This window comes from Bradyrhizobium sp. Kon69 (assembly GCF_055807515.1).
Genome location: NZ_JBVVOS010000011.1, coordinates 164,772 through 219,450, shown reverse-complemented (window position 1 = coordinate 219,450; position 54,679 = coordinate 164,772). Strand labels below are relative to the sequence as shown.

The following is a 54,679-nucleotide window of genomic DNA, read 5'->3' as shown; positions in this document are numbered from 1 at the left end:
ACGATGTTCATGACGCTGGCGCCGGCCGACAATTCCTGCTCGAAGGCCGGCACCTTCGGATGCGGCTTGGTGAAGCTGACGATGCCGATCACCAGCGGCGCATCCGTGAGGCGTTTGCGCTCGGTCTCGACATCGGCCGCCGCCGCGCCGGGATTCTTCCGGGCAAACACCTTCGCGATCACCTCGCCGGCGCGCTGACGCGCATCGCCCTCGAAGATGATGAAGCGCCAGGGCGCGAGCTTGCCATGATCGGGCACCCGCGCGCCGATGGTGAGGATAGTCTCGAGCTCGGCGGGGGAGGGGCCGGGTCCGGACATCTCGCGCGGCTTGACCGAGCGGCGGGTCTTCAGGAGTTCGATGGCGTCTGGCACTGCGGTTTCCTCTTCGGCTGGTCGTCGGGCGTGCAATCCCCACATAGGAATGCACGCCCGCAACCGAAAGCGAGTTTAGACCGATTTCAGATGTCAGACGGCGCCGCGCGCCCGCTTCACATCCGGCGGGGTCGCTTCGTCGACGAGGGCCGCGATCGCCTCCGCCGTCGTCGTCACTTGCTGACCGTCGCTGCCGAGCCGGCGGATCGAGACCGACTGCGTCTCGGCCTCTTTCTTGCCGACCACGAGCAGTGCCGGAATCTTGGCCAGCGAATGCTCGCGGACCTTGTAGTTGATTTTTTCGTTGCGCAGGTCGATCTCGGCCCGAAGTCCCGCACGCCGGACCTGCTCCAGCACCTGCTTGGCATACTCGTCGGCTTCCGACGTGATGGTGGTGACCACCACCTGCACCGGCGACAGCCAGAGCGGGAAGTTGCCGGCATAGTGCTCGATCAGGATGCCGATGAAGCGTTCCATCGAACCGCAGATCGCGCGGTGCACCATGACCGGCGGCTTCTTGCCGCTGTCGTGGTCGATGTAGAACGCACCGAACCGTTCCGGCAGGTTGAAGTCGACCTGCGTGGTGCCGCACTGCCAGTCGCGGCCGATGGCGTCGCGCAGCACATATTCGAACTTCGGCCCGTAGAAGGCGCCTTCGCCCGGATTGATCTCGGTCTTGATGTGATTGTTCTGCGACTGGATCTCGCGCAGTACCGTCGCCATCACGCGCTCGGCGTGATCCCACATCGCGTCGGTGCCGACGCGTTTTTCCGGCCGGGTCGACAGCTTCACGGTGAGATCGCCGGTGAAGCCGAAATCGGCGTAGGTCGACAGGATCAGCTCGTTGATCTTCAGGCACTCGTCGGCGAGCTGATCCTCCATGCAGAAGATGTGCGCGTCATCCTGGGTGAAACCGCGCACGCGCATCAATCCATGCATCGCGCCTGATGGTTCGTAGCGGTGCACCACGCCGAACTCGGCGAGGCGCAGCGGCAGGTCGCGGTAGCTCTTCAGGCCATGCTTGAAGATCTGCACGTGGCCCGGGCAGTTCATCGGCTTGAGCGCGAACCAGCGCTTGTCCTCGGCCTCCTCGCCGGCCGACTGCGCCGCGAACATGTTCTCGCGGTACCAGCCCCAATGGCCGGAGGTTTCCCACAGCGACTTGTCGAGGATCTGCGGGGCGTTGACCTCGCTATAGTCGCCGGCCAGGCGCCGCCGCATATAGGCGATCAGCTGCTGGAAGATGGTCCAGCCCTTGGCGTGCCAGAACACGACGCCCGGGCCTTCCTCCTGGAAATGGAAGAGGTCGAGCTCGCGCCCGAGCTTGCGATGGTCGCGCTTTTCCGCTTCCTCGATCTGCTTCAGATAAGCGTCGAGGTCCTCCTGCTTGGCGAACGCCGTGCCGTAGATGCGGGTCAGCATCGGGTTGTTGCTGTCGCCGCGCCAATAGGCGCCGGCCACCTTCATCAGCTTGAAGGCGTTGCCGACCTTGCCGGTCGAAGTCATGTGCGGGCCACGGCAGAGATCGAACCAGTCGCCCTGGTAGTAGATCTTGATCGGCTCGTTGCCGGGAATGGCGTCGACCAGCTCGACCTTGAACGCTTCGCCCTTGTCGCGGAACACCTGTTTGGTCTTTTCGCGATCCCAAACCTCTTTCGTGAAAGGTTTGTCGCGCGCGATGAGCTCGCGCATCTTTTTCTCGATCGCGGCAAAGTCTTCCGGCGTGAATGGCTCGTTGCGGAAGAAATCGTAATAGAAGCCGTTCTCGATCACGGGGCCGATGGTGACCTGGGTGCCCGGCCACAGCGTCTGCACGGCTTCGGCAAGCACGTGGGCGCAGTCATGGCGGATCAGCTCGAGCGCGCGCGGATCGTCGCGGTTGATCAGCTCGATCCTGGCATCGGCTTCGATGGGATCGTCGAGGTCGGAGACCACGCCGTCGAGCGCCATCGCGACCGTGCGCTTGGCCAGCGACGGCGAAATGCCCTTGGCAAGTTCGAGGCCGGTGATGCTCTTGGCGTATTCGCGCCGGGCGCCGTCGGGGAAAGTGAGGGTGATTTTTTCCGGTGGGGTCACGGGTCTCAAATTGCTGAGGCTGTACTGGAAGCCGGATTCGGATTTGGGCTGTTCGGACTTGGATTGGTCCTTGGACTGGTCCTTGGACGGGTCCTTGGGCTGGTCGGTCATGGCGTGTCTCCTGGGGCTCACTCCTGCGAACGAGCGCAGGTAAGCGGGAACGAGCGATATATCAGGCGATTCGGCCTGCGCAATCCGGCATTTCCAAGAAACCGGCGCGCAAAAGCGGGGGCGCTGCACGAACTATTCCGGGCAATGCCCTTTAACTGGTCGCAAGGCGGATCTACATGCGTTTGCATGGAAAACGCACGCGCCGGCCGTTTCGCGCCCACCGCCCTGATGCTCGGCAATCTTCTCACCGGCTGCTCGGTCTTGGCGCCGGCCGGCATGCTGCCGGAATTGGCGACGGGGCTCGACGTCAGCATCCATGCGGCCGCGCTCCTGATCACCTTCGGCGCCATCATCCTGTGCATCGGCTCGCCGCCGACGGCCTGGCTCACCAGCCGGATCGAGCGCCGGACGCTGCTCACCACGACGCTCGCGGTGCTCGCTTTTGGCAATCTCGCCTCTGCCGTTGCGCCCGATTATGCAAGCCTCCTCGTCATCCGCCTGGTGATGCTCGCGGTCGGCGCGCTCTACACGCCGCAGGCCGCCGGTACGGCGGCGTTGATCGTATCGGAGGAGCGTCGCGGCAGCACGATTGCCTACATCTTTCTCGGCTGGTCGCTCGCTGCCGCCGTCGGCCTGCCGCTGATCACCTTCATCGCCAGCCGCTATGGCTGGCGCGCGGCCTATGGCGGGATCGGCGCGCTCGGCTGCGTAAGCTTGCTGCTGTTGCTGATGCGGCTGCCCGCGGGTTTGAAGGGGTCGCCGGTGGATTTGAAGACCTGGAGCGCGGTCGGTCGCAACAGAACGATCCTGCTACTGCTTGCGATCACGATGTTGCAGATGTCCGGGCAGTTCGTGGTGTTCACCTTCATGGGGCCGCTGCTCAACAAGCTGACCGGCGCAGCGCCCGATGCGATCGGCATGGTGTTCGCTCTCTATGGCGTTTGCGGCTTCCTCGGCGTTGTCATCGCGACCCGCATCGTCGACACATCAGGGCCTTATCGCACCTCGCTGCTGTTCACCTGCCTGCTGCTTGCGGGGATCACCGGCTGGGCGCTCGGCGCCGGCACGCTCGCGTTGATGGCGGGTGCGGTCGCGATCTGGGGCCTCGGCTTTGCCTCGACCAATTCGATGCAGCAGGTGCGGCTGGTCTCGGCGGCACCGTCGTTGGCATCGGCGACCGTCGCACTCAACACCTCCGTCCTCTATATCGGCCAGGCGGTCGGCTCGGCCGTCGGCGGACTGCTGTTCGCCCGCGAACTCCTGCATACGCTCGGCTTCGTCGCGGTCGGTTTCGTCGTGCTGGCGCTGATCCTGGTGGTCCTGACCCGGCCCCGGCCGTCAACTGCCGCCCCGGCGTGAGCGGAAGCGTGTCCGTGTGCGCAAGGTGCTTGGCAAACCGCGCGCCGGGAGGCTAGAAGGCCGGTCATGGGGACCAAAGAGGGTTGACTGAAATGAGGATGATTCTGGCGGTTGCCGCGGTGCTCTATTCAGCTTCCGCTTTCGCGCAAGCCGACAAGCCACCAATGATCGGGGACAAGCCGTTGGTGCAGGTCAAGCCCAAGGGCACCAAGGCAGGGACCAAGGAGGCTGCGGCCAAGCCGGCTGCGGCGCCGAAGGGCAAGCCGCAATCCATCGCAGCGCGGCTCCAGGCCTGCCTCGATCTCGACGACGGCACCAAGGACCGGCTCAATTGCTACGACGCCGTGATCGCGCCGACGCCGAAGCCGAAGCCGGCGAAGGCCAAGGGCTACGCCGATTGCCGTTTCTTCAAGGAGGAGGACGAACGGCTGGCCTGCTTCAACGGCTTTGCCGAGAGCATTCCGAAGCTGCCAAAAACCTGAGGGCAAGACCTGAGGCCGATGGCCAAGGTCCAGCAGCCGGGCGGTTAGTCGCTGATCCGGCTCAGCACGGCCCTGAAGGCAACGCCCGGCAGTTGCAGTGCGGTGCCTTCGAATTCCGCACTGTCGCCATCCTCCCGGCCAGCGAGCGTCAGCGTGATCCGGTCAAGACCGAACAACGCCTTGAAGCAAGGGTCGTCATTGTGGCGCTCGGTCGAGATCTTGACTCTGATGCTGTCGCCTTCGCCCGTGCAGGTGCCGATGAACGCGAAAGCGGAGTTGCCGCCGCGCATCTTGCCCTCGGTCACATAGACGACGCCGCAACCGGTGCCGTGAACCGTGTGGAAGTCGACCTTGTAGAGTCCCTGACGCACTGCATGTCCCCGCAGAATCCCAAATACAACTTGGTCGGCAAAGTATGATTGTTGCCAGTGGAAGCAATCCGGTCGGCACCGGGACCGTCGGCCATCAACATCACATTTTGATCAAGGCTCGAGAGAATTGCGGGCCGTGCAGCTAAATGCCGACAGGCGCAATATCGGAAGCTTACCGGCTCGATGCGGATGGATTGGTGGAGGCCACGCGCGTGAGCGCGAGTGATGGCGTCGCCGACATCTTCACCAGGACGTCCTTGAGCGGGTGCCGCGTCCAGGCGCGGGTCACATAGTCACGATGGGTGATGCCGTCCCCGGTTTCGACGAACACCACGCTGCCCGGACGTAAGGGGCCGTCCATGTCTTCGGAGACGGTGATACCTTTCTGCCGCAGCGTGCTCATCAGCTCGCGGTCGCGCCGCGCGGTGTAGTGGGTATAGGAGCTGACGAAGAAGCCGGAGCGGTGGCTCTCGATCCATGAGGCGAACTTGTCCATCTCGCCATAGACGGCGTCGAGCAGCACGACGCCGCGGACGCGGTCGCTGATCCCGCCGACCTCGAGGCTCCAGGCCGTCGGCAGGAAGCCGCCGCTGTAGCCGACGATCACGATCGGCATATTGGCGAAGGCGCGGGCGCTGTTGGGATCGCCGGTGAGGCGAGCGAGATGGTTCGCCGACTCGTCGATGAAGCGCTTGAGGCCGCCGGCCTGCCAGAATTTTCCTGCGCTGGAATCGGCGGCATCGACCGCCATCTGCGGTGCGAGCAGGATGGCATTGGCGCCGGAATCGGTGATCTGTTGCGGCACCAGCTGGCGGTCGCGCACATCGCGCTCGAGTGTCGCGCCATTGCCGTGGAAGAACACCACGATCACGCCCGGCTTCCGCACGTCGAAATGCTCGGGCACGTGCATCAAGACGCGGTTATCGCTGTAGGTCTCGTCCTGCCAGAAGACGCGCCCGGAATAGCTGCGGTGGCCGCGGCGGTCGCCCTTGGAGATGTTGAGGAACGGCGCGTCGGAGGCGGGGTTGTTGCCGAAATAAGGGAAAGCTGACGACTTCATGCTGACGAGCGTCGTCAGGTCCTCGCGCGGCGGACGCTGGTAGGGGGCCTGCGGTGCGAGCGAAGCGACCTTGTAGGGCGCCTGCTCCGGCTGCTGCGGCACGGCGCGCTTCGGTGAGAAGTCCGACATCTGCCGTTGCAGAAAACCCTCGCTCGCGGATGGGAAGCGCTCCCTGAACTGGGGGGCCGGGAAGCGATCCTCGAACGAGTCGCTGCTTGCGACTTGCTGGTTTGTCTTCGCAACGACCTGCACGTTGGCTGGGACGTTGCCTTGGACGTTGGCTTGCGAGTTCGCCGCGAGCGCTGCCGGATTGGGTGCCTTGCCGCATTGAACCAGGGTCAGCGACAACGGCACCAAGACTGAGATCAGAGCGATCCGAAGCGCACGACCGCGCGCGCCGGACGTGGTCCGGTCGGCGCGGATGTCAGCTCTCGGTTTCGGAACGGCCCCGACCATTCACCCATGACCCCAAGTCATGACCACAAGTCCATCGGCAATCATTAAGGCAATTGAGCCGATGGGCGTTTAGGCGACGTTAAGTGTCCGGAGAAACTTCCCCACATCCGGAACGCTCAAAAGGACCACGCAATCGTGTCGTGATTGTGGGGGAGGGAGGCGGGATGTCCCGGTGTTTACGAAGCTTTATTGCCCGGATCGTGGATTAATGGTGCTAGAGTACCGAAGCGGCCCCGCCTCATTTAACCCTTGTTAACCCTGCTTGAATTGACTGGACCGAGCTGCACGATGCTTCCCACGAGGCGTGACGCCTGAGGTTGAGGACGGCGATGACGGCATCAGACGCGGGTACTGCACCCTGGACCGGCCGGCTGACCGGAAGCGGGTCGGGGGTCTCCGTTCTGGTCGCAACCGCCATCGTCGTGGCCGACATGATCGGGGTCGGCGTCTTCACCAGCCTCGGCTTCCAGGTCAAGGACATTCCCTCGGGCTTCTCGATCCTCTTGCTTTGGACGGTCGGCGGGATCGTCGCGCTGTGCGGGGTGTTCTCCTATAGCGAACTCGGCGCGATGTTTCCGCGCTCGAGCGGCGAATACAATTTTCTCGGCCGTGCCTATCATCCCGCCTTCGGCTTTCTCGCCGGCTGGGTGTCGGCGACGGTTGGCTTTGCAGCACCCGTCGCGCTCGCCGCGATGGCGTTCGGCGAATACGCCAAATCGGTCGTCCCCGGTGTGCCGCCGATCCCGCTTGCCATCGCTGTGGTGTGGCTGGTCTCGCTCGTGCAATTGACCGGCGTCAGGCACTCCTCGACCTTCCAGTTGATCTCGACCATCCTGAAGGTCGTGCTGATCGTTGCCTTCCTGGTTGCCGGCTTCATCGTCGGCGTGCCGCAGCCGATTGCCTTCACGCCGCAGGCGGGCGATCTCGCGCACATCGTCAGCGCGCCTTTCGCGATCGGGCTCGTGTTCGTGATGTATTCGTTCTCGGGCTGGAATGCAGCAACCTACATCATCGGCGAGATGAACATGCCGCAGCGGGACCTGCCGCGCGCGCTGCTCGCGGGCACGCTGATCGTGCTCGTGCTGTACGTCGCGCTGAATGCGGTGTTTCTCCATTCGACCCCGGTCGGCGCGCTCGCGGGTCAGCTCGACGTCGCCAGCGTCGCCGGCAGCGCGATCTTCGGCAAGCTCGGGGGCCGGATCGTCGGCGCGATGATCTGCTTCGGCCTGATCTCCTCGATCAGCGCGATGATGTGGATCGGCCCGCGCGTGATGATGACGATGGGGGAGGATATTCCGGCGCTGCGCGTGTTCTCGCGGAGATCGGTGCGCGGCGCGCCGGCCTATGCCATCCTGTTTCAGCTCGCCGTCGCCAATCTGCTGCTCTTCACGCGCAGCTTCGAGGCCGTGCTGGACTTCATCCAGTTCGCGCTCTTGTTCTGCTCGTTCTTCACGGTCGCCGGCGTCATCAAGCTGCGCATCACCGATCCCGATTTGCCGCGGCCCTATCGTGCCTGGGGATACCCGTTCACGCCGCTCGTTTTCCTGCTCGTGACCGCGTTCATGATGTACTATTTGTTGACCGAGCGGCCCGTGCAATCGCTGTCGGGGATGCTCGTCATGCTCTCGGGCCTGTTGATTTATGCTGTTTTCCGCAGGCGGCCGGTCGCCGCTGGCACTACATCACATCGCGAATAGACATGTTTCGACCCATGAGAATTGCGGCCGTCGCTCTCGCCTTGCTGGCTGCGGCCGTCTCGTCCGCACGTGCTGCCGAGGCAACTTTCGACGACACCGCGCGCTTCCTCGCGGGCATGCAGCCTTCGGCGGATTCGCCGCTGGTGCCGCTTACAAAGGACCCGGCTTGGCAGCGGCACGCGAAATTCTTCGACGGCGCCTTCGCCCAGCTCGAGCAGCGCCAGCTCTCGAAGATCCGCAACTGGGCCGACCTCAATCTGGCGGCGCCCAGGCCGACCATGTTTTATTTGTTCAGCGGTCCCGACTTCCTCTATGCCAACGCCTTCTATCCCAAGGCCAGCACTTACGTGCTCGGCGCGCTGGAGCCGGTCGGTGCGGTGGCTGACCTGACGCGATTGCCGCGCGGCTCGGTCGGCGCCGCGCTCTACAATGTCGAGCGCTCGCTCGGCTCGATCCTGAGCTTTTCCTTCTTCATCACCAAGCAAATGAAGGTCGACCTGCACACCAACCAGGTCAACGGCACCTTGCCGATCCTCTACGTCTTCCTCGTCCGCTCCGGCAAGACCATCCGCAATGTCGAGATGGTCGCACTCGACGACAAGGGCGGCGTGCATGTCGGCAACGACAATCCCGGACCGAACGCGACGCGGGGCGCCCGCATCACCTTTGCAGGCCCTGACGGCGAGGCGCGCACGCTGTATTATTTCTCGACCGATCTCTCCAATTCAGGTGCACGCGCAGCCGGCTTCCTGAAGTTCTGCGAGACGCTCGGCCCCGGCAACAGCCTGATCAAGAGTGCGTCCTATCTGCTGCACTCCGGCAACTTCACCGTCGCGCGCGATTGGTTGCTCGCCAACAGCGCGACCATCGTCCAGGACGATTCCGGCATTCCGCTTTCGAGCTACAATTCGCGGCAATGGCGGTTCTTCCCGTTCGGCCGCTATCTCGGACCGATCGGCGAATTCCCCGGCCGCTACCAGGAACGCTACGCCGCATTATTCACGCGCGCCCAGCCGATCGACTTCGGCGTCGGTTACCGCTGGCGGATGCACGAGTCGAACTTGCTGCTGTCGGTGAAGGTACCGGGAAGCGAGACGGCGCCGGGCGCGGAGACCACCTCGTCCGCCGAGCCGCCGCCGAAACCGCCGCGTCCGAAACGGCCACGTCCGCCCGAGCCAGTCCCGCCGCCACCCGGACGCTTTTTCTGGTCCCGTTAAGCCTGGTGCTCGGCCCGGGTTACGCCGCCGGGCTCTGGGCGACGACGACCAGGACCTCCGCCTTCTGCCGGCCGAGGCTCCTGACCTCGTGCGGTGTCTCGCCTGAAAAATACAGGCAATCGCCCTTGCCGAGGATGAGTTCTTCGCCGTCGAGCTTGATCGCGATCTTGCCGTTGATAACGAACAGCAACTCCTCGCCCGCATGCGAGGCGCGCGTCGCCGATTTGTGCGGCGGGCTGAGGAGGAAAGGCTCCATCATCTTGCGGGTGCGGCCGGTGGCCAATGGCACCACGCCAAAGGTGTCCTGAAACAGCGGCACGTTGCCGCCTTCACGGCGGAACAGCGTGTAGCGCGGCGCGGGCTCGGCGTTAGGGTCGAAGAAAGTCGCGACATTGACCTCGAGCGCGGCTGCCATCCGTAGCAGGGCGGCGAGCGAAGGGATCTTCAGGTCGCGTTCGACCAGCGAGATATAGCCGCGCGTGAGATCACTCTGCCTGGCAAGCTGGTCCAGTGTCAGGCCCTTGGCGATCCGCGCCTGGCGAATATTGGCCCCGACGGCTGCCGCTTTGCTGACATCAAGCACGCATGAGTCTCCCGAACTGCTGATGTCTCTTTTGCAACAGATGCCGCTCGACTGCCAGTCCGGCGGGGCGCGCGATGTCCCTTCCGTGTACGCGCCGGGTGTATTCCAAAGGAAAACATATGCGCAGAAATTTAGAGCAAGGGCGCAGATATTGTAAGCAGAGACTCTGGTATATCGCCTAAATCCGCTCATTTTCAGTGCATTTAGCGTGTTTTGCCGCTCCGGACGGCATTTGCCGCGTTCCGCGCCGTTGATTTCCAACAGTAAACATAATCGATTTTTACCGTCCGGGCTGCCGATGGGCTCCTCGGACAGAACCAACTGCTTTCCCTGGCGCCGGTACTTTTTGGAGACATCGATGACCGTAGCAGACGACGTAACCCTGAACGTAGCGCCGGACGAGGCGGCGAGCTTGCGGCGGATCGTGTGGTCGAGCGTGATCGGCACCGCGGTCGAATGGTACGACTTCCTCATCTACGGCACGGCGACAGCGCTGGTCTTCAACAAGGTCTTCTTCGCTGCCGGCAACCCCGCGCTCGCCACCATCGCGGCCTTCGGCACTTATGCGGTCGGCTTTCTGGCGCGACCGCTTGGCGCCGCGATCTTCGGTCACTATGGCGACCGGGTGGGCCGCAAGGCGATGCTCGCGATCACGATCATGGTGATGGGCATCGGCACCTTCCTGATCGGCCTGCTTCCGACCTATCAGCAGATCGGGATCGCCGCGCCGCTGCTTTTGATTGGCCTGCGATTCCTCCAGGGCATTGGCCTCGGCGGCGAATGGGGTGGTGCGGTGCTGATGGTGGTGGAGAATTGCCCGACGCACCGCCGCGGCCTGCTCGGCAGCATGGTGCAGGTCGGCAATCCCATCGGCAATCTCGCCGCGATCGGCATGTTTGCGCTAGTGGCGAGCCTGCCGGAAAGTGAGTTCATGTCCTATGGCTGGCGCATTCCGTTCCTGATCTCGATCTTGCTGGTCGGCGTCGGTCTCTACATCCGCCTCAACATGGAAGAGACCGTGGCCTTCCGTCAGGTCCAGGCCAAAAAAGAGGTCGCTAGTCTGCCGCTGGTCGAGATCTTCAGGCATCACCGCCGGCCTTTCTTTACCGCGGTCGGGCTGAAGATCTCGGAGATCGCCTATGCCAGCATCGGCGGCGTGTTCGTGATGTCCTACGCCACGGCAAACCTTGGCTTGTCTCGTACGGTGGTGTTGAACGGCGCCTTCGCGGCATCGCTGGTCGCGCTGCTCGCGATTCCGCTGTTCGGCTGGCTGTCCGATATCGTCGGCCGCAAAAAGATGTTCTATGCAAGCTGTCTGTTTTCGGCGCTGTTTGCCTTTCCGCTGTTCTGGCTGCTCAACACCCGCGATCCCGCCATCGTCATCTGCACCATCGTGGTCGCGATTACTTTCGGGCAGATGGTGATGTTCGGCATCGGCGCGCCCTGGTACTCCGAGCTGTTTTCCGCGCGGCTGCGCTATAGCGGCGCCTCGCTCGGGTTTCAGGTCGGGGCTGCCATCAGTGGCGGATTGACGCCGCTGATTGCGGCGGCTCTGATGGCCTGGAGCGGCGGCGCCACCTGGCCGGTGTCGCTGCTGCTGATTGGCTGCGCCGCCATCACGGCGACCGCGACCACGTTCGCGCCGGAAACGGCGAACAAGGAACTGACCTGATCCCGCGGCGCGCCGCTGCTGGCGGCGCGCCATCGGTTCTCACAAGGATTTTGTCATGCTCGATGAAACAGACGCCGGCTCGGCCGATAGTACAGCACGCCTCGGCTGGACTGGCTTGGTCCGCTTCCTCCATCTTGCCCCGCGCGCGTTCCTGCCAATGCGGGCGATGGCGCAACTCGTTCTCGTCGCCGGCAAAGGGATAGAAGGCGACCGCTACATGATCGGACGCGAGGAAGGATTTTATTCGCACAAGCCCGAAGAGGGCCGGCAGGTCACCCTGTTCGAGCTCGAAACCTTGATCGCGCTCAAGCGCGACGCGGGAATCGAACTCGGTCCCGAGGAGCATCGCCGCAACGTGACGGTCGAGGGCGTGCCGTTGAACCACCTGGTCGGCCGCCGCTTCTGGTTAGGTGAGACCTTGCTGGAAGCAACCCGATTATCGATTCCATGCCGGCATATCGAGGAGATCACCGGCAAGGCGATCTTCGATCCGCTCATCAACCGCTCAGGCCTCAACTGCAGGATATTGCAAGGCGGCATCGTCAGGGTTGGCGACACCGTGCGGAACGCGCCATGAGTGCGCGGCCCATAACGACGATCAAGACAGTTGTCGTCGGCATCGAAGGGGCTGGTACGGGGATCAAAGTGTTCACGCTGGCCGATCCCGACCGTTGGGACCTGCCGCCGTTCAAGCCTGGCGCCCACATCGACCTGCATCTGCCGAACGGTCTCGCGCGAACCTATTCGCTGTGCAATGAGCCCGCCGACAACACGCGTTACGTCATCGCGGTCAAATGCGAGGCCGATGGGCGCGGCGGTTCGCGCGCGCTTCACGACCAGGTTGGCATAGGGGACATCATCGGCGTGTCACTGCCGCGCGGCGGGCTGGAGCCGGGCGTGGACATTGCGCATCATGTGTTCGTCGCCGGTGGCATCGGCGTGACGCCGTTCCTGTCGATGGCCCGTCACCTCCTGCAGATTGGCAATGCAGACTTTGTGCTGCACCTCATCGTGCGCGAGGAGGTGCCGCTTGCCGCACACCTCGCGCCGCTGATCGATGCGGGGCGTGTCGTCGTGCACCGCACCTCCTCGGCCGGGCGTCCGGATCTGGCGTCGCTGGTCGGAGAGGTCGGGGTGCAGACGATGGTCGCCTGTTGCGGGCCGGAAGGCATGACCGACGAGTTCGAGCGCCTGACCGCACCCTGGCCCGCAGCCAACGTTCACATCGAGCGTTTCGTCGCGCCGCCAGTGATTGACCCCGACGCAAAGCCTTTTGTGCTGTCGCTGGCACGTACGGGGACGGAAATCCAGGTTCGCGCCGGCCAGACCATGCTGGCGGCCTTGCAGGAAGGAGGCATCGATATATCGACGTCCTGCTGCGGCGGCATCTGCGGCGCCTGCAAGGTCGGCTGGATCGAGGGCAAGCCCGTGCACCGCGATCGCGTCCTGTCGCCGTATGAGCGAGAACGCTTTCTCATGGTCTGCGTCGCCGGATCGGACGCCGACCGGCTGGTGCTGGACCTCTAAGTCCAGCCTACCAGTGCACGCTCTGGCTCGGCACGATGAACGCCGTCGTACTGGGCGGCGTGGCAGTGCTCGTTGCCAGATACCAGCCGGAGCCGACCGCGAGCGTCAGGAGGACGATGATGGCGAGCATGTCGAGGGTTCTGGGATCGTGGCCTCGCGAACCACCCCGCGAATCCGGTCCAGACCTGAAGTGAAAATGAGGGCTGATTTTCCAGCGCATTGTTGTTTCCTCCCGCGGGAGCATCACATCAACGCGAGGGGAGAATTTCGGTTCCACTCAAGGTAGCGACGCGTCGTGCTCAGGATGCGTTGACACCGCGCCAGCGGGCGTATCGCCAGGGCAGATACCAGCGCGAAGCTTGCGGCGCGGTGAGGGGCACGTTGTCAATGCCCGAGGTGCCGAAAGGGTTGCAACGGAGCAGGCGCGCCAGCGTCATCCAGCCGCCGGCCCACAGCCCGAATCTTTCAATCGCCTCGTCGCCATAGGCGGAGCAGGTCGGCAGGTGCCGGCAATTGTAGCCAACCAGCGGCGAGAGCGTGTGGCGATAGATCCAGATCAGCGCGCGGCCGAATCTGCGCGGAAGCCGGCGCGCGCCCGCGACGGGATTGGAACAGTGCTCGCAAGTTGATTGCTTCATGGGCGCTTTGCTGAGATCGTGGGCGAGGTTCTGCGCGGTTCCGGCGCAGGGAACTCTAAGCTGTTGTTTGTACGTCATATTTTGCGTGCTTTTTGGGAGCAGTGCAGCAAGTGCCTATGGACGAGCTGTATTCCCCCGGATACCATTTTTGTGACGTTCATGTGAGACTCATTGGAACGTCAGAACGGGGCTTGGCTGAGTCGGCTCGCCGTAAGGCTTGGGCTAAAGCTTGGGACTTGGGGAAGGGACCAGTTTGAAACTTCTGAAGGCGCTCAAACTTCGCGGCTGGTTGCTGGTGGGAACCGCTGCTTGTGGAGTCGTGCTGGCTGGCGCCGTCGCGACGCTCGGGTCGTCGGCTCGGGCCGGTGTTGCCCTCGAAGAGCGCAAGCTGCCGATGAAGTTCGGCTGGGTCGCCTGCGAACCGAATTGCCGCGGTTGGGTCAGCGCGGTCGGCATCATCACCGCCGATACGCCCAAAGACTTCGAAGAGTTTTCCCGCGGGCGCCAGCTCGGCGGCGCCACCGTAGTGCTGGATTCCAGCGGTGGTTCCGTCAACGACGCGATCACGCTCGGCCGGCGCTTCCGCAATCTCGGACTTTTGACCACGGTCGGCATCAGCCTTCAGAACCGCGGCGGACAGTCGGTCCGTCCGGCGGTCGCTCCTGAGGCCTATTGCGAATCCATGTGCGTGTTCCTGTTGCTGGCCGGCAAGAAGCGCTACGTGCCGGAAGCGGCCCATGTGCGGGTCCACCAGATCTGGATGGGCGATCGCGCCGACGATGCCAAGGCGGCGAGCTACAGCGCGCAGGATTTGATGATCGTGGAGCGCGACATTGGCCGGCTCGCCAAATACACGTTCGACATGGGCGGTGCCGGCGACCTGCTATCGCTCGCGCTCAGCGTTCCGCCCTGGGAAGATCTGCATGAGCTCGATGCAGGCGAGCTCAAGCTCACCAATCTCGTGACGACGGATCTCGTGGCCGACGTGCTGCCGCATGTCGACATCTCCGCGCCGGCAATGGCGGAGCTTGCACCGAAGACCCAGGCGAGATTCGGTGCGGAGCCGGAGCAGCCCGCCAAGTCGACCAAGACGGCGGAAGCTCTGGTGCCGACGGGCGGCGTCGCCACGCCGGTTGCGGCGGCGCAGAAGTAGCCTCGAATTTCTGATCTCGTTCCGGGCCTAGCGACGCGCCCGGAATCAGCCTCCGGACTCAGCCTTGCGCCGCAGCCGGCTGCTTCGCCTTCGCCTCGATCTGGCCAATGGCATCGACCACGGCATCGAAGGTCAGGAGCGTCGAGGCGTGGCGCGCCTTGTAGTCGCGGACCGGCTCAAGGAACTTGATCTCTGCCCATTTGCCTTCAGGAGGCGCGCCGTTCTCCTTCAGCATCTTGCGAACAGTTTCGCGTAACTCACGGAGTTCGCTCGCAGTCGATCCGACGATCTGACTTGCCATGATGGATGAAGAAGCCTGTCCCAGCGCGCAAGCCTTCACGTCGTGCGCGAAGTCGGTGACCTTGTCGCCCTCCATCTTGAGGTCGATCTTGACGGTCGAGCCGCACAGCTTGGAGTGGGCGGTGGCGGTGGCATCGGGATCCGACAACCGCCCGAGCCGCGGAATATTCCCGGCCAGTTCGATGATCCGCTTGTTATAAATGTCGTTCAGCATGTGATGGAGTCCAGCAGGATCGGCCTTGGCGTGCGCCGTCCACGGCCCTATATAGGGTTGGAACTGGCGGAAAAACAGTCCAGCGCTGCAGCGATGGTGTGATCCAGAACCGTGCTGCCGGCGTTAATTTGAAGACCTTTTCGCCGAAACTGTTCTCTCAGGCGTCCGGCGGCTCGCCGCCCCGTCTGCCGGTGACACTCCGGCCGCAAGGCCGTCGAACGGAGTAGACATGGACGCTACCATCAAATCCATCCGCCCCAACAAGCCCTCCGACCGGCAGCCCGATGGCCGTCCGGCGGAGCTTGATCCTTCCGAATTCCTCGCCGCTGCCGTACGCGCCGACCAGCCGCGCCCGGCGCGCGCCGAGGCCGAGCAGGCGGTGAAGACACTGCTTGCCTATATCGGCGAGAACACCAACCGCGAGGGCTTGCTCGACACGCCGCGCCGCGTGGTCGAGGCTTTCGACGAACTCTATCAGGGCTACCACCAGTGCCCGGCCGAGGTGCTTGATCGCACCTTCGGCGAGACCGCCGGCTATGATGATTTCGTCCTTGTGCGCGACATCGAGTTCACCTCGCAATGCGAGCATCACATGATGCCGTTCTACGGCAAGGCGCACATCGCCTACACGCCGGTGGAACGCGTGGTCGGCCTCTCGAAGCTTGCGCGCCTCACCGACATCTTCGCCCGCCGGCTCCAGACCCAGGAGCACATGACCGCGCAGATCGCGGCGGCGATCGACGAGATCCTCAAGCCGCGCGGCGTTGCCGTGCTGATCGAGGCCGAGCATACCTGCATGTCGGTGCGCGGCGTCGCCAAACATGGCGCCTCCACCTTCACCAGCCGCTTCACCGGCATGTTCCGCGACAATCCGGCGGAACAGGCTCGTTTTCTGTCCCTGGTGCGAGGCCTGCAGCGCTGACCTCGCGAATAGACCGGCGAGGGCACTGTGTCCGCTCACTCCCATGAAACCGAGGAAGGTCTCGCCTTCCTTCCCAGGTTCGACGCGGCCGGTCTCGTGACGGTCGTCGCGACCGACGTCGCCACCGGCGACGTGCTGATGGTCGCGCACATGAACGACGAGGCGCTGCGCAAGACCATTGCGACCGGCGAGGCCTGGTACTTCAGCCGCTCGCGCAATGCCTTGTGGCGAAAAGGTGAGACCTCAGGTCAGACCCAGCGCGTGGTCGAGATCCGCACCGATTGCGATCAGGATGCAATCTGGCTCCGCGTCGAGCAGATCGGCGCGGCGTGTCACACCGGCCGTCGGTCCTGCTTCTACCGCAAGGTCGAAGCCGAAGACCGCGGCGCCACGCTCGTCTTCGTCGATGCGGACAGACTGTTCGATCCGGACGCGGTGTACAAGAAGTAGTCCTGCCGTCACGCGCAGGGCGGAGCTGGCGATCCGAATTAACCCCGCATTAACCATACCTGTCCCACGGTGAGGCGACAGGGCGCTGAATTGCCGGCGCCACTCAACGCCGTGCGGTGCGGGCACTTCATCATGTCGGTCGACAATTCCAGTGCCTCTCAGACGGCGGTTCTCGATCCGTCGCGGGCACGCGTCGCCGGTGCGATCAAGCAGGCCTCGAACGTCACTGGCGTCAGCTTCCAGTACATGCTGACCACCGCCAAGATGGAATCGGATTTTGATCCCACGGCGGGGGCGACTACGTCATCCGCGCACGGGCTCTACCAGTTCATCGACCAGACCTGGCTCGGCACGGTGAAGGAAGCGGGCACCCAGCTCGGCTATGGCAATTATTCCGACGCCATCACCAGGACGTCGTCAGGCACCTACACCGTCGATGATCCCGCGATGAAGCGGTCGATCATGAAGCTGCGCGACGATCCGGAAGCCGCCTCCAGCATGGCGGCCGCGCTGACGCAGTCGAACAGCTTCAAGCTCACCGGCCTGCTCGGCCGCAGGCCGTCCGACAGCGAACTCTACATGGCGCATTTCATGGGCGTCGGCGGCGCCGCGAAGCTGATCGCCAATGCCGAGGACAATCCGCAAGCGGTCGGCGCGCGGTTGTTTCCCAACGCGGCGTCGGCCAATCGCTCGATCTTCTACGCCAAGGACGGCCGCGCGCGCAGCGTCTCGGAGGTCTATTCCGTGCTGGATGCACGTTACGCCGGCGCGGCGAATGCGAAAACCACTCGCAGCGCGATGGCGATGTATGGCGGCACGCCCTCGACCACGCAGGTAGCGAGCGCCAATGGCGTACAACCTGCCGCGCCGCTGATCGACAATGCCGCGTATCTCCAGTCCTTTCCGAATACACGCGCGGTGACGCCGGTCAGCGCGACAGCGCCAATGACGGTGGCGGACAATGCACCGAGCACGCCGGTGTTTCGCTCGATCTATCAGCCCGGCGACACCACCCAGCCGGTCTCGACGACCGTGCAGAAATTGTGGGGCAACAATGCCTCGCTCACCTCGGTCGCACCCGCGACCACGATCGCACCCGCGACTTCGGCCGCATCGGCGACGCCCGACGTCCGGCCGCCCCAGCCTCTTGATCTCTTCAGCGATCGCAGCGGCACGTTCTCGAGCTAATTCGCGCGCCGGTGTCTCGGACACGTCGCAGCGTGAACGCTGCGCGCAGGGCCCAGTGCGTGAACGGGTCGCCTTTGTTCCCTTAACAAAACGTCAATAAAACCAGCCAGTTATGGTGAACGCTTTGTTAAGCGTCGTGGTTTATTTTGTGTTGCAGGTGACAAGCCGTCACCGCTTCGTCTTCGTTGCGTAAGCCGGAAGCACCATGATTGTTCGGCAGTTCATCAATTGGATCAGGACGGCGCCCGCTGGCGAGCGGGCCGAGGCGACGCGGGCGCTGGCCCGGGCCTGGCTGATCTCAGACCTTTCCCATGACGACCGTATTGCCGCTGAAGGCGCGCTTCTGATGCTGCTCGACGATCCCTCGCCGCTGGTGCGGCAGGCGATGGCCGAGGCGTTTGCGCGCAGCACCGAGGCGCCGGCGTCGATCGTGCGGGCGCTGTCGGCGGACCAGCCCACCGTCGCGTTGCCCGTGCTCGAACATTCTCCGCTGCTGATCGACGCCGATCTCGTCGACATCGTCGCGACCGGCAACGACGAGGTCCAGTGCGCGGTCGCGCGCCGCATTGCGCTGCCGGTATCGGTCTGCGCCGCCATTGCCGAAGTCGGCTGCGCGGCGGCAGCGCTCGAGCTGATCGAAAATTCTCATGCCGAGCTTGCGCCGTTCTCCTGGGATCGCATCGTCGAGCGTCACGGCCATCTCGCCGCGATCCGCGAGGCGATGCTGGTGCTCGAGGATCTGCCGTCCGCCACGCGCGCCGCGCTGGTGGCAAAACTCTCGGAGACGCTGGCCCAATTCGTCGTGGCCCGGAACTGGCTGAGTGCCGACCGCGCCGAGCGGATCGCGACCGAGGCGCGCGACCGCTCCACCATGAACATTGCGGCGCGCTCGCGTGGCGAAGACATGGAAGGTCTTGTTCGGCACCTGCGCATCACCGGCCAGCTCACCGCGGGTCTCATTCTGCGCGCGCTGCTGTCGAGCAATCTCGATCTGTTCGATGCGGCGCTGGCTGAGCTCGCCGAGCTGCCGCTGGCGCGCGTGTCCGCGCTGCTGCACGATCGCGGCGGCAACAGCCTGCACGCGCTGCTCCGCCGCGCCGGACTTCCCGAGGCGACGTTTGCGGCCTTCCAGGTCGCGCTCGATGCCTGCCACGAGCAAGGCTTCGTCGACAGCGACGACAATGCGGTGCGGCTGCGCCGCCGCATGGTCGAGCGTGTGCTCACCCATTGCGAGACCGACCGCGGCGCGACCGAGCCGCTGATGGTCCTGCTGCGCCGCTTCGCCACCGAGTCCGCGCGCGAAGAGGCAAGGCTGTTCTGCGACGAGCTGGTCGCGGAGGAGACAGTTGATCGGGTCTATGACGATCTGATCGCGGCCTGATTCGATATCCGAGACAGGGCAGGTCGAAACCGCAAACTTCGTCATTGCGAGCGCAGCGAAGCAATCCAGAATCCCACCGCGGGGACAGTCTGGATTGCTTCGCTGCGCTCGCAATGATGAGGGAAGAGCTACCCCGCCGGCGCGATGCTTGGCGCCAGGATCACCTCGAGATGCTCGGGGCGATCGCGGTTGGCGTCGGCGAGATAGTCGTCGGCGACCTTGCGCAGGCGCCGGCTGAGCTCGGCGGAGACGCTGATGCTGTCGAGCTTGGTGTTCTCGTGCACGATGGCGAGGATGGCGTTGATGTGGTGCGTGAACAGCTCGGCCGGCACCTTTTCCAGATCGGGCGCGTGCTCGATGACACGGCACAGGCTCTCGGCTACACCCGCCGCCGCCGGATAGCCGAAGGTCGCGGCATCGCCCTTGATGTCGTGCGCGGCGCGAAACAACTCGTCGCGCCTGTCCTTGGTGAAGCCGTCGTGACGGATGGCGACGTAGGCGGCCGACAGCCGGTTGATCTCGGTCGCCATCCAGTCCTTGAACTCGCCGGCGAGGCCCGCGAGCGCCTGTTCAGCGCGGCCGACCGGATCGTCCATGTCCTTGTCTTCGACGCGGCGCAGGACCGACCGCAGCGGGTTGGGCTGCGTGATGATTTGATGCGTGGCGAAGGCCGTGATCTCGATGTCTCTTGCGCTGTTCTTCGCCATGATATCGGCCTCGATCGTGAGAGACGTTGCGCTAGATGGAGGAGCGGGCCTTGTCGAGCAGCGAGGGCTGCTGCAGCACCTCGTGCTTTTCGCCGACGCGGCGCTCGGGACCCATATAGGCGGAGTTGATGTTGCGGCGGCGATCCGGGCCGAAATAGGTCTTGGTCTTGATGAAGGGGCGGGGACTGGCGACCACGTTGAGGATGCGCTGGTAGAGCCCCTTGGCCGAGATCGGCTTGGCCAGGAATTCGGTGACGCCGGCGTCGCGCGCCACCGTGACGCGGCGCTTCTCGGAATGGCCGGTCAGCATGATGATCGGTGCGTAGGGATTGCCCTTGGATTCCGGCTGCCGGATCATCTGCGCCAGTTCGAGCCCGTCGAAGATCGGCATCGCCCAGTCGGTGATGACGATATCGGGTACGTAATGGCTGTACATTTCCAGCGCGGTGGCGCCGTCCTCGGCCTCGTAGACTTCACGCGCGCCAAAGGAATGCAGCAGCGTCCGCAGGATGCGACGCATGTGCGGATTGTCGTCGCAGACGAGGAAACGCAGCTTGTTGAAATCGATGCGGAACATGGAGCCCGGGCCGGAGCGGTCAACTTTCGTTAACCATATCTCGCCGGGGGTTAATGAAGGGTTGCGATCGGCAGTCCGGCGAGGCGGCTCAGGAGCCGAACTGCTCGCGCAGAATACGCTCTTCCAGGCTGTGACCGGGATCGAACAGCATGCGCATCGAGATGGTCCTGTCGGACAACACCTCGACGCGGCGGACGTCGCGCACCTCGTCATGGTCGGCGACCGCCGCCACGGGGCGCTTGTCGCCCTCGAGCACCTCGATCACGACATAAGCCGTGTTCGGCAGCAGCGCGCCGCGCCAGCGTCGCGGGCGGAAGGCGCTGATCGGCGTCAGCGCCAGCAGAGCGGCGTTGATCGGCAGGATCGGTCCCTGGGCGGACAGATTGTAGGCGGTCGAGCCGGCCGGCGTTGCCACCATGATGCCGTCGGCGATCAGCTCGGACATGCGCTCGCGCTCATCGATCAGGATCCGCAGGCGCGCGGCCTGGTAGGTCTGCCGGAACAGGGCGACCTCGTTGATGGCGTGATGCAGGTGGACGCGGTCGTTGGCGTCGGTCGCGCGCATCAGGAGCGGGTGGATCTCGGATTCCTGCGCGGCCTCGAGACGGGCCCGAAGATCGACCGTCGAGTACTCGTTCATCAGGAAGCCGACGGTGCCGCGGTGCATGCCGTAGATCGGCTTGCCCGTATGCATGTGCTGATGCAGCGTCTGGAGCATGAGCCCGTCGCCGCCGAGCGCGACCACGATGTCGGCGTCCTTCGGATCGCAATTGCCGAAGTCTCTGGTGAGCTGGCCAAAGGCGGCTTGCGCCTCGCTGCTCGGGCTGGCGACGAAGGCGATCCGGTCGTATCGCGCTGGCTTGGTCATGGCTTCCGGGCAGGGCCGCTGGCTGGAGAAAGTTCCGCCGGGCTCGTCTAACGATCTCGACCCCGATTGTCGAGGATGACCGCCCTTCACACCAGACCGGCAACTGCCCATTCCGATTTGAGGACGAAACCGGCTTGATTTGTGCCCAACCGGGCTCTTCAGGCTCCGCTGGAGCCATGATCCCCCAAACCGTCGCAATTCCGCGCTAGCCTTACGGTCCGCACCGCAGCGTCGCCGGGCAGGGAGAACGATCATGGCTACGAACATGCCGGCGCTCCGCCGCGCGACCCTGGTGCTGATGGTGTCGGCATTCGCGCTCGCAGGATTTGCGCGCGCCGACGATCCGCCGCAGCCGCGCGCCGAAGCGGCGGCAGCAGCCGGACCGAAGGGCGGTCGCGGCGGCGCACAAAGTACTTCGCAGAATGCATCGTCATCCGCCGAGCCGCACCGTCTTCCGCCGGATTCCACCACGAAGCAGACGCTCGATCTTCCCGGCCGCACCCTCAATTTCGCAGCGACCGCCGGATCGATCCGCGTGTTCGACGGCAAGGGCGAGCCGGTGGCCGACATCGCCTATACATCCTATGAGCTCGACGGCGCCGACCGAGCGACGCGTCCGGTGACCTTCCTGTTCAACGGGGGGCCCGGTGCGTCCTCGGCATGGCTCCAGTTCGGCGCGGCGGGGCCGTGGCGGCTGCCGCTCGATGGCGAAGCGCTGTCGCCCTCCGCCTCGCCCGAGGTGAAGCCGAACGCGGAGACCTGGCTCGATTTCACCGATCTCGTCTTTATCGATCCCGTCAGCACTGGCTACAGCCGCTTTGTCGCGACCGGCGATGACGCGCGCAAATCGTTCTACTCTGTTGACGGTGACGTCAATTCGATCGCGTTGGTGATCCGCCGCTGGCTCGAGAAGCACGACCGGCTGACCTCGCCGAAATACGTCGCCGGCGAAAGCTATGGCGGCATTCGCGGGCCGAAGGTGGTGCGACAGCTGCAGCTCCAGCACGGCGTCGGCGTCAGGGGATTGATCCTGGTGTCGCCGCTGCTGGACTTCCGCGAGTTCACCGGCACCAGCCTCCTGCAATATGTCGCGACGCTGCCGAGCTATGTCGCGGTGACGCGGGAGGCGAAAGGCTCGGTCAAGCGCGCCGATCTCGCCGACGTCGAGGCTTACGCGCGCGGCGAATTTCTAGCCGACCTCGTCAAGGGCGAGGCGGACAAGGAGGCGACCAATCGTCTTGCCGACAAGGTCGCCGAGCTCACCGGCATCGACCAGGCGGTCAGCCGCCGGCTCGCCGGCCGCTTTGACGTCGGCGAATTCCGCCGCGAATTCGACCGCAAGAACGGTAAGGTGACGGGGCGCTACGATGCCTCGGTGCGCGGCTTCGATCCCTATCCGGATTCGAGCAGCTCGCGGTTCGGTGATCCCTCCGGCGATGCGCTGCAGGCGCCGCTGACGAGTGCCGCAGTTGACCTGCTGACACACAAGCTCAATTGGCGGCCCGATGGCTCCTACGAGGTGTTGAACGGCGCCGTCGAGGGTCACTGGGATTTCGGCCGCGGCATCAACCCGCCGCAGTCGGTCTCCGAGCTGCGCCAGATCCTCGCCACGGATGCGAAGCTGAACGTGCTGGTCGCGCACGGCCTGTTCGATCTCGCCACGCCGTATTTCGGATCGAAGCGGGTGCTCGACCAGTTGCCGGCCTTCGCAACACAGCGTGTCAAGTTCGTGGTCTATCCCGGCGGCCACATGTTCTATTCGCGCGACGGCTCGCGGCAGGCCCTTCGGAGCGAGGTCGAGGCGCTCATTCGGGAGTAGGCAATCGCTTGCGCGGCTTGTATCTCCGCGCGATCTCGCGGGCTACGACGGCCGCAGGCTTGATGTTGGCGCCCGCGATCCAGACGTCGCTGATCCTCCCGCGCTTGTCGCGGACGCGGCGGACCGGCTCGCCGTGGCTTGAGTAGCCGGCGGCCCAGGCGACCTTGCCGGTGTCGCGACCGGTCACCTCGATCTCGGCGGCATCCATGAACGGGTTGTTGAACTGGGGATTGGCGACCAGCACGCGGTTGCCGACCGGCACGAGGTCGTTCGCGCCCCAGATCGTCCACCAGCGCCCGGTCCAGTCGCGCACGCGCCGGTCGGGTGCGCCACGGGACTGGAAGACGCGCAGGATCTGCATCGCGCCGTCCATCCAGAACGGCGCCGCGCCGTCGATGGAGTTGCTGAGGATGCTGATCGCGAGCTCGCAAGAGGGGATGGAGCAGGTCCGCGAGATGTAACCTTGAAAGCCGCCGCCATGGCCGAACCAATCCCAGCCGTCGGTTTTGCCGGCGTTGACGCCGAGGCCGTAATAGGCCTCGAAGCTTTGCGGCACGCGCCAATGGTTTCGCGTCATCTCGCGCCGGCTCGCGGCCGATAGCACGCTCTTTTTCGCATTGGGCGCGAGCTGCGCGAAGAAGCGCGCCGTGTCGGCGGCGGTGGCGGCGAAGCCCGTGGCGGAGGCCATCGCGTGGGTGGGATTGTCGCCGGGGATCACGCATCGCTCGCCGTACGGCACCCTTCGTGTGTGGCCGCGCGCGAACGGCGCACCTTTGGGAAGCGGCGCGTCCGGCTCGGTCTCGCGCAGGCCCGCGGGTTCGATGATCTCGCGCTTCATCCAGGCGCGGTAAGGCTCCTTCGTCACCGCCTCGATGACGAGACCGAGCAAGCCAAAACCGTGATTGGAATATTTGAAGCGTGTGCCCGGCTCGATGACGGTCGGCAGCTTCAATTCCGCGAGCAGCTCCTTGGCGCTCAGATACGGACGGCTGTCGATGAACTGGCCGGAATCGGCGCCGTCGCGCGTCAGTCCCGCGCTGTGCGAAAGCACTTGCGCAATCGTCGTTTCCGCGACGCGCGGATGCAGGCCGGCGACATATTGGCCGATGGGATCGTCGAGCCGGAGCTTGCGCTGCTCGCGCAGCTTCATGATGCCGGCCGAGGTAAAGCTCTTCGAGTGCGAGGCGATGCGGAAGCGGTGGCGCGGGGTGAGCTTCTCGCCGGTGTCGAGATTGGCGAGGCCGAACGCGTGCTCGGCGACGATTTCGCCGCGATGGGCGAATGCGACCATGACGCCCGGCTGCTGGATTGTGGTGTGCTGGAATTCGATCCAGGAGCCGATGTAGTCGATCGCGGATCGCAGCCAATTGTCCATTGTGCACCGATTTGCGAGGGGAAGATGGGTGGGCAAGCTAGCCGAGAACGCAGAACGGGCACAACCCTGAGGTTGTGCCCGTTCGCTTCGTTCAAAGATGCGATGTTCTTAATAGACGAGAGTCGCTCCGGTCGGCTTGTCGAGCGCGGTGGCGAGCGAACGATATTCGGAGCTGTCGGTGCCGGCGAGCGAGGCGAGCTTGTTCAGGTGATACTGCGCCTGCTCGCGGTTGCCCTGCTCGAGCTGCCAGAGGCCGTAATACTGCCAGGTGCGGACGTGGTTCGGATCGTCCTTCAGCGCCAGCTCGTAATAGACCTTCGACGACTGGTAGTCGCCGAGTTTGCGATAGGAGTAGCCGATCAGATTGGCGACGTCGGCGACGTCCTCGCGCTTGAGCGACTTCAGCTGGCCGATCGCGCCGGTGTAGTCGTGATTGTCGTAGATCGTGGTGTAGGCGGTGCGATAGGCGGCGAGGAATTTGGGATCGTTGACGGAGGAGCTCTTCTTCTTGCCCTTCTTGGTCGAGGTGTCCGACGATGGCGGCGACGAGGGGGTGTCGCCACCTGCGGCATAGGCGCTGGTCAGAGCCGGCCCGGCCGCCAATGTCATGGCGACAAGTCCTGGCACAAGAAGCGTTGAGAGTTTTCGCATCTAAGTTCTCCCGTATGGAACGTGGCGATCCTACACGATTGCCCAAAGACCGGAACACCCATCAGGCGAAAACATTCCCGGCACCCCGGCCTATTCACCCTGCGGGCAGATGACAAACTTGTCATCCAGATGAACGGGAGCCTGCTGCGGGCTTCAGATTGGGTTCAGTGCGTGCCCCCTAGGCTCCAACCTACGATCAAAGGGTTGGCGAGAGGGCGCCCGCCTCAAGATCCTTCCAAGAGGAGACCAACCATGCTGAAGACCATTTCCGCAGCCTTGCTTGCAGCTTCCGTGATCGCAGCCCCGGCCTTCGCAGCCGAGGCCGGCAAGACCACCACGACCACGCCGGTGATCAAGGCGGACCAGGCCCAGACCAAGGTGTCCACCACCGCCGCGAAACCCGACGCCGGCCTCAAGGCCGATGCCAAGACGTCGGACGTCAAGGCTTCCGGTGTCAAGGCTTCGGACGTCAAGGCCGACGCCAAGGTGGATACCAAGTCGAAGGCGATGAACGCCAACGCCGCGGTCACACCGGACGCGCACAAGACCGTGCGCACGCATCGCCACCACCACAAGCATCTGTCCGCGAAGAAGTCGCTGACGACGCAGCCGGACGTGACCAAGCCGGCGACGATGGAGAAGCGCAGCTAACGACTGATCCTGCGCGGCGGCGTTCTAGCATTGCCCAGCCGCCGCGTGAGGAATTCAGGCCGGCCCGTTCGTCACGCCTTGCGCGAAAGCTCGAGGTGCTGGCGACGGGCCGGTACGACCATGCTGAAGCCCGCGAGCAACGTCCCAGGTTTGGCGGCCGCCAAGAAAACCTCGAAAACAACCCCATGCACAGTAGCCGGTGGTAGATAAATCAATGGTTTGAGCGGTGGCTCATCTGCGGATTTTACGAATCCGTTTGACTCGTCGGGCAAAACACCTGTAGACATGCATCATTGCAACCTTGGGGCTGAACGTCTCCGAGACTGATCGAGCGGAGAGCGTAAGCGGTGCGGCGACGAGCGAAACGCGCAGTGAGCTTGGCGTTGATGCTGGCACTGCCGCTGGCGCTCACGGGATGTTTCGGCAGCGACGGTGACCGTCCAACCCTGATGGACGGGACTCAGGCCGGAGGTCCACAACCGTTCCCGGATAATTTCCGCGGCGACACGCTGGCCTTGATGCGCAGCTATCTGAACAACCCCGTCGGCGTGCGTGACGCCAGCATGGCCGAGCCGGTGCAGCGCGAGGTCGGCGGTCGGCAGTTCTACGTCAGCTGCCTGCACTTCACCCCACGCGAGACCGACGGCACCTACAAGGCCATGAGGGAACGCGCCGTGATTTTCGTCAACGGCCGGGCGGACCGCGTCGTCGATCGCGCCAGCGAGCTGTGCGCGGGCGCGGTTTACGTACCCTTTCCGGAACTTGAAAAGATGACGCGGTAGCGCAAAGCCCACCTTCATCGCTTGGTGATAGGACAAAGCCCGCCGGAGCTGCCGGATCACATTTCGGGGAGCTTTGAACGGCGTGGTTTGCGTTGCGACTAATCGTTACGGCAGGCTCTGTTTCCGGCGGAAAAAAACCGTCGGCACGAGCCTGCGGGACGGAACAAAATCGCGCTGTTGCCGCTCCGTCACAGTCACGAACGATCAACGTTCCGGCATCGCCGCGAAGCAACCCAATTCACGCCACGTTGTTTCCTGAGTGTCGAATTTGAAAGAACGGGGATGATCATGAAGAGGATTTTGCTGGGTGCAGTTGCCCTGCTTGCGCTGGCCGCGCCCGCTGCCGCAGCCGACATGCAGGCGCGCACCTACACCAAGGCTCCGGCCTACACGCCGCCGCAGGTGATCTACAACTGGACCGGCTTCTACATCGGCGGCCATGTCGGCGGCGCCTTTGCCGGCGACAGCAGCTTCCAGTCGAGCGACGCGCGCTTCCTCGGCGGTGTCCAGGGCGGCTTCGACTACCAGTTCGCGCCCAATTGGGTCATGGGCGTCGAGGCGCAGTATTCCTGGCTGCCGACCAACAACGGCGGTGCCACGTTCCCGCTGGGCACGCAGGTGACGTCCAATACCGACCAGCTCGGCTCGGTGACCGGCCGCATCGGCTACACCTGGGGTCCGGCGCTGCTTTACGCCAAGGGCGGTTATGCCTGGCGTAACGGCGGCCTCGGCGTCAATATTGCCGGCGTGCCGCAGCCCTTCACCGCCACCGGCAACAGCAAGGACGGCTATACCGTTGGCGCTGGCCTCGAATACATGTTCGCGCCGAATTGGTCGGCCAAGGCCGAGTACCAGTATTACAACTTCGGCAGCACGACGATCACCTCCGGTCCGGTCGACGTTGTCGGCGTCCGCGGCCGGGAGGACGAGCATACCGTCAAGGTCGGCGTGAACTATCGCTTCGGCTGGGGCGGTCCGGCAGCCTCGCGCTACTGACGCACCACCAACGATCACGATCTAACAAAGGCCGGCTCCCGCCGGCCTTTCGTTTGCCGGGCTCTGGTTGCCAGCCTTCTGTCGTTTGCATTGCGTCAACCATCTGGCGCGTCATTTGCAAGCAAACGTTTTGGCGCGCGCTTTCTCACGGGCGTCATGGAGCTCGGGTAAAGCAAAAATAATTTTTGCAGCTTAGGGAACTCGCGCGCCGGAACGCGTTATATGACAATTACCGGGCTGGTGGGACGACGGACATGCGTATCTTGGTGTCGGCTGTGGTGCTCTCGTGCTTCGTCAGTTTGCCGTGCGCTGCCCAAACAATCCTCAAATCCGAGCCTCTGATGCTGGCACCCTACGAGGTGGCCTTCGTCAAGGACGCCTCGTGCTCCTCCGGCAAGGTGCTGAAGGTCACCGGCGCGATCCGTGGGCTGCATCGCCGGAAGGCCTGCGTGGCTCTGGCGGGCGAGCAGGCCTCGCTCGCGACCGCGACGCCCTGAGCTTTTCCTGAGCTCTGGCTTCCCACCTTTGATCCGTCTTTAGGAATTCAGCTCAAGCTCCATCCTCGCCTGGCGATCGGCCTCGGCCTTGTTTCGGGCCGGGTCCTCGCCCTGTGCGGCCCGGCAGGGCTTGATCTCGTAATCATTGTCGAGCACCCGGCGTGGCCCGGGGCGGTTGTCATCCGCGGATACGTCCACGACAAGACCACTTCGCTGCGCGAGCCTCCAAACGTCGGACTCATCAGGATAGGCCTTGCTGATCTGGGCGTCGTTGCAGAACAGGGCGTAGGGCATTCTTCCCGCTCCCGGAAAGCGCGTTAACGACTTTGCGGGGGAGGGGTTCCGATTGCCGGTCGATCACGCGGCCGTGATCAGGGTCGCCGGGGCCTGAGTCCTTAACGAGTCCTGAATCCCGAAAAAAAGAATCCCCGGGACTCATTTGGCGGAATCAGGGGATGTTTTCGGCCATGACGACCGACCTGAAAACCTCTTGCGGGCACATGCTGCTGCCCCTCACGCTGGCCCTGTTCGGCGCCTGCGCGGCCAATCTCTGGCTGGTGTGGTCCTGGCTGTAGCCCGCGACGGGAGGCCCCGGCTTTACTTTTCAGCCGGTGGCGGGGAGGAGGCGTCGCGAATGGCGGCGCGCAGTTTGGTCAGGGTGGCCGCGCAATACTCCTCGCGCTCGCGCTCGAACCGCTCCTGATGCTTGCGGAAATTGGCGATGCGGGCCTGCATCTCGGTGCGGACGTCGTGGCTCGCCGCGCGCGGCGGCGGGAGAGGCAAGGGTTGGGGCGGAAGTGGCTTGCTCTCGACGACGGTGTTGACGGGGACGGTCTGCACCGACGCGGCCACTGTCGCCATCGGGATCTCCGGTGGATGCAAGTCATCCTTTTTGCCGGTTACCGATTGGACGAAGGCCATTGTCTGCGCGATCAGCGCGTCGCGTTCCGTGATCCACTTCATGGTGCACCCCTGTCGGGGTCATTCCAGCAAAGCTGGCCGGCCGAATCAAGAAGGTGTTGGGTGGGGGATTGCATATTTTTCCCGGCCGCCCGACAGTGGGGAATGGTTGCCAAAGCAGACCATTCAGCCGAAGCCGAGGGCTTGAGGCTCGTCCGCGCGTTCCTGTCGCTGCCGCCCGACAAACGGGCGGAGGTGATCGCGTTCGTTGAGGAGTTGGCCCGCGCCAAACGCCGTCCCGAGGAGGGCGCCGACGTCTCGCCGGGGTGAGGGCTAGCGCTCCCGCGGATTGAGGTTAGGCTCGAACGGAGCCCCGACCACCCGAACCGGCGTCGGAGCGGTCACATCGATCACTGCCCGTTGGGCCTGCTGCTTTGCCGGAGCCGGTTCGAACAGCGCAATTGCTCCTGCCAAGGCGCTACAGCACAGCGTCACCATCGCCAGCAGAAACATGTTTCGGTTTTCTTCCGTGATCCGCATGCGCCGACAACGGACGACGCCGCCGACCGGTTCCGGCTTTCCACGCCCGGCTCGCACCCCGGGATAGGCTGAAGCTTACGCCAAGCTTACGGCGGAAGCCCAAATAGTTAGTTTTCCGTAAGACTACCCGGGACATTCGGCATCAAATCTTAACGTCAGCTGGTTCCAATGCACGGTGCTGGGAATATGCATCGGCAGAAAATCACTGGGGCGGCTGCAATGAGCGTTTTGAACAATCTGAAAATCGTGTGGAAGGTCGCGCTGATCGTCGCCGTGATGGGCTTTGCCATGGTCGCCGTCGCGGGCTTCGGCACGCGCGAGCTCTCGGCAACGGTCGACGGCTTCGCCGAGCTTTCCGCAGCACAATCCTCAGCGCTCAACCTGACGCGGGCCCAGCGCCGTGCAGAGACCTATCATGCAGCGCTCTATGCGGTCTTCACCGAGGCGACGGAGGCGGGCAACGCCAACCGTCTCAAGACCGCGACCCAGAACCGCGATGAAATCCGCCAATACCTCGATGCAGCCGAGCAGGACGATCCCGCGCGCGCGAGCCAGATCAAGAGCATCGGCGACCAGTTGAAGGCGGTGTTCGCCGGCTGCGATCCGGTGCTGAAGGCAGGCTCGCTCGCAAGCAGCCCGGAAGAGAACGCCAAGGCAGCCGAACGTGCGCATAAGGAGTGCGATCCGGTGATGGATGCGGCCCTGGGGCGCATTGCAAAGTTCGTGGGCGAGACCGCAGAGGCGGTCGCCAAACGCAAGGACGCCATCAACCGCGACGCCAAATCCGCGACCTGGACTGTGATCGGCGTCAGCGCCGGCGGCCTGATCCTGGGGATCGCGATCGCACTGTTCATCGGCCTCAATGCGATGTCCCGGCCGATTGCCCGCCTCAAGCTCGCCATGGAGGGCCTTGCCCGCAACGATCTCAAGACCGAGGTGCCCGAGAAGGACCGCCGCGACGAGATCGGCGACATGGCGAAGACGGTCGAAATCTTCAAAACCAACGGGATCGAGGTCGAGCGCCTCAAGGCTTCGCAGGTCGAAGTGGAGAAGCAGGCCTCCGATCAGCGCAAGCGCGACATGGTCAACCTTGCCGACGGCTTTGAGCGCGCGGTCGGCGAGATCATCGAGACAGTAGGCTCGGCGTCCACCGAGCTCGAAGCGTCGTCCTCGACGCTGGCCACCACCGCGCAGCGTGCGCAGGAGCTGACCTCGGTCGTCGCAATCGCCTCTGGTGAAGCCACCAGCAACGTGCAGTCCGTTGCGACCGCCACGGAGGAGCTGTCTTCCTCGGTCAACGAGATCAGTCGCCAGGTGCAGGAATCGGCACGGATGGCGGGCGAGGCCGTCACCCAGGCCCGCACCACGACGGTGCGCGTCAGCGAGCTCTCGGTTGCGGCGACGCGCATCGGCGACGTCGTCGAGCTGATCAACACCATTGCCGGCCAGACCAACCTCCTGGCGCTCAACGCCACGATCGAGGCGGCACGCGCCGGCGAGGCCGGCCGCGGCTTCGCCGTCGTCGCCTCCGAGGTGAAGACGCTGGCCGAGCAGACCGCCAAGGCGACCGGCGAGATCAGCCAGCAGATTTCCGGCATCCAGACCGCGACGCAGGAATCCGTCAACGCGATCCGCGACATCTCCGCGACGATCGAGCGGCTCTCCGAAGTGTCGTCGACCATTGCCGCGGCCGTCGAGGAGCAGGGCGCTGCGACCCAGGAGATCTCGCGCAACGTGCAGCAGGCCGCCCACGGCACCCAGCAGGTCTCCACCAACATCGCCGACGTGCAGCGCGGTGCAGCCGAGACCGGCTCGGCCTCCTCGCAGGTGCTTTCCACCGCCAAGATGCTGGCGACCGATAGCAACCGGCTGAAGGACGAAGTCGGGAAATTCCTCCACACGGTGCGCGCCGCGTAGGTCTGCGCGGCGGCATCCGTCCGCCGCGCTTGCACTCATCGCGTCAGCAGAAATCCCATTGCGAATGCGAACAGCACGGCCGTCATGACGACGGCCGCCGCGGCGCCGGCGGCGATCCTGGCCTTCTCTTTGGTTGTGGTGGAGCGCATGGGGCTGCAATCTACCTCATGTTGAACTCTGATCCAATCTGTGATCAGTAGCCGCGCCCGCGACGCGCGCGGCCAAGATGTGTTGCCGAAGGTCGACCCATGAGCGACGATGTCAGTGACGGCTGGGCCGCATCCGCCATGGCCTGGATCGTCGAGCAGGGCGAGGACGGCGACTATGGCCGCCGCTTCGTGCTGGACGCGCCGATGCGGGCGCGGATCGAAGGGCGAGGCTTCCGCAATGCGCTCGACGTCGGCTGCGGGGAGGGGCGCTTCTGTCGCATCATGCAGTGCGCCGGTATCCGCACCACTGGCGTCGATCCAACCCAAGCGCTGCTCGCGCGTGCCATTGAGTTGGACCCGCAGGGCGACTATCGGCTCGGCCGAGCCGAGACGATGGATTTCGGCGCGGAGTTCGATCTGGTCGTCAGCTATCTCAGTTTGATAGACATGCCCGATCTCGCTGGATCTATCGCGAGGATGGTGGCGGCGCTGCGGCCGGGCGGTACGCTCTTGATCGCCAACCTGACCAGCTTCAACACCGCCGGTCCGCCCGAGGGCTGGACGCGTGACGGCGAGGGCATCTTGCGCTTCGTCATTGATCATTACATGGACGAGCGGCCCACCTGGGTGACATGGCGCGGCATTCGCGTCCAGAACTGGCATCGTCCGCTCTCGATCTACATGACGCTGCTGCTCGATCACGGACTCCAGTTGCGCCTGTTCGTTGAGCCGCAGCCTACGGGCGGTGATCCCGACAGAATTGCCCGTCATCGCCGGGTGCCCTTTTTCCACATCATGGAGTGGCAGAAGCCGGCTTGAGACGGACTTCGGACGCGAAGCTCTACCTGCTAGTGTGTTCACGACGGAATCATGGTCTTAGGTCTGCCCGGTGATCGCCAAACGTCCACCTGTGCTCGCCCATGAGCGCTTCGCCGCCGACCGCGATAATTTCGCGGGCCTCGATCTCGCCGCGCGGTTCGAGCGGATCGAAAAGACCAACCTGTGGGGCGCGGCCACCTCGGTGTCGGGCCTCGGTTCGGAGGACCCCGCGACCGCAGCGGTCCGCGAGGCGCTTCCTCTCCTGCTGCAACGGCTCGGCGCGCACTCGCTGCTCGACGCGCCCTGCGGGGACGCGGGCTGGATCGGCCGCATCAAGCTCGATCTCGACTACACCGGCATCGACATCGTGCCGTCGCTGATCGCGGCCAATCGCAAGCGCGTGGCTGGCGGCGAATCGTCAGGCCGGTTTCTCGTTGCCGACATCACGCGCGATGCGCTGCCGCGCGCGGATGTCGTTCTGTGCCGGGACTGCCTGGTGCATCTGAGTTTCCAAAACATCGTCCGCGCCGTCGCGAACTTTCGCGCCAGCGGCGCGCATTTCCTGCTGGTCACGACATTTCCCGAATGGGACGACAATCGCGATTGCGAGGACGGCGACTGGCGGGCGTTGAACATGGAGAAGGCGCCGTTCGACTGGCCGGCACCGCCCGCGCTGATCAACGAACGTTGCGAAGAGGGCGGTGGCGGCTGGCGCGACAAGAGCCTCGGGCTGTGGGCGATGAATGAACTGCCCGATCGTGTCCTCACTGCCCCGGAGATGTGACGGACGCGAGCGGAACGTCCGTTGCGTCAGTGATTGCCGTCGCGCTATACTTTGGGTTGCATGATGCCGTCTCGCATTGCGGGGACGATGCCGGAGCACGCCATGAGACCGAGTGTTGTGGTCCTCGCCATCCTGGTCTGGTGCTGCGCGCCCGCGCTGGCGGAGCAGGACGGCGCTGCGCTCTACGCAAGCCACTGCGCGCAATGCCACGATGGCGGCGATGGCCAGAGCCGTGTGCCAGGCCGCGGCGCCATGCTGGGGATGTCGTTCGACCATGTGCTGGGAACGCTGACTTCCGGCAGCATGGCGGCGATGGCGAAGGACCGCAGCGAATCGGAACGGCGCGCGATTGCTGCCTTCGTCACCGGCAAGGCCGCGGTGGGCGACAAAGTAGTCGATGCGGAGGGACGCTGCACGCAGCAGGTCAACTTCTTTCCGCAACCACTCGATGGTCCGCGCTGGAATGGGTGGGGTGTCGACGCTGGCAACAGCCGCTTCCAGCCGGCCGACATGGCCGGCCTGACCGCGGAAGAGGTGCCGCGCCTGCGGCTGAAATGGGCTTATGCCTTTCCCGGCGCCTCGGTGTCGTTTGCGCCGCCGACGATCGTGGGCGGTCTGCTGTTCATCGGCGGCACTGACCGCAAGGTGCACGCGCTCGATGCGCGAAGCGGCTGCACGCTGTGGACGCTGCCGACTGATGCTGCCGTGCGCGCGGCGATCAGCTTCGGGCCGCTTCCCGGCACCGATCAGTTCGCGATCTTCTTCGGTGACTTGCGCGCCAATGCCTATGCGGTGAACGCACTGACTGGCGCGCTGATCTGGAAGACGAAGATCGAGGAGCATCCGGCAGCGCGCATCACCGGAGCGCCGACGCTACATTCCGGCGTGCTCTACGTCCCGGTCTCCTCGCTCGAGGAGGCCTCCGGTTCGCAGGCCAGTTACGAATGCTGTACTTTCCGCGGCAGCGTGGTCGCGCTCGAGGCTGTGACCGGCAAGCAGGTGTGGCAGGCCTACACGATTCCGGAGGTGCCGCACCCGACTGGCAAGAATGCAAGAGGCACGCAACTGTTCGGCCCGTCCGGCGCGGCGGTGTGGTCGGCACCGACGATTGATCCGAAACGCAACGCCGTCTACGTCGCGACCAGCAATTCCTATTCGAATCCGCCGGCCGCAACTGCCGATGCGGTCCTCGCTTTCGAGCTTGCGACCGGTAAGCTGCTCTGGAAGCAGCAGGCGACCCCGAGCGACGCCTTCATTGTCGCGTGCTTTGGCACGGATAAGACCAATTGTCCTGAAGATCACGGGCCTGACCACGATTTTGGCCAGTCGCCGATTCTCGTGACCTTGCGCGATGGCAGGCGCGTTCTTGCCATCGCGCAGAAGTCCGGCGTCGTGCACGCGCTCGATCCTGATGATGGCGGCAAGATTCTGTGGCAGACGCGGATCGGGAAGGGCGGTGCGCTCGGCGGCAGCGAGTGGGGCTCGGCCGCCGACCAGGATCGCATCTATGTCGCGAACTCCGACGTGCGGTTCCTGCGCGATGGCACGCGGCGGCTCGATTCCACCCAAGGCGGTGGTCTCTTCGGCCTCGACCTCGCCAGTGGAAAAATTGCGATGGAAGTACCTCCTGTCGCTTGTGGCGATCGCCTCCAATGCAGCCCTGCGCTGTCGGCTGCCGTGAGCCTGATCCCCGGTGTCGTGTTTTCCGGCGGCGTCAGCGGCTTCCTGCGCGCGTACGCGACAGCCGACGGAAAGCTGTTGTGGGAGTACGACACGGCGCGAGACTATACGACGGTGAACGGCGCCCCTGCTCACGGCGGCGCGATCGACGGCCCCGGACCGATCATCGCCGGCGGCATGCTCTACACCAATTCCGGCTACGGGCAATGGGGCGGCGTCGCCGGCAACGCATTGCTGGCGTTCGAGGTTGCGAAGGAGTGAGGGTCCGTCCTGGATCGCCCTGCGCCCCAGGCGAGCGACAGAACCCGTCAGCCAACTGAGGACGAAGGAATTTCGATGATCGGCGCGAGATGTCGTTGCGGCGCTCTGGCGCTGTCGCTTCCAGGACCTTCCAGGCTCGTCGTCGCCTGCCACTGCATTGACTGCCAGCGTCGAACCGGCGCGCCGTTCGGGGTCGGTGCGTTCTATCCGGCGGAGGGCGTCACGATCTCGGGGGCGTCGAACGAATACGTCCGGACAGCCGCAAGCGGCGGCAAGGTCCGCAGCTATTTTTGCCCCGCGTGCGGTTCGACCGTCTATTGGAAGGCGGACAATCTGCCTGCGATGATCGGCGTTGCCGTCGGCGCGATCGCGCTTCCGAACTACCCGGCGCCCATCCGCTCGGTTTTCGAACAGTCGAAACATGCCTGGGTGGAAATATCAGGCGCCGAGCACTTCCAGCAAAGCAGCGCGCCGAAGCATTCGAAGTGAGAGCTGCGCGTCAAATTTCGCGCCAAGGCTTCGCGGCGAAATGAATTCGCGCCGCTCCCGTGTGGTTCCGCCGAGAGGTTGGATTGGCGGCAGTCCCTCTGCTGCGGGTGAGACAATAGCTAGCGGTCCGGATTGGAACGAACGTGACAAAAACTCGTTTGCCGACCGGAGCTAACGATGAATAACACGGAAATCTTTGAACCTTTCTTGAAGCGGTTGCGGGTCAGTACCGAAATTGATGAAGAGGACGAGGCCGCTATCCGTGATCTGCCGATCACGGCGAAACGGATGGCTGGCGGTCAGCCGGTCGTTTCTCTCGGAGATCGACCTTCGGCGTGCTGCCTTGTCGTTGATGGCTTTATCCTGAGATCGAAGATCGTCGGCAATGGCCACCGCCAAATCATGGCCTTTCACCAACCCGGCGACATTCCCGATCTGCAGGGCCTCTTTCTGCATGTGATGGACCATGACGTCAGCACGCTTGGCGACAGCGTTCTCGGCTTCATTCCCCATGCAGCGGTGCGCTCACTTATAAGAAAGCGGCCCAACGTGGCCGAAGCGCTTTGGCGCGATACACTGACCGACGCCGCGATCTTCCGGGAGTGGATTTGCAACGTTGGTCAACGCGAAGCCACAAGCCGCGTGGCGCATCTCGTGCTTGAGCTTTACACCAGATTGAAAGCGATCGGCCGAGCGGACGGCCTGTCCTTCGATTTTCCGGCCTCTCAGGCACTCCTCGCCGACGCCGTCGGCACCAGTGTGGTTCACATGAATCGCGTCGTTCAGCAGCTGCGTGCTCAGCGCGTGTTGGACCTGGAGCGGGGAAGAATATCGATCCTTGATGAAGCGAGGCTGCGCGAAATAGCAGACTTCGACGTGCTTTACCTTCATCTCAATCCGTCGCTCTGAGCCATGAAGTTCTACTTCGATATCAAGGACGATTTTTTCGCTGCGGTCGACGAGGATGGGGTGGATTTGCCCGGCCCCGAAGCCGCCGAACGAGAGGCGATCGCAATGGCGACCTCGATTGCCAGAGACGTCGCGTCGGCAAAGGGGGCGCAGGTCCTTATTACAGTGAGGAACGAGAAGCACCCGCTGCTCGAGTTGAGTGTAACGGTCGCTCGGAAAGCTCTGAGGTGATTGCCTTGGAAATCGATTCTGGCCGTCGTCAGACGGAGGAGTGCCCCGATCTATAAGGCCGTGGTGTCGGCTAAATCGGTGGTGCCGGCTGAGGGGATTGAACCCCCGACCTTCGGTTTACAAAACCGCTGCTCTACCGCTGAGCTAAGCCGGCGACGCCTGGAGAAGCGGGGCAGGGCCGGCGTACGCCGGAGCCCTCCGCCCGTGCGCGCCGCAATACCAGACTTGCCCGGAAAGTGCCAGAACCCGCGATGCCCGATGCAGACATGAATCAGGCGGCCCGAAGGCCGCCTGATCTGTCGCATCGGTTCAGACCGCCTTATTGGCAGATGTGCCGGCGGCCGTCTTCGCCCTTGAACCAGGTGCCGGGCGTGCAGACGAAGCCGTTGCGCTGGGCGTAGGTGCGGGTGTCCCAGCCGCGGTTGTCCCAAGAATTATTCCACGAATTATCCCAACCATTGTCGTAGGCGTAGGCGTCGTTCGGGGCACGGAACGGGGCGGTTGCGATTGCGCCTGCAGTCCCGATGGCCGCGCCGGCCACGCCAGCGGCTGCTCCGACCGCGCCGGTGGCGACGTCGGTCGGCCAGAAGCCGGTGCGGCTCCTGTTCCAGTCGTTATTCCAGTCGCCGTTGGTGGTCTGGCGATAGGACACGCGACGATGCCGATAGCCGCTATCGGTGTACGGATTTCCCGGACCGACGTTCTGGCAGTTGGCGTTGGGGAATTGCGCCGCGCAGCGGCCGGGATTGGTGATCACGGCCTGCGCCATGGCAGAGCCTGTCACCAGGGTCGCCGCAATCGCCGTGGCTCCGAGAAGTTTGATGTTCATGATTGTTTGGCTCCCGTTTTGTTGACGGGGGCTAAACGCCGAAGGCGCCGGACGTTCCGCTGAAACCGGCGGATTTTCGTGTGCGACAGTCAAACGGAAGTGAGCACGCGCCACGGTTCCGGACTGCAGGGGCCGCCGGCGTTAATGCTTCACTAGTTCGCTTTAGAGGATTTGAGCGGCGCGCAATCCTTACACATTAGGCTTACCAGCAATTGGTGAGAGGGCCTTAACCCTCTCTGCGCCGCCATCGGGTAGGTTGTCGCCGGATAAATGGGATCCCCTCATGCGCGTATCTGCGCTCGCCGCCTTTCTGATCGGACTGCCCGCGACGGCGTTTGCCGGCGGCGGCTTCGATATCGTCGTTCCCGGTCGCCCCGGCGTGCCCATCATCATCAACAACATCGACGCGTCCTATACCGTGATCGAGGGGACCTGGGGCCTGGGGAAGAACGTCCAGGTGCAGCCCACGATCTATGGCGGGCGCTATGTCGCCGAGCGCCAGCCCACGGACGTCGGCCATTACTACCCGACGCTGGGCCTGCGGCCCGGCTATGGCCGGCTTGAGGTCGAGCCGCCCGCGAACCGCAAATTGCCCAAGCCCGCCGAAGGCTATTACCAAAGCTGGGGCGCGCAATCGGCGCCGCTGCCGCCGCAGATGGACGTACCCGTCAATCCGCCGCCGGTGATCCTCGCGCCTGAGATCAATGACCAGCCGCGGCGTCCTCGGCCGCGGCCGCATGCAGAGATACCCGGCAGGCCGCCGGGTTAAGAAACGAAAACAACAAACGAAAACCAACAGGAGAGAGTAATGCGTCAGATGATTTCGGGACTGGTCGCGGCGGCTGCCGTGATGTTCGCCGCCACCGCGCCCGCCGCGGCCTGCGGCTTCAATCCGTGCCAGCCGGTCGCGCCGGTCTATTCCGGCTGCAACACCGGTTGTGGCGGTTACGGGGCCGGCTACGGCTACGGCTACGGCGCCTATGAGCGTCTCGCCGAGCCCACCACGCAATATTATCACGTCAACCAGGGCCCGACCTACACCGGCCCAGGTGCCTTCGCGCCGTATCCGACCTACCGTGAGGACGCGGTGGTTGCGCCCGCCAATTACGGCTACGGCCGTGGTTATGGCTATGGGCACGGCTATGGCTATCGCGCCGCCGCGGTCGAAGCGCCGGCCGCCTATCCCTACCGCCGCCCGTATTACCGCCCGTATCGCTACGGCTACGGCCCGCGCGCCGGCTATCTGCCGCGCACGCATTACGGCTATGGTCCGCGCTACGGCTACGCCCCGCGCCATGCGCCGTACTATGGCGGCCACCGCGTGCTGCGTCGCTATTACTGATCGCTTGATCGTTTGAGCCAACGAGACGCCCGTCCGCGATGCGGACGGGCGTTTTGTTTTGTTACCGCTTCATCAGCCCGAGCCGGCTGGCGCCGACATAGAGCGAGAGCACGGCGGCATTCGAGACGTTGAGGCTCTTGATCTCGCCGGGCATGTCGAGCCGCGCCACGACGCTGCAGGTCTCGCGCGTCAATTGCCGCAGGCCCTTGCCTTCCGCGCCCAGCACCAGCGCGAGCGGCTCGCGCAGGGTGACCTCGGAGAGATCCGCGCTGCCTTCACTGTCCAGCCCGACGGTCTGGAAGCCGAGTTCGTTCAGCGTGGTCAATGCGCGGGCGAGGTTTTGCACCGTCACCATCGGGACCAGCTCCAGCGCGCCGGAGGCGGCCTTGGCCAGCACGCCGGTCGCTTCCGGGCTGTGGCGCGCGGTGGTGACGATCGCCTTCACGGCGAATGCCGCCGCCGAGCGCAGGATCGCGCCGACATTGTGCGGATCGGTGATCTGGTCGAGCACCAGCACGATGCCGTCCTGCTCCAAATCCTCGATGTCTGGCGAGGGCAGGGGATCGGCCTCGGCGAGCAGGCCCTGGTGCACGGCGTCGGGCGACAGCAGCCGGTCGATCTCCTGGGGCCGGACGATCTCAGGTATGACGCGGGTTTCGATGTTCTCGTCCGCGAGGCGCTTTGCAGCGTTCTCGGTCAGCGTCAGCTTGCGGATCTGCCGCTGGGGGTTGGCGAGCGCCATGGTGACGGTGTGCCAGCCATAGAGGATGACGGGACCGTCGGTGTCCGAATCGCGCTCGCGCCGAGGCGGGCGACCGGCCGATTTTCCGGGCCTGTTGAAGGGCTTAGACCCGCCGCGGGGGCCCCTCGGGTTGAATTTTCGATCCTTCATGGGCTCGCTTGTGTCACGGGTCCCGGAATATGGCAATTTGGGTGGTGTCGGGGGCGATTTTAGCTGATCGCCTCGGTTGACTTTACCCCATCGCTTCGCCGATAACCGCGCCCGGTCGCGCCCCCATCCGGGCTGTCGCGGCCTTCACGTTCCATGGCCGTCTTCGGTCGCCGGCAAGGTCCGGCCCGATTGTGCTGCCGTCGAGCGGGGGAGTGTCCCGAGTGGCAAAGGGAGCTGACTGTAAATCAGCCGCCTTATGGCTTCGCAGGTTCGAGTCCTGCCTCCCCCACCACCTTGTAATAACTAAAGAATTTTTGATTTTGTAGCCGACGCCTGAGGGCGCCTCCCCTCAAGGCTTTCCTCCAGGCCCCACTCCAAGCCCCAACTGATCTTGCGCTGAGAGAGCATCGCCCGAGATGCGATCCTCGGCGAAAAGCGAACCCGCTGCCCTGAACGTGACGAAGTCTAGCCAAGGGAGGTGTCGATCCGCTTTGCTTGGCCCTGTCTCCCTGGCCACGGGGGGGCGCTGTATCAGCCATACTGACTAGGCTGAACAATCGGGGAGGACTTCAGCACCTAGTTGTTTCATGCTCAACTTTCGCGCATTGAGGGGTGCGAGATTAAATCCGGGGCAACTCATTCATCTGACATTGCATTCGCCTGTCGCGCTTCGCGCCGCAACAAAGCTTGCCATCAATGGATAAACGCTCATTAAGCGAACGAGATATCTGCACGAAGTTCATCACGCCTGCGCTACGCAAAGCTGGGTGGGACGAAATGCTGCAAATCCGCGAGGAGGTCGGCTTTACCAAGGGCCGCATCATCGTGCGCGGCAAGCTGGTCACGCGCGGGAAGACCAAGCGCGCCGACTATGTCCTTTACTACAAGCCGAACATTCCGCTGGCGCTGATCGAGGCCAAGGACAATTCTCATAGCGTCGGCGACGGTATGCAGCAGGCGCTGGACTACGCCGCCACACTCGATATCCCTTACGTGTTCAGCTCGAACGGTGACGGATTTGTGTTTCACGACCGCAGCGGCGAGAGCAGGCCGCGCGAGCTGAACCTTGATCTTGCAGCTTTCCCTTCGCCGGCCGATCTGTGGGCACGCTATCGTGTCTGGAAGGGTCTCGACGCTGAAGCCGAACGGATTGTGCTTCAGGACTATTTCGACGACGGTAGTGGCAAGGTTCCGCGCTACTATCAGGTCAACGCCATCAACGCCGCGATCGAGGCGATCGCCAAGGGCCGCGACCGCGCGCTGCTCGTCATGGCGACCGGCACCGGCAAGACCTATACGGCGTTCCAGATCATTTGGCGGCTCTGGAAGGCAGGGCGCAAGAAGCGCATCCTGTTCCTCGCCGACAGAAACGTTCTGATCGACCAAACGATGGTGAATGATTTCCGCCCGTTCGGCGCGGTAATGGCGAAACTATCGACTAACGCAAAAACTATCGAGCGGCAGGACGGCACGACCATTGATCTGACGCTGGGGCTCGATAAGAAGCGGCGCATTGACACAGCCTTCGAGGTCTATCTCGGGCTCTACCAGGCGATTACGGGGCCGGAGGAGCGCCAGAAGCTCTATCGCGAGTTCTCGCCTGGCTTTTTCGACCTGATCGTGATCGACGAATGCCATCGCGGCAGCGCGGCCGAGGATTCGGCTTGGCGGGAAATCCTCACGCATTTTTCAGGCGCGACACAGATTGGCCTCACAGCCACGCCGAAAGAAACCGAATATGTCTCCAACACCGATTATTTTGGCGAGCCGGTCTATACTTATTCGTTGAAGCAGGGGATCAGCGATGGCTTCCTCGCACCTTACAAAGTCATCAAGGTACATATCGACCGCGACGTGGAAGGTTATCGGCCGGAACTCGGCAAACTCGACCGAGACGGAAACGAAGTAGAAGACCGCATTTACAACGCCAAGGATTTCGACCGGAACATCGTGCTCGACGATCGCACGGTCTTGATTGCAAAGAAGATCACCGAGTTTCTCAAGGAGAGCGGCGACCGTCTCCAGAAAACTATCGTGTTCTGTGTCGATGAGGAGCACGCGGCGCGCATGCGGCAGGCGCTCGTCAACGAAAATGCCGATATGGTCGCCGCGAACCAGCGCTACGTTATGCGCATTACTGGCAGCGACAAGGAAGGCCAGGACCAGCTCGGCAACTTTATTGATCCGGAGTCGAAATTTCCCGTACTGGTCACGACCTCACGGCTTCTCTCAACCGGCGTTGATGCGCAAACTTGTCGGCTAATCGTGCTGGATCGCGCAGTCGGTTCCATGACCGAGTTCAAGCAAATCGTCGGGCGCGGCACCCGTGTTCACGAGGACACAAAGAAGTTCTTCTTCACGTTGATCGATTTTCGCGGCGCGACTAGCCATTTCGCCGATCCGGATTTCGACGGCGATCCGGTACAAATTTACGAGCCGGACGACGGCGATCCGATTGCTCCGCCCGACGAGGCACCCCAAGAGAGCGATGCTATCCCGCCGACCCCGGGCGAGGACGAAACGATAGTCTATCAACCCGGCTTGCCGCTGCCCCCTAGCGATGTTGGTGGACGAAAGGTTTATATAGATGGCGTAGGCGCCCGCATCCTTGCCGAACGCATCGAATATCTCGACGAGAACGGTAAGCTTGTCACCGAATCTCTGCGTGATTTCACTAAGATGGCACTGAAGAAGCGCTTCGCCAGTCTCGACGATTTCCTGAAACGCTGGAGATCGGCCGAACGCAAGCAGGCGATTATCGAAGAGCTGGAATCCGAAGGCCTCGCGCTTGATGCAGTGGCCGACGAACTCGGTAAGAACCTTGATCCATTCGACCTGATCTGCCATGTCGCGTTCGACAAGAAGCCGCTGACGCGGCGCGAACGGGCCGAGAACGTCAAGAAGCGCGACGTCTTCACAAAGTATGGTCCGCAAGCTCGATCCGTGCTCGATGCTTTGCTAGAAAAGTATCGGGACGACGGAATGCTTAATCTCGATGACACCAATGTTCTGAAGGTGACGCCCTTCACTACGATGGGGAGCGTCGTCCAACTCATAAAGGCGTTCGGCGGCAAGGAAGGCTTCGAGAAAGCCGTCCACGAAATGCAGGATGCGATTTATCAGGAAAGTGCTTAGTTGATGCCTATTGCTGCACTCAATGAGCAGATTGCGTTTGTACGCCTTGCATTGTCGCCTGCCGAAATCCCGGGGCTACTTGAAAGGCATGCCAAGAAATATCCAGGTGCGGCTGCGCTCGAACAACGTGGCGCCGCGCTCATTGTGGCCGGAGTTCAGGTCGTTGACGCTCGGGAGTTCATCGAGGCTGTGGTTCGTTGGGGGCGCGGACAACGTTTCGTTGGGCGGCTGCTGGACCAAAATACAGCCGAGCAGATTGCGAGCGCGCTCCAAGAATCAAGCGCGCTATTGAAGATCGGGCAGGCGACCGTCGCTGTCTCTCGGCTGCAACAGCTGAGATACCTCGGGCAATCATTTGCGTCGAAAGTCGCACGGTTTATGAATCCGGCGGCCGCCGTGATTCTTGATGAGGTGATACGTGGCGCGTTAGGTTACCGAGAAAATCAAGACGGCTACCAAGAGTTCCTCGACGATTGCCAAGCCAGTTTGGCACTATTGGCACCGCATCACTCTCAACTTCGGGTTTGCGACGTTGAGGCTGCTATCTTCGCGAAAATCCAAGGTTACTGATGATCGTTCGCACCACCGTCAAATCCATCCAAGATATCATGCGCCAAGATGTGGGCGTCGACGGCGATGCGCAGCGCATCAGCCAGCTCACCTGGCTGTTCTTTCTCAAGATCATCGACGATCAGGATCAAGAACTCGAGTTGACCAAGGACGACTACCGCTCGCCTCTACCGAAGAGATTCCAGTGGCGCAACTGGGCGGCGGACCCGGAGGGCATCACCGGACAGGGGTTGCTTGATTTCATCAATACCGAGCTATTCCCGGCGCTTAAGGATCTTAAGCCCACCGGTAAGGCCGGAGACCGCCGCCTCGTGGTCCGCGAGGTGTTCGAGGACGCGTACAACTACATGAAATCTGGTCACCTCATCCGGCAGGTGGTCAATAAGATTAGTCAGGTCGATTTCAACAACCTTGATGAGCGGCGTCACTTCGGCGAGTTTTACGAACAGCTACTCAATGACCTTCAGTCTGCTGGTAATGCCGGCGAGTACTACACGCCCCGCGCGGTCACGGCCTTCATGGTCGATCGCATTGATCCGCATCCGGGTGAAATCCTTCTCGATCCCGCTTGCGGCACGGGCGGCTTCCTGTCGTGCGCTATTCGCCACATGGAGAATGCGAACTATGTCCGCACGCCGAAACAGCGCGAAAGAATGGAAAGCGCCCTGCGCGCGGTGGAGAAGAAGCAGCTCCCGCACATGCTCTGCGTCACGAACATGCTGTTGCATGGCATCGAGGACCCGAGCTTCGTGCGCCACGACAATACGCTGGCACGGCCGCTGATTTCTTGGACCAAAGACGAGCGCGTCGATATCGTGGTGACTAACCCGCCCTTCGGAGGACGCGAGGAAGATGGTATCGAGAACAATTTTCCGATCTTTCGTACCAAAGAAACGGCGGACTTGTTCCTAGCGCTCATCGTGCGTCTATTGAAGCCAGGCGGGCGAGCCGCCGTGGTGCTGCCCGATGGCACTCTGTTCGGCGAGGGTATCAAAACGCGTCTTAAGGAACATTTGATGGAGGAGTGCAACCTCCATACTATCGTCCGGCTACCCAATTCGGTGTTCAAGCCCTATGCATCGATCGGCACCAACTTGCTGTTCTTCGAGAAGGGTACCCCGACTAAGGACATCTGGTTCTACGAGCACCGTCTGCCAGAAGGCCAGAAAGCCTATTCTATGACGAAGCCGATCCGATTGGAGAATTTCCAAGATTGCGCCGAGTGGTGGGGTGGCAACGAGCGGAAAGGTCGAAAGGAGACGCCGGTGGCTTGGCGCGTCACCGCTGAAGAAGTCAGGGCGCGCAGCTTTAACCTCGACATCAAGAACCCGCACGCTGTGGTGGGCGATCACGGCGATCCGGAAACACTGCTGGCCGACCTTGCAGCCGCCGAAGCTCGGACGGCTCATCTGCGGGACCAATTGAAAGCAATTCTCGCCGAGGCGCTTTCGCGATGAACGCAGAACGTCTAATGGCGCACTATCACGAGATCGCCGACGCTCCAGACGCGATTGCACGCCTGCGCCGGTTCATTCTCGATCTGGCCGTACGCGGCAAGCTCGTGCCGCAGGATCTAAACGATGAACCCGCATCGGAATTACTGAAGCGAATTGCGAACGAAAAAGCTCGTGATACAAGGAGGCGTAAGGCGCTCCCCGAGGTGAATCTACCACCGTTCGGCGTGCCGCCGAATTGGCGTTGGACACGCATCCGCGAAGTTACCAGCGATCGCGGGCAGCAAATCCCGCAAACGACATTCACTTACATCGATGTGACCGCGATCGACAAGGAGGCTGGTGTCGTTGCCGACCCAAAAGTGTTGGAGGCGAGCGATGCCCCAAGCCGTGCACGCAAGGTCACGAAGAAGGGCGACGTTATTTATTCGTGCGTCCGCCCATACTTGTTAAACGTCGCGGTCATTGAAATGGACTTTAATCCGCAGCCCATCGTGAGCACTGCTTTCGCGGTCCTCAACGGGCACGGTCTGGTGCTACCGCGTTATCTGTGGATCGTGCTCCGCAGTCCGTTCATGGTGGAGTGCGTTGAGGAAAATCAACGCGGGCAAGCCTATCCGGCTATCAACGACGCAGATTTCGCAGTCCTCCCGTTTCCTCTTCCACCGCTCGCCGAACAGCATCGCGTCGTCGCCCAGGTCGATGAGTTGATGGAGTTGTGCGACCGGCTGTCAGAGGCTCGGACAAGCCGCGAGGCGGTCCGCGACCGGTTGGCGTCGGCAAGCCTCGCACGCCTCAACCGGCCCAATCTCGAAAGCTTCCTGACCGACGCTCGCTTCGTGCTAGATGCGCTGCCCGCCCTCACTAAGCGCCCAGATCAGATCAAGCAGTTCCGGCAAGCCATCCTCAACCTCGCCGTGCGTGGTAAGTTAGTGCCGCAGGACCCGAGAGACGAGCCAGCAACGGAACTCTTGAATCGGATCGCGAATGAGAAGACGCGACTGCTAAGTGAGAAGAAGCTCAAACGGCAAAAGCCACTTCCGCCGATTGATCGCAAGAACGTTCCTTTTGACTTAAGTGCTGGTTGGGTGTGGTCGAGAGCGGATGACGTGTTCTTAAATGTCACTGACGGCTTTCATAATACCCCTTCGCCTGTAAGTGAGGGGTATCCCTATATCACAGCGAAAGATATCCGACCGAGCAAGATAAATTTTGAGAATTGTTTGTATGTCGATGAAAAAAATCATCGCGATCTTTTTGCAAAGACCCGAGTTAAAAGGGGTGATATTTTGATCGTGAACATCGGCGCTGGTTGTGGAACGCCAGCCATCGTGGACGTCGATTATGAGTTTAGCTTCAAGAATGTCGCGATCGCAAATATCCCTCAGGTTATGAACGGCAAGTTCATCCTGTTATTCCTATTACACTACCGCGACATTGCTTTTGATGAGTTGACCAAGGGCGGTGCGCAGCCCTTTCTTGGTTTGGGGATGTTGCGTGAAATGTTGATCCCGCTTCCACCTCTCGCCGAACAGCACCGAATTGTCACTAAGGTCCAAGCGCTGATGGCGCTGTGCGACCACCTGGAGGCGGGCCTTGTCGCCGTTGCTGACGTCCGCCGTCGCCTGCTCGATGCACTCCTGGCCGAGGCGCTGACGCCAGCCGACGCGCGCGAACTGGAGGCGGCGGAATGAGCGGCGGATCAGATATTAAGGCAGTCGAACGCCTCGACCCCGAAAAAGTGGCCTACTGGTATTTCCGCTTGAATGGTTTCTTGCAGATCGAGAACTTTGTCGTTCATCCAGAGAGGCGCGGGTCCCAGCGGACGGATGCCGACCTGTTGGCGGTTCGATTTCCATTTCGTGCCGAACGGCTGTTCGATGATCCGAGCGACATCATGGCGGACGACGTACAGCAGCTCGCGCTCTCCGACAATCTGATCGACATCGTCATTGCAGAAGTGAAGACAAATCAGCCTTGCACCTTGAATGGGCCGTGGACACAGCCTGATCGACAGAACGTCCATCGCGTATTGGCAGCGATCGGCTGCCTGCCGCCCAACCAGATCGAAGCTGCGGCGGCTGATATCTACCGGATGGGTTTTCACCGCAGCAACACGCTTCGCATCCGCTTGGTGGCGGTGGGGCGGGACCGCAGCGAGGACATCGCGGCGGCATATCCCGAAGCCACGCAATTGCGGTGGGCGGGAATGCTGGCGTTCATCGGCGGACGTTTTCACCGATATCGACGACAGAAGGCGCAAGTGGATCAGTGGGACTTGGAGGGCCTCAAGATCAAACAGCTCGCCGATCAATCTAAGAATTTGGCGGATTTTACCAGAGACGCCTTGCGCCTCATGGGGATAGAGGGACAATGACTCTCGCAATTGCAGATGCCGAAGCAGCTCTGAGGGCGCGGCTCGGCGAGCCCGTCAAGCCGCCCACCGACTATGTGATCGGCTTCACGACTCCAACCGGCAAGGTCTTGGCGATCCACCGCGAGGCCGCTGAGACACGCATCTGGTTTCAGCCACCGGCGCCACCGGCTCTCGACGGCATCCGACTCATGGATACTCCCTCGAACGGAAACTCCAACATCAACGGGCCGCTTCTACCGCTTCGATCGCCAACCACATTACGTGTCGAAGTTGATAGTTCCGGCGCTTTGGACAGTTTTCTCGACTGGTACGCCGGTCCTGAGAGCGTTCCTCGGCCGATTATGGCCGCGTCTATTGATCCGTCCGCCTTCCGTGAAGCTTTCGCGCGCTTTCAGAGCCTTGTTACGGCAAGGTCCGGTCACCCGTTCAACGGATTTCACGAGGGCCTCGTTGCCGCTTGGGAAAACTACAAGCCGCGTCTCCGCGATCATGCAATCAGTTTGCTTCGAGCAGGCGAATGGACTGAAGGCAATATCGGTTCGGGCTTGATCTTGGAACGCGTGATCGAGGCTATCGAGATTCAGGACAGCACCCGCAATCTAACGAATAATCTCGTGTTCTGGCAAAACATCTATGGGCATGCCAATCGCGACCATCGCGAGTTGTTGGAAGCGCGATCGAAGCCGAAGCTCCGCCGCGAACTCGAAGGTCTGTTCTTTGGTCTCTATCGAGGTGGCGCTGACGAGGGCGCAACGTTTGACCGGTTGAGAGATCTGACTGGTCGCAAATACCCTTTGTTGGCCTATTTCTTCTTTCTCAAAGATATGGGTCGCTTTATGCCGATCCATCCGACCAGATTCGACCGCGCGTTCCAGGCCCTCGGCATCTATTTTTCGACTATCCTCCAGTGCGGCTGGGATAACTATTCAACATACAACGATACCCTGGCTGCATTGCGCCCGCTCATTGAGCAAACCGCCGGCCTGAAGAATGTCCGCCTTATCGATGCACACACCTTTTGCTGGGTCTTCTCGACCCTTCTGAAGCAGGAATCAGAAGGCTCGATCGGGAAGACGGCAGGTCGAAGTGGTGACGGAAGGATCGTCGGCGGCTGGGAGCGATCCATCATTGAAATGCGTACCTCCATACTAAATACGGTGCGCAACTCGAATGGACAGATTGTCGAACGGGTTGTGAAGGATAAGCAATTGCTTATGGACTCTTCAGAATTGGACAAGCTCATTAGATTGCGACTGGAACTCCAACAGGGTAGATGCAACCTGACCGGACTAACATTGCATGCTCATGGACCGGATGCGGACCCGAACCTGTTGCCCTCGGCAGACCGGATCGACAGTAGTCGACACTACGAAGTCGAAAACATTCAAATCGTCTGCCGCTTCATCAATTTCTGGAAAGGCGCCAGCGACAATGCCGAGTTTCAAAGGCTTCTCATGTTGGTTCGTGGTGTTGAGGTGACGGAATGAGCATTCCTCTTCCGCGTATCGGCCAGATTGGTGCGACGCGAACGCTGACATGGCGTTACTGCTGGCTTAGAATGACGGCGGCGTCGATGACGCACCGAATTGGGCTGGATCGCCGCCAACCTCAGGCGCTGGGATAGCCGCGCTGCTCGGACTCGAGTTCGGCCGGCCGCATCTCGCTCCGCACTTGCCCAGCGACCTCGCGCGGGTCGCCACCCGTGATGTTGAAGGTTGGGCTGAAGGTCAGCGGTCCTCGCTTCGCCGCTGTCTCGGACGAACTAGCGACCGCAGACGCGCCGTCCGCCGTCAACCGACGCAGCGTGTTGTTGGTCTCGACACAGCCGGACATGCCGGCACGAAAAGCTCGGATCATTGCTCGTCAACCAGATACTGTTTGCCGTAGCTCACTGGGCTGGCCACAGCGCGAGCGCCCTCAATCGGGTTCAAGGGGACGCCCGAGGGGGGTGGTGTGCTATCCGCCCGAGAGAGACGAATTATAGTCACTTCGACTTGGGTGTTCATGAGCCGAAGCCGCCCCGGCTGAGCGCGGAGCCAAGGTCCGCTTTCAAGGCGAGATCAGACGGTTGCCGACTCAGTTTCGGTCGTCCGCCGTTGACCCTTAACGGAATTGGCCCTGTATTGAGGCGCCTTACCTCACATCCTGCTCTGCCATTTGCTTGAACTGCTCTTCGATCCGCTCCGGCAGGTCAACGAGGATTGTCTCCGGCCGTCCCAAGTGTAAATAGCTTATGACGCTGGAACTTGCGATGGTCAGTTCGAACACGCGATCGAGGTCGACCCTCGGAACTCCACTCTCTTCGTACATCTGGAGGATCGCGGCAAAGGGGTCTTCGTGCTCGCCATTGATTGCCGCGTTACCGCGCGAGCCGATGTCCAGATAGACTTCGCTGCTGATCAGTTTTGCGCGTTCAAGAGCGCGGTTGAAATCGCTAAGGAGTTGCATCCGGATCATACCAGACACAATTTCGAGCCAGGTCAGTGCACGCTGCCTTATGTTAATGGCGACCTCAACAAAGACTGAGAGTCGGTTGAGGAGCCGAGCAATGAAACTAGCTGCGGTCGGCGCGAAGAGAGGAAATACTGAGGCCAGCACCGCGCGGGCGCCCAGTGCCAGGAAGCCATTGGCAACGGTCGCATGATTGCGATCGGCGGCATGTGTATCGCATGCGCTGAGCAGTACGATCGGCGGCATCCGCGTAATCCGATCGCGCAGAGTCCAGACGTTTATCGGCTCATCCTGCAGGTAGAGCGCTGCCGCCTCCTTTTCCCTATGGGCGCCGTGTCCATCGAACACCAGCACCTGGCCCTCGAACGCGTTGATCGCTGCCACCAATTCGTCGGCGTTCGAAACGTCGACGTAGTCGACTTTGAGGTTCTCCTTCCAGTGTTCGCTGAAGGCATCGAAAGCGATGTCGAACATTCCGGCGATCGGGTCATCCCTCTTAAGAGCGCTGATGACAAGGACATGCTGCAGTCCTTTGGGCGTCAAGAGAATTGGCGTTTTCATGCCAACCTTATCGATAAAGAGATTTCCCGGCGTAACAGGCAGCCTTGCGGTGTCTTTGCGGATGCAAAGGGGCAGCCCGTCAATGTTAAGCCACTCGACATGCGCATCCGCGATAACGCGCACACCAACCTTCGCGCCCTGGATGAACTCGATAAACTCGGTGGGGACGGCAGTTTTCATCCGCTCTTGCACCTGCCGGAACGCGAGGAGACGCTTCCTAGGTGTTGTGCCTGCGGCGCGGTACTGCTGCGCGAATGTCCGCACGAGGCCTCCCGTGCGGTTGACGTCGTTCGGGAGGCGTATTACCGGAGCAAACTCGGATGTCGCCAGAGCCGCCACGGCGTCGGTGCCGATAGCGAGTTCATCGCGCCTCATGCCAATCAGGAAGTGAGGGTGTGGCGGACGCCCGTCCATCGCCTCCCCCGTCTTTAGATTGAGGTTATTAAGTGCACGTTTCGCGCTCTCACTTGCGTTGAAGTAATTGTATCCGGTTTGCCTTTGCATCGCCTCTCGCACCAGGGAGAAGCGCCTCCTTTCGTCGGCGGCGGCATCAGGCGGTACCGGTAAATCGAAGAACTGCGGATAAATAGCAGGCGCGTAGAGATTGAGATCAAGCGTCGGGCGGAAGATGCGATGCATGTCCCGCTGACCATCGTCAGTGCGAAGGTCGAGCACGCTGCGTGACGTCTTCACGATCTGTTCGATATAGGGCGCATTGCCTCGCTCAATGTCATTAAACTCGTGATCGACGACGTTGCGGTACCCCACGCTTGCCATAACCATAAGATTAGGAGTGATGGAGTTATGCCCGCCGACGCGATAGCCGATGTCGCGATCAGGCACCTCGACCCAGTTTTCCAGGAACTGCTTCGCCTCGGCGATTGAGTCGGCCTCGACCTCTGCAGGAAGCTTGTCGATCGCCGCAAGGAACCTCTTCCGAAGCGCCTCGGGGTTCAGTTCCTCGTAGGTGAGGTGACCTCCCTTCTGCGCGACGATGGTGGGCCCCACAGGGCAGGTCGCAATCCATTCGTCATATTCGCGGGGGTCTTGCCCTGGTCCGAGGAAAATAATGGTGAAGGGCGCAATGGGTGGCATCGGCATCGACCTAATGGCGCGCGGCGTCTGGCCGAACCAGTTTACGGGGGCCTGTCCCGCCACTCGCCGCGCAATCAGCGTGTCCTGCCCATCTTTGGTCAGATCATAGACAGTCGACGGCAAGTAACTTGCGGCCCGGACAAGGCGGGCGTTGCGCATAAGGCTCGGTGCAAAGCCCTGCATGATTGAAGCCTGCTCGGGCAGACCATCTGGCACGATGACGATGTAGAATATGCGTTGGTCTAGATCCAAACTGCCTCCTATCCGGACTAAAGCCAATTGCGCGCCCTAGGTCCCAACTTGGGTGCCCTGGCAGTAGAAATAGCAGCCCGCTATGTTCATCTACAATATCTCCTCTACTCGTCTTGTATCTGCTATCTGCGTGCCTTCGAAAAGGACCATAATCCGACTGAGGCTCGGCTGAGTGGGAAAGTCGCAAGGTATCTCCAGCCCAGGCAGGTGCTCGACTTCGCGGCCGCGAGTTGCAACCGAGGCAAATGGTTTGTTGAATACTGGGGTACGCTGTTTCAGGTTTCTAAGCCCTGTGCTCGATGCCCTTGCCATCCCGTCGATTGGACGGGATGGTGTAAATCGACCTCAAGCGATGTACGCATGTTATTCTCGCGGCCAAATATGGTCTTCACCTGAGAACGCAGGCGGGAGCCGCGCCGATGACAGCGGTGCTTCGCTCTGGCCGAGGCGAAAGGACACGCGCTCAGTAACGACCTCGCGATCTTCAAGAGTGGGGATGATGGTTAGCACGCGACCATAATAGTCGTGCTGGACTGCCGAAACCGGGATTGCCTTGCCGTCATGGCCGATGTCCGCCTGCCGAACGACTTCGTGCGGGGCCTCGTACTGAAACTTGGCTTTGTCCGTATCGCGCGGGGAGCCGGGGTAACGATAGACCCAGCACTTCCGCACCCCGCGTCGCTCGCCGGCCGGGCGGTCGGGGCTCCTTCGGTGGATTTCGTTGTATCCCGCGACATTCTCGGCGACGGGATTGGATCGCAGTGCGGTGTTCACGGCCGTCGTTTCGATGTCGAGCGCTTCAAGCTTCGCGATCACCTCCGCAACTCGAGCAGAGTGGACGGCGTAGTCCGCGAGCAGCTTGGCGGCTTCCTTAGTGTTCGCCCTCCGCGCGGCTTCTGCACGCTGGCGCAATGCGTCGTCGGCGGCGGCCTTTGCGTCGGCTTCCTCAGCCGCGATCACGTTCGGAAGCTCGGCGGCCAGATGATTGACGCGCGCTTCAAGTCGCATGATTGCACGCTTGATCGCTGCGGCGTCGGCCTCAGCTTGCGCGTGCTGGCTATCATTCATAACGGCAATGCCGGCAAGCACGCCCTCAAGTTTGGCACTATGTGCAGTGATTTCAGATTCAGCCCGTTCGATCTCGGCGCGGATCGTTACGGAAGTGATAGCAGTCTTAGGGGCGAAGAGCTTGGCGATCATATTCATTGGATTAGCCTCGATAATTGTGAAGAGCGTCGGTCGCGCGGAGCCATTCCGAGTAGGCGCGCGCCTCAAGATTGCAGGTGCCGAAGACATCGGCGCCCATGCCGAGCGCGGCCATCTTGCGCGCGTAAGTATGACGCTCCTTTGCGGCGGCGTAGGTCGCCGTCGCGTCTTGGACGGCGCGCATAAGTTCCTCGCGGCGGGTCATGCGGCATCTCCACCGCTTGCGAGCCACACTTGAAGCTGATCGGCCGGATAAGCAGGTCGGTCACCGATCAACAGAAACGGGGGGCCATCGCCGCGTTTGGCCAGGTTGCGGAGGGTCTTCGCGCATCGGCCGATCTGCTTTGCGGCCTGAGTGCGGCTAAGGAAAACTTTGGACATGACATCCCATCTGAAAAGCTGGCCGGCGCATCTGGCGACGCGCCGGCCTCGGTTTCACCCATTACTTGGTGAGGAGGAGAACCAAGCAACGGGATCAATATGGGAAAATCAGAGGCGTTCGTCGGGACCGTTTTGGTATCCCTTAAGCCGTTTTATGGCGGCGCTTCTGGTTGTCGTTGGCGGGGATGCCAGCGAGTCGCGATTCATGCTCGGCCAGAATGGCGGCGCGCTCGTCCGCTCGCATGCGGAGAAGCTTCTGCTCGACGCAGATGTCGATCAGAGCAGCCCAGGTCTGCGGGATATTCATTCGCATCTTGAGGGCGAGCGCGGTGAGTTCGCCCGCTAGTGCGGGCGGGAGCGCTTCGAGTGCGGCGACGGGGACAAGGCCGAATCCGAGCGTTGCCAGGGCCGCTTCAATGCTCTCCAGGCCGGGGCGGTTCTTCTTTCTCCACGCCTTCAGCGTAGCCCTGCGCACGCCGCTGCGCTCTTCCAGCGAGTCGTAAGTCACTCGCTGGCGCGCCATCTCGGCGAAGACGAGTCTCGCGAACGGCCCGACACGCTCGGGCATCGAGACGGTGCGCGGGTTTTTGCGTCTTTTCCGGTCGGGCGATGAAATTGGCACAGCACAGAAATCGGGCGGATACAGCGGAGCAGTAGCGGGCATTCGGTTATCCTGAAGGCGATTGAACTGCCTTTAGGGTAGGATAATGGGCTATTCCGCTACAGCCCAATCCAGTAGCCGCTGCGCATGCCCTTGGTTTGGAAGGCCGAAGCCCATTCGAGAACAGAAAGTCACTTTTGAAATTTTGTATCTAGCCAGATTGGGCGGTCGCGCGTCACTCGCATGGGGGCGGTCTTGGAGGGACCCGGAGCGCTCTAACGCTTGCCGGCTACGACGGCCTTCCCAGTATTGGTGACTTGGGCGTCACTTGCACCTGAAATCAACGGTCGCCCGCTACCGGGAATCGGAGCCATCTGAAACACCCACGATATGTACGCGATAGTCGCACAGGTCGCTAAAATTGCGCCACCCGGCGCCCATCCCAAACTTGGGTATGCAGTGACGTCGGGCGAAATTAGTCTCTTGGCCTCCTGAAGAGCCGAGGATCGAGCCCAAATCCATGTGATGACGAGTAGCGCGACGGCCGACGAAATTAGAGCGACCGATTGTGCCGTATGGGTCGGCTGTTAGCCTGCTAACTTCACAAGCGCTGCTAACACTCCAATTTTGTAGAGCAACACTAACAGCACATTAATTATGAGTGCGTTTCTCAGCCAAATCTTCCGGCCAAGCGCACCGGCGA

Annotated in this window: 58 protein-coding genes and 2 tRNA genes (2 of these 60 only partly in view); 35 read left to right on the top strand and 25 right to left on the bottom strand. The window is 62.5% G+C overall.

Going from position 1 to position 54,679, the window contains the following annotated elements; translation table 11 throughout:
* Both AC0L3U_RS17270 and thrS read right to left on the bottom strand, forming a co-directional pair.
* Positions 1-371, bottom strand: partial view of a nitroreductase family protein gene (locus tag AC0L3U_RS17270; RefSeq protein WP_247400261.1) — the 5' portion only. 193 nt of this gene lie to the left of the window's left edge; the window shows 371 of its 564 coding nt (coding positions 1-371); its start codon is at positions 369-371; its stop codon lies off the left edge, out of view.
* A gap of 93 nt (positions 372-464) precedes the next feature.
* Positions 465-2,558 (bottom strand): threonine--tRNA ligase, encoded by a 2,094-nt coding sequence (thrS, locus tag AC0L3U_RS17265; protein WP_473362520.1) that lies wholly within the window; start codon positions 2,556-2,558, stop codon positions 465-467.
* Between the two features lie 186 nt (positions 2,559-2,744).
* On the opposite strand from thrS, the gene AC0L3U_RS17260 reads away from it, so the two are divergent.
* Together AC0L3U_RS17260 and AC0L3U_RS17255 are read left to right on the top strand one after the other, a co-directional pair.
* Positions 2,745-3,917, top strand: coding sequence for an MFS transporter (locus tag AC0L3U_RS17260; RefSeq protein ID WP_473362519.1), 1,173 nt, complete (start codon positions 2,745-2,747; stop codon positions 3,915-3,917).
* A 92-nt stretch (positions 3,918-4,009) separates the two neighbouring features.
* The gene (locus AC0L3U_RS17255) at positions 4,010-4,399 is read left to right on the top strand and encodes a hypothetical protein (protein WP_027567818.1); all 390 of its coding nucleotides are present in this window, start codon (positions 4,010-4,012) and stop codon (positions 4,397-4,399) included.
* Positions 4,400-4,443: 44 nt separating this feature from the next.
* Here the strand turns inward: AC0L3U_RS17255 and AC0L3U_RS17250 are convergent, their stop codons facing one another.
* Together AC0L3U_RS17250 and AC0L3U_RS17245 are read right to left on the bottom strand one after the other, a co-directional pair.
* Positions 4,444-4,770, bottom strand: a complete 327-nt coding sequence (locus AC0L3U_RS17250; RefSeq protein ID WP_473348078.1) for a hypothetical protein — start codon at positions 4,768-4,770, stop codon at positions 4,444-4,446.
* Between the two features lie 172 nt (positions 4,771-4,942).
* A complete protein-coding gene (locus tag AC0L3U_RS17245; RefSeq protein WP_473362518.1) occupies positions 4,943-6,286 on the bottom strand; it encodes an alpha/beta hydrolase in 1,344 nt (447 codons plus the stop codon).
* A gap of 329 nt (positions 6,287-6,615) precedes the next feature.
* On the opposite strand from AC0L3U_RS17245, the gene AC0L3U_RS17240 reads away from it, so the two are divergent.
* Both AC0L3U_RS17240 and AC0L3U_RS17235 read left to right on the top strand, forming a co-directional pair.
* On the top strand, positions 6,616-7,983 hold the full coding sequence (locus AC0L3U_RS17240; RefSeq protein WP_473362517.1) for an APC family permease: 1,368 nt from the start codon (positions 6,616-6,618) through the stop codon (positions 7,981-7,983).
* A 2-nt stretch (positions 7,984-7,985) separates the two neighbouring features.
* Complete coding sequence (locus tag AC0L3U_RS17235; protein WP_473362516.1) at positions 7,986-9,200, top strand: hypothetical protein; 1,215 nt, start codon at positions 7,986-7,988, stop codon at positions 9,198-9,200.
* Between the two features lie 19 nt (positions 9,201-9,219).
* On the opposite strand, the gene AC0L3U_RS17230 is transcribed toward AC0L3U_RS17235, so the two are convergent.
* On the bottom strand, positions 9,220-10,104 hold the full coding sequence (locus AC0L3U_RS17230) for a helix-turn-helix domain-containing protein (RefSeq protein WP_473362515.1): 885 nt from the start codon (positions 10,102-10,104) through the stop codon (positions 9,220-9,222).
* Positions 10,105-10,141: 37 nt separating this feature from the next.
* On the opposite strand from AC0L3U_RS17230, the gene AC0L3U_RS17225 reads away from it, so the two are divergent.
* From AC0L3U_RS17225 to AC0L3U_RS17215, 3 genes are read left to right on the top strand one after another with little or no spacing between them, the layout of a single operon-like run.
* The gene (locus AC0L3U_RS17225; protein WP_473362514.1) at positions 10,142-11,455 is read left to right on the top strand and encodes an MFS transporter; all 1,314 of its coding nucleotides are present in this window, start codon (positions 10,142-10,144) and stop codon (positions 11,453-11,455) included.
* A 55-nt stretch (positions 11,456-11,510) separates the two neighbouring features.
* Positions 11,511-12,032: an MOSC domain-containing protein gene (locus AC0L3U_RS17220; protein WP_473362513.1), complete on the top strand. Its 522-nt coding sequence runs from the start codon at positions 11,511-11,513 to the stop codon at positions 12,030-12,032.
* Positions 12,029-12,982, top strand: a complete 954-nt coding sequence (locus AC0L3U_RS17215; RefSeq protein WP_473362512.1) for a PDR/VanB family oxidoreductase — start codon at positions 12,029-12,031, stop codon at positions 12,980-12,982. The genes AC0L3U_RS17220 and AC0L3U_RS17215 overlap by 4 nt, the downstream gene beginning before the upstream one ends.
* Before the next feature lie 7 nt (positions 12,983-12,989).
* Here the strand turns inward: AC0L3U_RS17215 and AC0L3U_RS17210 are convergent, their stop codons facing one another.
* On the bottom strand, positions 12,990-13,202 hold the full coding sequence (locus tag AC0L3U_RS17210; protein ID WP_473258716.1) for a hypothetical protein: 213 nt from the start codon (positions 13,200-13,202) through the stop codon (positions 12,990-12,992).
* Positions 13,203-13,281: 79 nt separating this feature from the next.
* Positions 13,282-13,620, bottom strand: coding sequence for a membrane protein insertion efficiency factor YidD (gene yidD, locus AC0L3U_RS17205; RefSeq protein WP_473362511.1), 339 nt, complete (start codon positions 13,618-13,620; stop codon positions 13,282-13,284).
* A gap of 253 nt (positions 13,621-13,873) precedes the next feature.
* On the opposite strand from yidD, the gene AC0L3U_RS17200 reads away from it, so the two are divergent.
* Positions 13,874-14,773, top strand: a complete 900-nt coding sequence (locus AC0L3U_RS17200) for a COG3904 family protein (protein ID WP_473362510.1) — start codon at positions 13,874-13,876, stop codon at positions 14,771-14,773.
* A 58-nt stretch (positions 14,774-14,831) separates the two neighbouring features.
* Here AC0L3U_RS17200 and AC0L3U_RS17195 read toward each other — a convergent pair whose 3' ends face one another.
* Positions 14,832-15,287, bottom strand: a complete 456-nt coding sequence (locus AC0L3U_RS17195; protein WP_247459305.1) for an iron-sulfur cluster assembly scaffold protein — start codon at positions 15,285-15,287, stop codon at positions 14,832-14,834.
* A gap of 229 nt (positions 15,288-15,516) precedes the next feature.
* Between AC0L3U_RS17195 and folE the strand changes: the two genes are divergently transcribed.
* From folE to AC0L3U_RS17175, 4 genes are all read left to right on the top strand, one after another.
* Positions 15,517-16,209: a GTP cyclohydrolase I FolE gene (gene folE / locus AC0L3U_RS17190; RefSeq protein WP_247287114.1), complete on the top strand. Its 693-nt coding sequence runs from the start codon at positions 15,517-15,519 to the stop codon at positions 16,207-16,209.
* A 27-nt stretch (positions 16,210-16,236) separates the two neighbouring features.
* Positions 16,237-16,659 carry a phosphoribosyl-AMP cyclohydrolase gene (hisI, locus tag AC0L3U_RS17185; RefSeq protein WP_473287635.1) on the top strand — a complete coding sequence of 141 codons (423 nt, stop codon included), beginning with the start codon at positions 16,237-16,239 and terminating at the stop codon, positions 16,657-16,659.
* Positions 16,660-16,749: 90 nt separating this feature from the next.
* Positions 16,750-17,847 (top strand): lytic transglycosylase domain-containing protein, encoded by a 1,098-nt coding sequence (locus AC0L3U_RS17180; protein WP_473362509.1) that lies wholly within the window; start codon positions 16,750-16,752, stop codon positions 17,845-17,847.
* A 205-nt stretch (positions 17,848-18,052) separates the two neighbouring features.
* Positions 18,053-19,228 carry a DUF2336 domain-containing protein gene (locus AC0L3U_RS17175; protein ID WP_473362508.1) on the top strand — a complete coding sequence of 392 codons (1,176 nt, stop codon included), beginning with the start codon at positions 18,053-18,055 and terminating at the stop codon, positions 19,226-19,228.
* Between the two features lie 128 nt (positions 19,229-19,356).
* Here AC0L3U_RS17175 and AC0L3U_RS17170 read toward each other — a convergent pair whose 3' ends face one another.
* The 3 genes from AC0L3U_RS17170 to AC0L3U_RS17160 all read right to left on the bottom strand — a co-directional run bounded on the left by AC0L3U_RS17170 (position 19,357) and on the right by AC0L3U_RS17160 (position 21,380).
* On the bottom strand, positions 19,357-19,935 hold the full coding sequence (locus AC0L3U_RS17170) for an Hpt domain-containing protein (RefSeq protein WP_027518674.1): 579 nt from the start codon (positions 19,933-19,935) through the stop codon (positions 19,357-19,359).
* A gap of 31 nt (positions 19,936-19,966) precedes the next feature.
* Positions 19,967-20,512, bottom strand: a complete 546-nt coding sequence (locus AC0L3U_RS17165) for a response regulator (protein ID WP_007611745.1) — start codon at positions 20,510-20,512, stop codon at positions 19,967-19,969.
* Positions 20,513-20,600: 88 nt separating this feature from the next.
* A complete protein-coding gene (locus tag AC0L3U_RS17160) occupies positions 20,601-21,380 on the bottom strand; it encodes an NAD kinase (protein WP_007602648.1) in 780 nt (259 codons plus the stop codon).
* Between the two features lie 253 nt (positions 21,381-21,633).
* Here AC0L3U_RS17160 and AC0L3U_RS17155 point away from each other — a divergent pair, with 253 nt between their 5' ends.
* Positions 21,634-23,199, top strand: a complete 1,566-nt coding sequence (locus AC0L3U_RS17155; protein WP_473362507.1) for a S10 family peptidase — start codon at positions 21,634-21,636, stop codon at positions 23,197-23,199.
* Here the strand turns inward: AC0L3U_RS17155 and AC0L3U_RS17150 are convergent.
* Positions 23,186-24,574, bottom strand: coding sequence for a serine hydrolase domain-containing protein (locus tag AC0L3U_RS17150; protein WP_473362506.1), 1,389 nt, complete (start codon positions 24,572-24,574; stop codon positions 23,186-23,188). The genes AC0L3U_RS17155 and AC0L3U_RS17150 overlap by 14 nt on opposite strands.
* 108 nt (positions 24,575-24,682) lie before the next feature.
* Positions 24,683-25,225: a tetratricopeptide repeat protein gene (locus AC0L3U_RS17145; RefSeq protein ID WP_473362505.1), complete on the bottom strand. Its 543-nt coding sequence runs from the start codon at positions 25,223-25,225 to the stop codon at positions 24,683-24,685.
* Between the two features lie 252 nt (positions 25,226-25,477).
* On the opposite strand from AC0L3U_RS17145, the gene AC0L3U_RS17140 reads away from it, so the two are divergent.
* From AC0L3U_RS17140 to AC0L3U_RS17125, 4 genes are all read left to right on the top strand, one after another.
* Complete coding sequence (locus tag AC0L3U_RS17140) at positions 25,478-25,876, top strand: His-rich protein BRANT (RefSeq protein ID WP_473362504.1); 399 nt, start codon at positions 25,478-25,480, stop codon at positions 25,874-25,876.
* A gap of 386 nt (positions 25,877-26,262) precedes the next feature.
* Positions 26,263-26,658, top strand: a complete 396-nt coding sequence (locus AC0L3U_RS17135) for a hypothetical protein (protein ID WP_035961651.1) — start codon at positions 26,263-26,265, stop codon at positions 26,656-26,658.
* Positions 26,659-26,946: 288 nt separating this feature from the next.
* A complete protein-coding gene (locus tag AC0L3U_RS17130) occupies positions 26,947-27,654 on the top strand; it encodes an outer membrane protein (RefSeq protein WP_219683804.1) in 708 nt (235 codons plus the stop codon).
* Positions 27,655-27,908: 254 nt separating this feature from the next.
* Complete coding sequence (locus tag AC0L3U_RS17125) at positions 27,909-28,151, top strand: hypothetical protein (RefSeq protein ID WP_018455389.1); 243 nt, start codon at positions 27,909-27,911, stop codon at positions 28,149-28,151.
* 39 nt (positions 28,152-28,190) lie between these two features.
* Here AC0L3U_RS17125 and AC0L3U_RS17120 read toward each other — a convergent pair whose 3' ends face one another.
* The gene (locus AC0L3U_RS17120; RefSeq protein ID WP_007602660.1) at positions 28,191-28,445 is read right to left on the bottom strand and encodes a hypothetical protein; all 255 of its coding nucleotides are present in this window, start codon (positions 28,443-28,445) and stop codon (positions 28,191-28,193) included.
* A gap of 303 nt (positions 28,446-28,748) precedes the next feature.
* On the bottom strand, positions 28,749-29,114 hold the full coding sequence (locus AC0L3U_RS17115; protein WP_473362503.1) for a hypothetical protein: 366 nt from the start codon (positions 29,112-29,114) through the stop codon (positions 28,749-28,751).
* Positions 29,115-29,216: 102 nt separating this feature from the next.
* Between AC0L3U_RS17115 and AC0L3U_RS17110 the strand changes: the two genes are divergently transcribed.
* A complete protein-coding gene (locus tag AC0L3U_RS17110; RefSeq protein ID WP_473362502.1) occupies positions 29,217-29,381 on the top strand; it encodes a hypothetical protein in 165 nt (54 codons plus the stop codon).
* A gap of 3 nt (positions 29,382-29,384) precedes the next feature.
* On the opposite strand, the gene AC0L3U_RS17105 is transcribed toward AC0L3U_RS17110, so the two are convergent.
* The gene (locus AC0L3U_RS17105) at positions 29,385-29,564 is read right to left on the bottom strand and encodes a hypothetical protein (RefSeq protein WP_473362501.1); all 180 of its coding nucleotides are present in this window, start codon (positions 29,562-29,564) and stop codon (positions 29,385-29,387) included.
* Positions 29,565-29,810: 246 nt separating this feature from the next.
* Between AC0L3U_RS17105 and AC0L3U_RS17100 the strand changes: the two genes are divergently transcribed.
* From AC0L3U_RS17100 to AC0L3U_RS17070, 7 genes are all read left to right on the top strand, one after another.
* A complete protein-coding gene (locus AC0L3U_RS17100) occupies positions 29,811-31,508 on the top strand; it encodes a methyl-accepting chemotaxis protein (RefSeq protein ID WP_473362500.1) in 1,698 nt (565 codons plus the stop codon).
* 248 nt (positions 31,509-31,756) lie between these two features.
* Positions 31,757-32,476 carry a class I SAM-dependent methyltransferase gene (locus AC0L3U_RS17095; RefSeq protein ID WP_473362499.1) on the top strand — a complete coding sequence of 240 codons (720 nt, stop codon included), beginning with the start codon at positions 31,757-31,759 and terminating at the stop codon, positions 32,474-32,476.
* Positions 32,477-32,546: 70 nt separating this feature from the next.
* A complete protein-coding gene (locus AC0L3U_RS17090; RefSeq protein ID WP_473362498.1) occupies positions 32,547-33,260 on the top strand; it encodes a class I SAM-dependent methyltransferase in 714 nt (237 codons plus the stop codon).
* 102 nt (positions 33,261-33,362) lie between these two features.
* Entirely contained in the window at positions 33,363-35,201 is a 1,839-nt protein-coding gene (locus tag AC0L3U_RS17085) for an outer membrane protein assembly factor BamB family protein (RefSeq protein ID WP_473362497.1), read from the top strand.
* Between the two features lie 75 nt (positions 35,202-35,276).
* Positions 35,277-35,690: a GFA family protein gene (locus tag AC0L3U_RS17080; RefSeq protein WP_473362496.1), complete on the top strand. Its 414-nt coding sequence runs from the start codon at positions 35,277-35,279 to the stop codon at positions 35,688-35,690.
* Between the two features lie 177 nt (positions 35,691-35,867).
* Positions 35,868-36,599, top strand: coding sequence for a Crp/Fnr family transcriptional regulator (locus AC0L3U_RS17075; RefSeq protein WP_473362495.1), 732 nt, complete (start codon positions 35,868-35,870; stop codon positions 36,597-36,599).
* Positions 36,600-36,602: 3 nt separating this feature from the next.
* On the top strand, positions 36,603-36,830 hold the full coding sequence (locus tag AC0L3U_RS17070; RefSeq protein ID WP_027518659.1) for a DUF6894 family protein: 228 nt from the start codon (positions 36,603-36,605) through the stop codon (positions 36,828-36,830).
* Positions 36,831-36,909: 79 nt separating this feature from the next.
* Here the strand turns inward: AC0L3U_RS17070 and AC0L3U_RS17065 are convergent.
* Both AC0L3U_RS17065 and AC0L3U_RS17060 read right to left on the bottom strand, forming a co-directional pair.
* Positions 36,910-36,984 (bottom strand) — tRNA-Thr (locus tag AC0L3U_RS17065).
* Between the two features lie 165 nt (positions 36,985-37,149).
* On the bottom strand, positions 37,150-37,659 hold the full coding sequence (locus tag AC0L3U_RS17060; RefSeq protein ID WP_473362494.1) for a hypothetical protein: 510 nt from the start codon (positions 37,657-37,659) through the stop codon (positions 37,150-37,152).
* A 283-nt stretch (positions 37,660-37,942) separates the two neighbouring features.
* On the opposite strand from AC0L3U_RS17060, the gene AC0L3U_RS17055 reads away from it, so the two are divergent.
* Complete coding sequence (locus AC0L3U_RS17055) at positions 37,943-38,428, top strand: hypothetical protein (RefSeq protein ID WP_473362493.1); 486 nt, start codon at positions 37,943-37,945, stop codon at positions 38,426-38,428.
* 39 nt (positions 38,429-38,467) lie between these two features.
* Positions 38,468-39,001: a hypothetical protein gene (locus AC0L3U_RS17050; protein WP_247819142.1), complete on the top strand. Its 534-nt coding sequence runs from the start codon at positions 38,468-38,470 to the stop codon at positions 38,999-39,001.
* 61 nt (positions 39,002-39,062) lie between these two features.
* Here AC0L3U_RS17050 and rlmB read toward each other — a convergent pair whose 3' ends face one another.
* Positions 39,063-39,893 carry a 23S rRNA (guanosine(2251)-2'-O)-methyltransferase RlmB gene (rlmB, locus tag AC0L3U_RS17045; protein WP_473287618.1) on the bottom strand — a complete coding sequence of 277 codons (831 nt, stop codon included), beginning with the start codon at positions 39,891-39,893 and terminating at the stop codon, positions 39,063-39,065.
* Positions 39,894-40,099: 206 nt separating this feature from the next.
* Here rlmB and AC0L3U_RS17040 point away from each other — a divergent pair.
* The 7 genes from AC0L3U_RS17040 to AC0L3U_RS17010 all read left to right on the top strand — a co-directional run bounded on the left by AC0L3U_RS17040 (position 40,100) and on the right by AC0L3U_RS17010 (position 48,916).
* Positions 40,100-40,185, top strand: a tRNA-Tyr gene (locus AC0L3U_RS17040).
* Positions 40,186-40,589: 404 nt separating this feature from the next.
* Positions 40,590-43,028, top strand: a complete 2,439-nt coding sequence (hsdR, locus tag AC0L3U_RS17035; protein ID WP_473362492.1) for an EcoAI/FtnUII family type I restriction enzme subunit R — start codon at positions 40,590-40,592, stop codon at positions 43,026-43,028.
* 3 nt (positions 43,029-43,031) lie between these two features.
* Positions 43,032-43,598: an 8-oxoguanine DNA glycosylase OGG fold protein gene (locus tag AC0L3U_RS17030; RefSeq protein WP_473362491.1), complete on the top strand. Its 567-nt coding sequence runs from the start codon at positions 43,032-43,034 to the stop codon at positions 43,596-43,598.
* Entirely contained in the window at positions 43,598-45,055 is a 1,458-nt protein-coding gene (locus AC0L3U_RS17025; RefSeq protein WP_473362490.1) for a type I restriction-modification system subunit M, read from the top strand. The genes AC0L3U_RS17030 and AC0L3U_RS17025 overlap by 1 nt, the downstream gene beginning before the upstream one ends.
* Entirely contained in the window at positions 45,052-46,746 is a 1,695-nt protein-coding gene (locus tag AC0L3U_RS17020) for a restriction endonuclease subunit S (RefSeq protein ID WP_473362489.1), read from the top strand. Before AC0L3U_RS17025 ends, AC0L3U_RS17020 begins: the two co-directional genes overlap by 4 nt.
* Positions 46,743-47,429 carry a hypothetical protein gene (locus AC0L3U_RS17015; RefSeq protein ID WP_473362488.1) on the top strand — a complete coding sequence of 229 codons (687 nt, stop codon included), beginning with the start codon at positions 46,743-46,745 and terminating at the stop codon, positions 47,427-47,429. Before AC0L3U_RS17020 ends, AC0L3U_RS17015 begins: the two co-directional genes overlap by 4 nt.
* On the top strand, positions 47,426-48,916 hold the full coding sequence (locus tag AC0L3U_RS17010) for a hypothetical protein (RefSeq protein WP_473362487.1): 1,491 nt from the start codon (positions 47,426-47,428) through the stop codon (positions 48,914-48,916). The genes AC0L3U_RS17015 and AC0L3U_RS17010 overlap by 4 nt, the downstream gene beginning before the upstream one ends.
* A gap of 121 nt (positions 48,917-49,037) precedes the next feature.
* Here AC0L3U_RS17010 and AC0L3U_RS17005 read toward each other — a convergent pair whose 3' ends face one another.
* The 4 genes from AC0L3U_RS17005 to AC0L3U_RS16990 form a co-directional block, all read right to left on the bottom strand.
* Positions 49,038-49,286: a hypothetical protein gene (locus tag AC0L3U_RS17005; RefSeq protein WP_473362486.1), complete on the bottom strand. Its 249-nt coding sequence runs from the start codon at positions 49,284-49,286 to the stop codon at positions 49,038-49,040.
* Positions 49,287-49,562: 276 nt separating this feature from the next.
* A complete protein-coding gene (locus tag AC0L3U_RS17000) occupies positions 49,563-51,788 on the bottom strand; it encodes a CHAT domain-containing protein (protein WP_473362485.1) in 2,226 nt (741 codons plus the stop codon).
* A gap of 363 nt (positions 51,789-52,151) precedes the next feature.
* Complete coding sequence (locus AC0L3U_RS16995; protein WP_473362484.1) at positions 52,152-52,994, bottom strand: hypothetical protein; 843 nt, start codon at positions 52,992-52,994, stop codon at positions 52,152-52,154.
* Positions 52,995-52,998: 4 nt separating this feature from the next.
* The gene (locus AC0L3U_RS16990) at positions 52,999-53,199 is read right to left on the bottom strand and encodes a hypothetical protein (RefSeq protein ID WP_473362483.1); all 201 of its coding nucleotides are present in this window, start codon (positions 53,197-53,199) and stop codon (positions 52,999-53,001) included.
* A gap of 29 nt (positions 53,200-53,228) precedes the next feature.
* On the opposite strand from AC0L3U_RS16990, the gene AC0L3U_RS16985 reads away from it, so the two are divergent.
* Positions 53,229-53,447, top strand: a complete 219-nt coding sequence (locus tag AC0L3U_RS16985; protein ID WP_473362482.1) for a hypothetical protein — start codon at positions 53,229-53,231, stop codon at positions 53,445-53,447.
* A gap of 70 nt (positions 53,448-53,517) precedes the next feature.
* Here AC0L3U_RS16985 and AC0L3U_RS16980 read toward each other — a convergent pair whose 3' ends face one another.
* Together AC0L3U_RS16980 and AC0L3U_RS16975 are read right to left on the bottom strand one after the other, a co-directional pair.
* The gene (locus AC0L3U_RS16980) at positions 53,518-54,039 is read right to left on the bottom strand and encodes a hypothetical protein (RefSeq protein WP_473362481.1); all 522 of its coding nucleotides are present in this window, start codon (positions 54,037-54,039) and stop codon (positions 53,518-53,520) included.
* Between the two features lie 524 nt (positions 54,040-54,563).
* A protein-coding gene (locus tag AC0L3U_RS16975) for a hypothetical protein (protein WP_473362480.1) crosses the window boundary here: on the bottom strand, positions 54,564-54,679 show its end. The gene runs 643 nt beyond the window's last position; only the last 116 of its 759 coding nucleotides appear in the window; its start codon lies beyond the right edge, outside the window; its stop codon occupies positions 54,564-54,566.

Bases quoted from the DNA above. Each gene is read 5' to 3' on its own strand.
- thrS (WP_473362520.1), bottom strand. From the start codon at position 2,558: ATGACCGACCAGCCCAAGGACCCGTCCAAGGACCAGTCCAAGGACCAA.
- AC0L3U_RS17260 (WP_473362519.1), top strand. From the start codon at position 2,745: ATGGAAAACGCACGCGCCGGCCGTTTCGCGCCCACCGCCCTGATGCTC.
- AC0L3U_RS17255 (WP_027567818.1), top strand. From the start codon at position 4,010: ATGAGGATGATTCTGGCGGTTGCCGCGGTGCTCTATTCAGCTTCCGCT.
- AC0L3U_RS17245 (WP_473362518.1), bottom strand. From the start codon at position 6,286: ATGGTCGGGGCCGTTCCGAAACCGAGAGCTGACATCCGCGCCGACCGG.
- AC0L3U_RS17240 (WP_473362517.1), top strand. From the start codon at position 6,616: ATGACGGCATCAGACGCGGGTACTGCACCCTGGACCGGCCGGCTGACC.
- AC0L3U_RS17235 (WP_473362516.1), top strand. From the start codon at position 7,986: ATGTTTCGACCCATGAGAATTGCGGCCGTCGCTCTCGCCTTGCTGGCT.
- AC0L3U_RS17225 (WP_473362514.1), top strand. From the start codon at position 10,142: ATGACCGTAGCAGACGACGTAACCCTGAACGTAGCGCCGGACGAGGCG.
- AC0L3U_RS17220 (WP_473362513.1), top strand. From the start codon at position 11,511: ATGCTCGATGAAACAGACGCCGGCTCGGCCGATAGTACAGCACGCCTC.
- AC0L3U_RS17215 (WP_473362512.1), top strand. From the start codon at position 12,029: ATGAGTGCGCGGCCCATAACGACGATCAAGACAGTTGTCGTCGGCATC.
- AC0L3U_RS17210 (WP_473258716.1), bottom strand. From the start codon at position 13,202: ATGCGCTGGAAAATCAGCCCTCATTTTCACTTCAGGTCTGGACCGGAT.
- yidD (WP_473362511.1), bottom strand. From the start codon at position 13,620: ATGAAGCAATCAACTTGCGAGCACTGTTCCAATCCCGTCGCGGGCGCG.
- AC0L3U_RS17195 (WP_247459305.1), bottom strand. From the start codon at position 15,287: ATGCTGAACGACATTTATAACAAGCGGATCATCGAACTGGCCGGGAAT.
- folE (WP_247287114.1), top strand. From the start codon at position 15,517: ATGGACGCTACCATCAAATCCATCCGCCCCAACAAGCCCTCCGACCGG.
- AC0L3U_RS17175 (WP_473362508.1), top strand. From the start codon at position 18,053: ATGATTGTTCGGCAGTTCATCAATTGGATCAGGACGGCGCCCGCTGGC.
- AC0L3U_RS17170 (WP_027518674.1), bottom strand. From the start codon at position 19,935: ATGGCGAAGAACAGCGCAAGAGACATCGAGATCACGGCCTTCGCCACG.
- AC0L3U_RS17165 (WP_007611745.1), bottom strand. From the start codon at position 20,512: ATGTTCCGCATCGATTTCAACAAGCTGCGTTTCCTCGTCTGCGACGAC.
- AC0L3U_RS17160 (WP_007602648.1), bottom strand. From the start codon at position 21,380: ATGACCAAGCCAGCGCGATACGACCGGATCGCCTTCGTCGCCAGCCCG.
- AC0L3U_RS17155 (WP_473362507.1), top strand. From the start codon at position 21,634: ATGGCTACGAACATGCCGGCGCTCCGCCGCGCGACCCTGGTGCTGATG.
- AC0L3U_RS17150 (WP_473362506.1), bottom strand. From the start codon at position 24,574: ATGGACAATTGGCTGCGATCCGCGATCGACTACATCGGCTCCTGGATC.
- AC0L3U_RS17145 (WP_473362505.1), bottom strand. From the start codon at position 25,225: ATGCGAAAACTCTCAACGCTTCTTGTGCCAGGACTTGTCGCCATGACA.
- AC0L3U_RS17140 (WP_473362504.1), top strand. From the start codon at position 25,478: ATGCTGAAGACCATTTCCGCAGCCTTGCTTGCAGCTTCCGTGATCGCA.
- AC0L3U_RS17135 (WP_035961651.1), top strand. From the start codon at position 26,263: ATGCTGGCACTGCCGCTGGCGCTCACGGGATGTTTCGGCAGCGACGGT.
- AC0L3U_RS17130 (WP_219683804.1), top strand. From the start codon at position 26,947: ATGAAGAGGATTTTGCTGGGTGCAGTTGCCCTGCTTGCGCTGGCCGCG.
- AC0L3U_RS17125 (WP_018455389.1), top strand. From the start codon at position 27,909: ATGCGTATCTTGGTGTCGGCTGTGGTGCTCTCGTGCTTCGTCAGTTTG.
- AC0L3U_RS17120 (WP_007602660.1), bottom strand. From the start codon at position 28,445: ATGCCCTACGCCCTGTTCTGCAACGACGCCCAGATCAGCAAGGCCTAT.
- AC0L3U_RS17115 (WP_473362503.1), bottom strand. From the start codon at position 29,114: ATGAAGTGGATCACGGAACGCGACGCGCTGATCGCGCAGACAATGGCC.
- AC0L3U_RS17110 (WP_473362502.1), top strand. From the start codon at position 29,217: ATGGTTGCCAAAGCAGACCATTCAGCCGAAGCCGAGGGCTTGAGGCTC.
- AC0L3U_RS17105 (WP_473362501.1), bottom strand. From the start codon at position 29,564: ATGTTTCTGCTGGCGATGGTGACGCTGTGCTGTAGCGCCTTGGCAGGA.
- AC0L3U_RS17100 (WP_473362500.1), top strand. From the start codon at position 29,811: ATGAGCGTTTTGAACAATCTGAAAATCGTGTGGAAGGTCGCGCTGATC.
- AC0L3U_RS17095 (WP_473362499.1), top strand. From the start codon at position 31,757: ATGAGCGACGATGTCAGTGACGGCTGGGCCGCATCCGCCATGGCCTGG.
- AC0L3U_RS17085 (WP_473362497.1), top strand. From the start codon at position 33,363: ATGAGACCGAGTGTTGTGGTCCTCGCCATCCTGGTCTGGTGCTGCGCG.
- AC0L3U_RS17080 (WP_473362496.1), top strand. From the start codon at position 35,277: ATGATCGGCGCGAGATGTCGTTGCGGCGCTCTGGCGCTGTCGCTTCCA.
- AC0L3U_RS17075 (WP_473362495.1), top strand. From the start codon at position 35,868: ATGAATAACACGGAAATCTTTGAACCTTTCTTGAAGCGGTTGCGGGTC.
- AC0L3U_RS17070 (WP_027518659.1), top strand. From the start codon at position 36,603: ATGAAGTTCTACTTCGATATCAAGGACGATTTTTTCGCTGCGGTCGAC.
- AC0L3U_RS17060 (WP_473362494.1), bottom strand. From the start codon at position 37,659: ATGAACATCAAACTTCTCGGAGCCACGGCGATTGCGGCGACCCTGGTG.
- AC0L3U_RS17055 (WP_473362493.1), top strand. From the start codon at position 37,943: ATGCGCGTATCTGCGCTCGCCGCCTTTCTGATCGGACTGCCCGCGACG.
- AC0L3U_RS17050 (WP_247819142.1), top strand. From the start codon at position 38,468: ATGCGTCAGATGATTTCGGGACTGGTCGCGGCGGCTGCCGTGATGTTC.
- rlmB (WP_473287618.1), bottom strand. From the start codon at position 39,893: ATGAAGGATCGAAAATTCAACCCGAGGGGCCCCCGCGGCGGGTCTAAG.
- hsdR (WP_473362492.1), top strand. From the start codon at position 40,590: ATGGATAAACGCTCATTAAGCGAACGAGATATCTGCACGAAGTTCATC.
- AC0L3U_RS17030 (WP_473362491.1), top strand. From the start codon at position 43,032: ATGCCTATTGCTGCACTCAATGAGCAGATTGCGTTTGTACGCCTTGCA.
- AC0L3U_RS17025 (WP_473362490.1), top strand. From the start codon at position 43,598: ATGATCGTTCGCACCACCGTCAAATCCATCCAAGATATCATGCGCCAA.
- AC0L3U_RS17020 (WP_473362489.1), top strand. From the start codon at position 45,052: ATGAACGCAGAACGTCTAATGGCGCACTATCACGAGATCGCCGACGCT.
- AC0L3U_RS17015 (WP_473362488.1), top strand. From the start codon at position 46,743: ATGAGCGGCGGATCAGATATTAAGGCAGTCGAACGCCTCGACCCCGAA.
- AC0L3U_RS17010 (WP_473362487.1), top strand. From the start codon at position 47,426: ATGACTCTCGCAATTGCAGATGCCGAAGCAGCTCTGAGGGCGCGGCTC.
- AC0L3U_RS17005 (WP_473362486.1), bottom strand. From the start codon at position 49,286: ATGATCCGAGCTTTTCGTGCCGGCATGTCCGGCTGTGTCGAGACCAAC.
- AC0L3U_RS16995 (WP_473362484.1), bottom strand. From the start codon at position 52,994: ATGAATATGATCGCCAAGCTCTTCGCCCCTAAGACTGCTATCACTTCC.
- AC0L3U_RS16990 (WP_473362483.1), bottom strand. From the start codon at position 53,199: ATGACCCGCCGCGAGGAACTTATGCGCGCCGTCCAAGACGCGACGGCG.
- AC0L3U_RS16980 (WP_473362481.1), bottom strand. From the start codon at position 54,039: ATGCCCGCTACTGCTCCGCTGTATCCGCCCGATTTCTGTGCTGTGCCA.